The sequence below is a fragment of the Rhodospirillales bacterium genome (genome assembly GCA_018666775.1).
Classification (GTDB): domain Bacteria; phylum Pseudomonadota; class Alphaproteobacteria; order SMXQ01; family SMXQ01; genus JABIXC01.
In genome coordinates this window covers 576716-634159 of sequence record JABIXC010000017.1, presented here as the reverse complement: position 1 = coordinate 634159, position 57444 = coordinate 576716, and the positions used below count along the sequence as shown (strand labels likewise).

55 protein-coding genes and 1 pseudogene (2 of these 56 only partly in view) are annotated in these 57444 nt (G+C 50.5%); 41 read left to right on the top strand and 15 right to left on the bottom strand.

What is annotated here, in order from left to right:
* The 3 genes from HOJ08_11015 to HOJ08_11005 all read left to right on the top strand — a co-directional run.
* Positions 1-145: the final stretch of a cupin domain-containing protein gene (locus HOJ08_11015; GenBank protein MBT5673958.1), read on the top strand. The gene continues 401 nt to the left of window position 1, outside the view; the window shows 145 of its 546 coding nt (coding positions 402-546); its start codon lies beyond the left edge, outside the window; the stop codon is at positions 143-145.
* Between the two features lie 88 nt (positions 146-233).
* Positions 234-1370, top strand: a complete 1137-nt coding sequence (locus HOJ08_11010; GenBank protein ID MBT5673957.1) for a hypothetical protein — start codon at positions 234-236, stop codon at positions 1368-1370.
* Positions 1371-1507: 137 nt separating this feature from the next.
* On the top strand, positions 1508-2020 hold the full coding sequence (locus HOJ08_11005) for a cupin domain-containing protein (GenBank protein MBT5673956.1): 513 nt from the start codon (positions 1508-1510) through the stop codon (positions 2018-2020).
* Between the two features lie 30 nt (positions 2021-2050).
* On the opposite strand, the gene HOJ08_11000 is transcribed toward HOJ08_11005, so the two are convergent.
* Positions 2051-2398, bottom strand: coding sequence for a hypothetical protein (locus HOJ08_11000; protein MBT5673955.1), 348 nt, complete (start codon positions 2396-2398; stop codon positions 2051-2053).
* Positions 2399-2598: 200 nt separating this feature from the next.
* On the opposite strand from HOJ08_11000, the gene HOJ08_10995 reads away from it, so the two are divergent.
* Positions 2599-4029 (top strand): alkaline phosphatase, encoded by a 1431-nt coding sequence (locus tag HOJ08_10995; protein MBT5673954.1) that lies wholly within the window; start codon positions 2599-2601, stop codon positions 4027-4029.
* The gene (locus HOJ08_10990) at positions 4026-5138 is read left to right on the top strand and encodes an alpha/beta fold hydrolase (protein MBT5673953.1); all 1113 of its coding nucleotides are present in this window, start codon (positions 4026-4028) and stop codon (positions 5136-5138) included. Before HOJ08_10995 ends, HOJ08_10990 begins: the two co-directional genes overlap by 4 nt.
* Before the next feature lie 52 nt (positions 5139-5190).
* On the opposite strand, the gene HOJ08_10985 is transcribed toward HOJ08_10990, so the two are convergent.
* The 4 genes and pseudogenes from HOJ08_10985 to HOJ08_10970 all read right to left on the bottom strand — a co-directional run bounded on the left by HOJ08_10985 (position 5191) and on the right by HOJ08_10970 (position 7943).
* Entirely contained in the window at positions 5191-5688 is a 498-nt protein-coding gene (locus HOJ08_10985) for a hypothetical protein (protein ID MBT5673952.1), read from the bottom strand.
* A gap of 86 nt (positions 5689-5774) precedes the next feature.
* Positions 5775-6227, bottom strand: coding sequence for a hemin receptor (locus HOJ08_10980; protein ID MBT5673951.1), 453 nt, complete (start codon positions 6225-6227; stop codon positions 5775-5777).
* A 162-nt stretch (positions 6228-6389) separates the two neighbouring features.
* Positions 6390-6689 (bottom strand): annotated as a pseudogene (locus tag HOJ08_10975) (methyl-accepting chemotaxis protein).
* Positions 6690-6800: 111 nt separating this feature from the next.
* The gene (locus HOJ08_10970; GenBank protein MBT5673950.1) at positions 6801-7943 is read right to left on the bottom strand and encodes an acyl-CoA/acyl-ACP dehydrogenase; all 1143 of its coding nucleotides are present in this window, start codon (positions 7941-7943) and stop codon (positions 6801-6803) included.
* Positions 7944-8079: 136 nt separating this feature from the next.
* Between HOJ08_10970 and HOJ08_10965 the strand changes: the two genes are divergently transcribed.
* The 4 genes from HOJ08_10965 (at position 8080) to HOJ08_10950 (ending at position 12278) form a co-directional block, all read left to right on the top strand.
* Positions 8080-8769, top strand: a complete 690-nt coding sequence (locus HOJ08_10965; protein ID MBT5673949.1) for a helix-turn-helix transcriptional regulator — start codon at positions 8080-8082, stop codon at positions 8767-8769.
* A gap of 222 nt (positions 8770-8991) precedes the next feature.
* On the top strand, positions 8992-10296 hold the full coding sequence (locus HOJ08_10960) for a hypothetical protein (protein MBT5673948.1): 1305 nt from the start codon (positions 8992-8994) through the stop codon (positions 10294-10296).
* A 148-nt stretch (positions 10297-10444) separates the two neighbouring features.
* A complete protein-coding gene (locus HOJ08_10955) occupies positions 10445-11764 on the top strand; it encodes a hypothetical protein (GenBank protein MBT5673947.1) in 1320 nt (439 codons plus the stop codon).
* Between the two features lie 97 nt (positions 11765-11861).
* Positions 11862-12278, top strand: coding sequence for a cupin domain-containing protein (locus tag HOJ08_10950; GenBank protein ID MBT5673946.1), 417 nt, complete (start codon positions 11862-11864; stop codon positions 12276-12278).
* Positions 12279-12342: 64 nt separating this feature from the next.
* Here HOJ08_10950 and HOJ08_10945 read toward each other — a convergent pair whose 3' ends face one another.
* From HOJ08_10945 to HOJ08_10930, 4 genes are all read right to left on the bottom strand, one after another.
* Positions 12343-13188: an NAD(P)-dependent oxidoreductase gene (locus HOJ08_10945; GenBank protein ID MBT5673945.1), complete on the bottom strand. Its 846-nt coding sequence runs from the start codon at positions 13186-13188 to the stop codon at positions 12343-12345.
* Between the two features lie 28 nt (positions 13189-13216).
* Positions 13217-13615, bottom strand: coding sequence for a hypothetical protein (locus HOJ08_10940; protein MBT5673944.1), 399 nt, complete (start codon positions 13613-13615; stop codon positions 13217-13219).
* A 91-nt stretch (positions 13616-13706) separates the two neighbouring features.
* On the bottom strand, positions 13707-14909 hold the full coding sequence (locus HOJ08_10935) for a hypothetical protein (GenBank protein MBT5673943.1): 1203 nt from the start codon (positions 14907-14909) through the stop codon (positions 13707-13709).
* A 243-nt stretch (positions 14910-15152) separates the two neighbouring features.
* Positions 15153-15338: a hypothetical protein gene (locus HOJ08_10930; GenBank protein ID MBT5673942.1), complete on the bottom strand. Its 186-nt coding sequence runs from the start codon at positions 15336-15338 to the stop codon at positions 15153-15155.
* Between the two features lie 239 nt (positions 15339-15577).
* Between HOJ08_10930 and HOJ08_10925 the strand changes: the two genes are divergently transcribed.
* The 8 genes from HOJ08_10925 (at position 15578) to HOJ08_10890 (ending at position 25154) form a co-directional block, all read left to right on the top strand.
* Positions 15578-16453, top strand: a complete 876-nt coding sequence (locus tag HOJ08_10925) for a hypothetical protein (protein ID MBT5673941.1) — start codon at positions 15578-15580, stop codon at positions 16451-16453.
* A 103-nt stretch (positions 16454-16556) separates the two neighbouring features.
* Positions 16557-17546 carry an ABC transporter substrate-binding protein gene (locus HOJ08_10920; protein MBT5673940.1) on the top strand — a complete coding sequence of 330 codons (990 nt, stop codon included), beginning with the start codon at positions 16557-16559 and terminating at the stop codon, positions 17544-17546.
* A gap of 64 nt (positions 17547-17610) precedes the next feature.
* Positions 17611-18780, top strand: a complete 1170-nt coding sequence (locus tag HOJ08_10915) for an aromatic ring-hydroxylating dioxygenase subunit alpha (GenBank protein ID MBT5673939.1) — start codon at positions 17611-17613, stop codon at positions 18778-18780.
* A gap of 28 nt (positions 18781-18808) precedes the next feature.
* Entirely contained in the window at positions 18809-19951 is a 1143-nt protein-coding gene (locus HOJ08_10910; GenBank protein ID MBT5673938.1) for a cupin domain-containing protein, read from the top strand.
* A 58-nt stretch (positions 19952-20009) separates the two neighbouring features.
* On the top strand, positions 20010-21524 hold the full coding sequence (locus tag HOJ08_10905) for a hypothetical protein (protein MBT5673937.1): 1515 nt from the start codon (positions 20010-20012) through the stop codon (positions 21522-21524).
* 55 nt (positions 21525-21579) lie between these two features.
* The gene (locus HOJ08_10900; protein MBT5673936.1) at positions 21580-23094 is read left to right on the top strand and encodes a hypothetical protein; all 1515 of its coding nucleotides are present in this window, start codon (positions 21580-21582) and stop codon (positions 23092-23094) included.
* A 72-nt stretch (positions 23095-23166) separates the two neighbouring features.
* A complete protein-coding gene (locus HOJ08_10895) occupies positions 23167-24663 on the top strand; it encodes a tripartite tricarboxylate transporter permease (GenBank protein MBT5673935.1) in 1497 nt (498 codons plus the stop codon).
* A 2-nt stretch (positions 24664-24665) separates the two neighbouring features.
* Positions 24666-25154 (top strand): hypothetical protein, encoded by a 489-nt coding sequence (locus HOJ08_10890; protein ID MBT5673934.1) that lies wholly within the window; start codon positions 24666-24668, stop codon positions 25152-25154.
* A gap of 21 nt (positions 25155-25175) precedes the next feature.
* Here HOJ08_10890 and HOJ08_10885 read toward each other — a convergent pair whose 3' ends face one another.
* Positions 25176-26399 (bottom strand): MFS transporter, encoded by a 1224-nt coding sequence (locus HOJ08_10885; GenBank protein ID MBT5673933.1) that lies wholly within the window; start codon positions 26397-26399, stop codon positions 25176-25178.
* Between the two features lie 198 nt (positions 26400-26597).
* Between HOJ08_10885 and HOJ08_10880 the strand changes: the two genes are divergently transcribed.
* The 12 genes from HOJ08_10880 to HOJ08_10825 all read left to right on the top strand — a co-directional run bounded on the left by HOJ08_10880 (position 26598) and on the right by HOJ08_10825 (position 38644).
* On the top strand, positions 26598-27509 hold the full coding sequence (locus HOJ08_10880; protein MBT5673932.1) for a hypothetical protein: 912 nt from the start codon (positions 26598-26600) through the stop codon (positions 27507-27509).
* Between the two features lie 59 nt (positions 27510-27568).
* A complete protein-coding gene (locus HOJ08_10875) occupies positions 27569-28573 on the top strand; it encodes an amidohydrolase (protein MBT5673931.1) in 1005 nt (334 codons plus the stop codon).
* 25 nt (positions 28574-28598) lie between these two features.
* The gene (locus tag HOJ08_10870) at positions 28599-29339 is read left to right on the top strand and encodes a class II aldolase/adducin family protein (GenBank protein ID MBT5673930.1); all 741 of its coding nucleotides are present in this window, start codon (positions 28599-28601) and stop codon (positions 29337-29339) included.
* 40 nt (positions 29340-29379) lie between these two features.
* On the top strand, positions 29380-30549 hold the full coding sequence (locus HOJ08_10865; protein MBT5673929.1) for a Rieske 2Fe-2S domain-containing protein: 1170 nt from the start codon (positions 29380-29382) through the stop codon (positions 30547-30549).
* Positions 30542-31726 carry a Gfo/Idh/MocA family oxidoreductase gene (locus HOJ08_10860; GenBank protein MBT5673928.1) on the top strand — a complete coding sequence of 395 codons (1185 nt, stop codon included), beginning with the start codon at positions 30542-30544 and terminating at the stop codon, positions 31724-31726. The genes HOJ08_10865 and HOJ08_10860 overlap by 8 nt, the downstream gene beginning before the upstream one ends.
* 18 nt (positions 31727-31744) lie before the next feature.
* A complete protein-coding gene (locus tag HOJ08_10855) occupies positions 31745-33496 on the top strand; it encodes an iron ABC transporter permease (GenBank protein MBT5673927.1) in 1752 nt (583 codons plus the stop codon).
* 35 nt (positions 33497-33531) lie between these two features.
* Entirely contained in the window at positions 33532-34401 is an 870-nt protein-coding gene (locus tag HOJ08_10850) for a TauD/TfdA family dioxygenase (protein MBT5673926.1), read from the top strand.
* A 36-nt stretch (positions 34402-34437) separates the two neighbouring features.
* On the top strand, positions 34438-35349 hold the full coding sequence (locus HOJ08_10845; protein ID MBT5673925.1) for a hypothetical protein: 912 nt from the start codon (positions 34438-34440) through the stop codon (positions 35347-35349).
* Positions 35350-35367: 18 nt separating this feature from the next.
* The gene (locus HOJ08_10840; GenBank protein ID MBT5673924.1) at positions 35368-36039 is read left to right on the top strand and encodes an RraA family protein; all 672 of its coding nucleotides are present in this window, start codon (positions 35368-35370) and stop codon (positions 36037-36039) included.
* Between the two features lie 5 nt (positions 36040-36044).
* On the top strand, positions 36045-36689 hold the full coding sequence (locus HOJ08_10835) for an RraA family protein (GenBank protein ID MBT5673923.1): 645 nt from the start codon (positions 36045-36047) through the stop codon (positions 36687-36689).
* 5 nt (positions 36690-36694) lie between these two features.
* On the top strand, positions 36695-37351 hold the full coding sequence (locus HOJ08_10830; GenBank protein MBT5673922.1) for a 4-carboxy-4-hydroxy-2-oxoadipate aldolase/oxaloacetate decarboxylase: 657 nt from the start codon (positions 36695-36697) through the stop codon (positions 37349-37351).
* 174 nt (positions 37352-37525) lie between these two features.
* On the top strand, positions 37526-38644 hold the full coding sequence (locus HOJ08_10825) for a Rieske 2Fe-2S domain-containing protein (protein MBT5673921.1): 1119 nt from the start codon (positions 37526-37528) through the stop codon (positions 38642-38644).
* 25 nt (positions 38645-38669) lie between these two features.
* On the opposite strand, the gene HOJ08_10820 is transcribed toward HOJ08_10825, so the two are convergent.
* The gene (locus tag HOJ08_10820) at positions 38670-39056 is read right to left on the bottom strand and encodes a RidA family protein (GenBank protein ID MBT5673920.1); all 387 of its coding nucleotides are present in this window, start codon (positions 39054-39056) and stop codon (positions 38670-38672) included.
* A gap of 205 nt (positions 39057-39261) precedes the next feature.
* On the opposite strand from HOJ08_10820, the gene HOJ08_10815 reads away from it, so the two are divergent.
* From HOJ08_10815 to HOJ08_10765, 11 genes are all read left to right on the top strand, one after another.
* On the top strand, positions 39262-40374 hold the full coding sequence (locus HOJ08_10815) for a cupin domain-containing protein (GenBank protein ID MBT5673919.1): 1113 nt from the start codon (positions 39262-39264) through the stop codon (positions 40372-40374).
* Between the two features lie 28 nt (positions 40375-40402).
* Positions 40403-41788 (top strand): extracellular solute-binding protein, encoded by a 1386-nt coding sequence (locus HOJ08_10810; GenBank protein ID MBT5673918.1) that lies wholly within the window; start codon positions 40403-40405, stop codon positions 41786-41788.
* A 51-nt stretch (positions 41789-41839) separates the two neighbouring features.
* The gene (locus tag HOJ08_10805; protein MBT5673917.1) at positions 41840-42946 is read left to right on the top strand and encodes an ethanolamine ammonia lyase-activating protein; all 1107 of its coding nucleotides are present in this window, start codon (positions 41840-41842) and stop codon (positions 42944-42946) included.
* Positions 42947-42982: 36 nt separating this feature from the next.
* A complete protein-coding gene (locus HOJ08_10800; protein MBT5673916.1) occupies positions 42983-44374 on the top strand; it encodes an extracellular solute-binding protein in 1392 nt (463 codons plus the stop codon).
* Positions 44375-44407: 33 nt separating this feature from the next.
* Positions 44408-45499, top strand: coding sequence for an ethanolamine ammonia lyase-activating protein (locus tag HOJ08_10795; GenBank protein ID MBT5673915.1), 1092 nt, complete (start codon positions 44408-44410; stop codon positions 45497-45499).
* 22 nt (positions 45500-45521) lie between these two features.
* Positions 45522-46007 (top strand): YajQ family cyclic di-GMP-binding protein, encoded by a 486-nt coding sequence (locus tag HOJ08_10790; GenBank protein ID MBT5673914.1) that lies wholly within the window; start codon positions 45522-45524, stop codon positions 46005-46007.
* Positions 46008-46096: 89 nt separating this feature from the next.
* Positions 46097-46630 carry a hypothetical protein gene (locus tag HOJ08_10785; GenBank protein MBT5673913.1) on the top strand — a complete coding sequence of 178 codons (534 nt, stop codon included), beginning with the start codon at positions 46097-46099 and terminating at the stop codon, positions 46628-46630.
* Positions 46631-46889: 259 nt separating this feature from the next.
* On the top strand, positions 46890-47912 hold the full coding sequence (locus HOJ08_10780; protein ID MBT5673912.1) for an extracellular solute-binding protein: 1023 nt from the start codon (positions 46890-46892) through the stop codon (positions 47910-47912).
* A 105-nt stretch (positions 47913-48017) separates the two neighbouring features.
* Complete coding sequence (locus HOJ08_10775) at positions 48018-49715, top strand: iron ABC transporter permease (GenBank protein ID MBT5673911.1); 1698 nt, start codon at positions 48018-48020, stop codon at positions 49713-49715.
* A gap of 33 nt (positions 49716-49748) precedes the next feature.
* A complete protein-coding gene (locus tag HOJ08_10770) occupies positions 49749-50870 on the top strand; it encodes an ABC transporter ATP-binding protein (protein MBT5673910.1) in 1122 nt (373 codons plus the stop codon).
* A gap of 10 nt (positions 50871-50880) precedes the next feature.
* Positions 50881-51804, top strand: coding sequence for an NADP-dependent oxidoreductase (locus HOJ08_10765; protein ID MBT5673909.1), 924 nt, complete (start codon positions 50881-50883; stop codon positions 51802-51804).
* A 36-nt stretch (positions 51805-51840) separates the two neighbouring features.
* On the opposite strand, the gene HOJ08_10760 is transcribed toward HOJ08_10765, so the two are convergent.
* The 3 genes from HOJ08_10760 to HOJ08_10750 all read right to left on the bottom strand — a co-directional run bounded on the left by HOJ08_10760 (position 51841) and on the right by HOJ08_10750 (position 54637).
* Complete coding sequence (locus HOJ08_10760) at positions 51841-52320, bottom strand: cupin domain-containing protein (protein ID MBT5673908.1); 480 nt, start codon at positions 52318-52320, stop codon at positions 51841-51843.
* 17 nt (positions 52321-52337) lie between these two features.
* Entirely contained in the window at positions 52338-53441 is a 1104-nt protein-coding gene (locus tag HOJ08_10755; protein MBT5673907.1) for a mandelate racemase/muconate lactonizing enzyme family protein, read from the bottom strand.
* A gap of 68 nt (positions 53442-53509) precedes the next feature.
* Positions 53510-54637 (bottom strand): hypothetical protein, encoded by a 1128-nt coding sequence (locus HOJ08_10750; protein MBT5673906.1) that lies wholly within the window; start codon positions 54635-54637, stop codon positions 53510-53512.
* Between the two features lie 241 nt (positions 54638-54878).
* On the opposite strand from HOJ08_10750, the gene HOJ08_10745 reads away from it, so the two are divergent.
* Positions 54879-56600: an amidohydrolase family protein gene (locus HOJ08_10745; protein ID MBT5673905.1), complete on the top strand. Its 1722-nt coding sequence runs from the start codon at positions 54879-54881 to the stop codon at positions 56598-56600.
* Between the two features lie 65 nt (positions 56601-56665).
* Here the strand turns inward: HOJ08_10745 and HOJ08_10740 are convergent, their stop codons facing one another.
* Positions 56666-57444, bottom strand: the 3' portion of a protein-coding gene (locus HOJ08_10740; protein MBT5673904.1) for an extracellular solute-binding protein. 598 nt of this gene lie beyond the right edge of the window; 779 of the gene's 1377 nt are visible here — the last part of the coding sequence; its start codon lies off the right edge, out of view; it ends in the stop codon at positions 56666-56668.

Here is a 57444-nt window from a genome sequence, read left to right as displayed (position 1 = left end):
GGTGGTGTTGCGCATTGGCTGCGTGGTTGATGCGGCCAAAACGCCTTGGGGACGCAAGGATATTGATGGGAATCAGGTCTATGGCAATGCCGCTGATAACAACACCGTGGTCACTGAATACCATGAAGACCGCGTATTCGAATAGCAAACTTAACCCCTTGCTAGATGGAGTTAATCCCATCATCATGGGGCAGATTGAACGATGAAAATCAGAATAACAGGGAAGATCAATCATGGGAAAATTTAATCTATTCAAATCACTGGCATGCGGGGCAGTTGCTGCTGCCGTGTTTGCTGCGGGTGCGGTGACACCACTGCCAGCCAATGCGGCTGACTCCGTTGCTAAATTTTACAAGGGAAAGCGGGTTCGTGTGATTATTTCCACCAGCCCGGGTGGGGGGTATGACCTTTATGCTCGTTTCACCACGCGCCATATGGCCAAGTTCATCCCCGGTAATCCGAAGATGGTGGCCCAGAATATGCCGGGTGCAGGGCACAGGCGTGCCGCGCAATATCTGGCCTATAAAGCAAAGCGCGATGGTTCGGTGATTGCCACCATCAGCCAGGGGCTTCCTTTTGCGCAGATTGTCTGGCCGAAAAAGCATAAAAAAATCGATTCCAGCAAGTTTATCTGGGTTGGTAATGTCAATGAAGGCAACAACGTCTTGATGTTGTGGCACACGACCGGGATCAAGTCCTGGAAGGATCTGAAGAAAAAGCAGATTATCATTGGTGGTACCGGTGCCGGTTCAACATCGGGGCAGTATCCCCGTGCCATGAACAACATCCTTGGTACCAAGATGAAAATCATCCTTGGTTTCGCTGGCGGCAGCCAGATGAACCTAGCCATGGAACGCGGCGAACTTGATGGTCGCGGGTCCAATGCCTGGGCTTCGATCAAGGGGATTACGCCTCAGTACATGAAAGCCAATCAGCTGATTTTGCCAGTTCAGATGGGTCTTGAACGTGCAGTCGATCTGCCAACCGTTCCCCTGATTTGGGAACTTGGGAAGAACGAAGCAGAGGTCCGGGTGCTTAAGCTGATGACCATGGCATCGCGCATTGGTCGTCCAATCCTGACGCCTCCGGGTGTGCCAGCAGCACGGGTTGCAGCACTGCGTGCAGCCTTTGATGCGGCAACCAGTTCGGATGCATTCATTAACGAAGCCAAGAGACGCAAACTTGAGATTAATCCAGTCTCGGGGATTGTGGTGCAACAAGTGGTGCAGCAAATCCTGTCAACGCCTGACGATATTGTCAGGCTTGCACGTGCAGCGGTTACCAAAGGTGCCGTGTTTAAGTGCAAGGCTTTGGCGAAGAATAAAAAGATGTGCAAAAAGAAAAAGAAAAAGAAGAAAAAGAAAAAATAACCATAAGGGTTAACCCCTTCGGTTATGATGGCGCCCCCCTCGATTTGAGGTGGGGCGCCATTTTTTATTGCCAACGGTTTGGCTTTTAAATGTGCTATGACAAGATTGAATATTGGCGTAATTGGGGAGGTGAGTGCATGCCCAAAAAGGGAAAATCAGCCGCAAAGCACAGCTTGCGTGGTGAAGACAAGCGCGATGCATTTTTTAACCGTGTTGAACAGAACATTGAGGTCTTTTCTTTCAAAAGACCCGATGACCTACCCGATGATTTGCGGGGCAATGTGCGCCTGTGCAGCGGCGACATCCTGCGGGGCACCGTACAAGTTCTGCCCAAGGGATTTTCCAACACTCTGCATTACCATCCCGCAGCCGAAGGGTTTTGGATGGTGTTATCGGGTGGGGTAAGTTTCTATGGCAATGACGCCAAATTTTTAGGTGAATTTGGCCCCATGGAAGGCATTTTGATTCCACGCAATGGGCGTTACTGGTTCCACCAACGCGGTGATGAAGAAGCCCATTTATTGCAGGTCCAAGGCAATGCCAATGACGGATCAAACAACCGGGTCGATATTGATGAAGTCCATGCCGATTACGGCAAGGAACGTATCATCAAGGAAAAGCGCATGTTTGGTGTCGAGGATGAGGCCTAAGCCCTGAGAGCCTTGAGCGTTTGCGGGCTCTTATCCCCCAAACCACATCCTGCGCCATGGGTGAATGGAGACATCGCGTTGGCCTTCCCGAATGTTGGGTTCTTGGGCCGTGATGGTTTTGGCCTCATCCAGGGTGACCCCTTGCAGGACGTAAACCGCACCGCCATGGCGGGTGCCGGTTTCTTCTACCTGGGGGCCTGAGCCAAATAAAAGCCCACGATCAAACAGGTCTTGTAGAAAATTCACATGTTCTGCATGGAGCGCATCAGGCGCAATCGCGATCTTTGGTGCGGGTTCAACCTGATTGGAAATACAGACATAAAGAAATTGTGGTTCACGCTCGCCGTGTCCGGCAATCCCTGCTGGTTTATCCGTCATTGTAAAATCTCCCTGTTGCAGTCACTTTTTCTAAAGTATCGTGGATAGGCCAATACTTGGCAAGGATATGAAAGAACGTGTTGAACATGATTACGCGGCGCAAATTATTGGCTTTTACAGGAAGATTTGGCGCCCAGGCATTTCTGTCTTCATTGTTTTTGGGAAAGGCCTTTGCCCAAGGGATAGATAAGGGTAGGGGATTGTTCACCCTTGGCGTGGCATCGGGGGATCCCTTTCCCGATGGCGTGGTTTTGTGGACCCGTTTGGCCCCAGACCCATTGAGCACACGCGGCGGCATGGATAAGATTTCCGTAAACGTTAATTGGGAAATTGCTACAGACCAGAACATGTCGGAAATCGTTCAGCGGGGCACGGCCCTTGCCCACGCAGATTTTGGACATTCGGTTCATGTTGAGGTTGATGGGCTGGAAGCCAATCAGCATTATTGGTACCGCTTCAGGGTTGGGCCAGACACCAGCCCTATTGGGCGAACCCGGACAGCACCGGGGGCGGGTTTTGTGGAAGGGGGCGTTAAATTTGCGGTCGCATCGTGTCAGCATTATGAACAGGGTTACTACACAGCCCATGGGCATATGGCCAACGAGGACCTTCATTTTGTGCTGTTTCTGGGCGATTACATCTACGAGCGTAAAACGTCAAAATTGCGCCATAGATTCCATAGTAATTTTGAAGCGACAACCTTGGATGAATACCGTGAGCGATATGCGCAATACAAAATTGATCCCGATTTACAGGCCTGCCACGCCGCCTTTCCATGGATTGTTACCTGGGACGATCATGAGGTGGACAACAATTATGCGGGGTCCATTGGCCTGAAACAGGATGATCGACAAGCCTTCCTTGAAAGGCGCGCGGCGGCCTATCAGGCCTATTATGAAAACATGCCGCTCCGCCAATCCGCCCGGCCTAAGGGTGCAGACATGGCGTTGTATCGGCGTTTTAAATTTGGCGACCTTTTGGAAATCAGTGTTTTGGATACGCGGCAATTTCGCAGCCCACAGCCTTGTGCTGGAAAGTGGCTGGTTTGTGATGGTGCCCAGGACCCGAAAGCGACCATGCTGGGAGATACACAGGAATCATGGCTTTTTGCAGGGCTTCAAAAATCAAAGGCCAGATGGAATGTCCTTGCCCAGCAGGTGCCGATTTTTCAACGATTGCATCATAAAGATGCAGGCGGGCGGCGGATTAATTCAGACAAATGGGATGGTTATAGTGTCGCGCGCCAGCGTTTGATAAATTTTTTGTTTCATAAAAAAATATCCAACCCGATCGTTCTTTCCGGCGATGTTCATGCCACTTGGGTTAGCAATTTGAAACTCGATTTCGATGATCCTGGTTCTGCCATTGTGGGTTCCGAATTTGTTGCGACCTCTATCACTTCAGGGGGAAATGGAAAGCGTGGTAAAAAGGCCGCCAAGAAATGGATTGCCAAAAACCCCCACATAAAATTCCACAACAAAAAGCGGGGGTATCTTCGTTGTGACGTCACCAAGGATCACTGGAAGACAGACCTTCGTGAAGTTGCCTATGTTGATGAAAAAGGCGCACCGATTAAAACCCGTGCTAGTTTTGAAGTGAAACACAACGTTGCAGGGGTTGTGGCAGTATGAACCAGACGACCAGTACAGAGATCAAAACCATTGATCGCTATGTGGAACATGTCTCTACAGTCCCCGCTATTGCGGGACAAACCATGAAGCAATTTTTGCGTGAAAAGTGTTCTGGTGATATTGCTGGCCGGCCTGATGGACATGTCGATGAAGGCCAAGTGGTGCTGATGATCCATGGTGGGTTTTGGCCCTGTTCTGTTGCGTTTGATTGCCCATATCCCGATTACAGTTGGATGGAATTTTTGGCTAAAAATGGTTATGACGTGTTTGCTTTGGACATGACGGGCCATGGCCGGTCTGCATTACCGTTGCAAGCGGACATCAACAATCTTTCTCCCAAAGAGCGTGAATCCCTGTTGCCGGGTGTGGCTGGAGATACAAATGAAGGCGCGTCTTATCCCTATTGTCTGGCGAACTCAGACAGTGAAACAGCAGACATCAATGCTGTGGTGGACTTTATCCGTGATCTTCGGGGGGTGGATAAGGTGAAGTTAATCGGCTGGTCTGGCGGCGGCATTCGTGTGGGGACCTATGCCTTAGCGCATCCTGAAAAGGTTGAGCGGGTGGTCATTTGGGCATCATCGAATTATCTGCCTGATGGCCCCGATGCGCCGCCATCCGTAATGCCTGCCCCCGGTTACCCAACACTTTTCCAATCCCGTGAATTCGGTGAGAATGTTCGGTGGCGCGCGAACATCAAATGTGATGGCCAGGTGGAAGATGAAGCCCTTTTTGATATTGTTTGGCGCGCAGGGGCAGAGGCAGACCCCATTGGCGCTCAATGGGGTGGATTGCGCGGTCCAACGCGCACCTATTGGGGGTGGACCCGAAACGGGGCTTCAAGGTTTTCCATCCCCGCCCTGGTGATGGTTGGGGAATGCGATCGATTGCTGGAATCCAACATTGATCTGTATGGTGATCTGGGGACCCCACACAAGGCGTTCCTGCGCATTGCCTGTGCATCGCATTTTATGATGTGGGAACGCGCGCGACATATCCAGCGTCGTACAGCCCTTGAATGGCTGGATCATGGCACATTGGAAGGCAATCCTTCTGGCAAGTTTCGCGCCAATGAACAGGGCCAGATTGCAGCGATATCAGATGATTGAAACTGTGGGTATTTATGCCCAGTGATCCGCAAAATTATGGCGGTTTGTTTCCCTACGAAGCTTCTCGCTGCGGGGTATCCTGCCAATATTCACGGGTGTAGGCAGACAAGGCAATGTCCATGTCCAGGGCAACCAATTTGGTCAATGCTGTCAGCATGTCACATAGATCGGGGTCGCTTGCATGGCGGAAGGTAATGACTTTGATTAATTCACATTGGAAAAAATTATAACCCGCAATGTACAAATACGGCGCGACGCCATATTTAAAGTGGACCCGACCAATGTTCATGGAATTCTTTTGATAGGCATCGTCAAATTTACAAGAAAACAAAGCGATCCAATGGGCTTTTTGCTTTTCTGGAAGAGTTACCAGCATTGCATTGTCTTTGAAAATTTTCTCACCTGCAGGAAATGACATGATGTGCTTGTAAAACTTTGCAACGATGTCATCGAAATTTTCATAAATGACAGGCCGAATTTTTTCGATTTTGGCTTTTACGGCGTTGTCGATTGACAATAGTTTTAGCCGCTGATCGATGAAATTACTCATGTGACGTTGTCATATCCTGTTTGTGGATAGGTGCATCTTTGAAATCCGCCTGCTTTAAAAACCAGATTGGATTGTGCTGCCCTAGATCAGGAATACGCTGCATCAATCATGGTTTCGGATAGAACACCATAGACATTGGCCCAGGCATTCTTGACATCCGGTGTGAAGGCATCCCCAAGCCCTTGTTCCAGAGTCCAAAGCAGGGCAGCACCTACGGTTGCGTAATGTGCCTCTTTGACGCCAGATTCAAGATGGCGCAGGCCCAGAACACGGACGACAGGGACCAGTCTGTCCAGATCATCCAATCCTTCAACCGCTACTTTCAGGGTTGTCATTAATTTCTTGCCCTGTTCCACCATGTCGCCCTTGAACAAGGTACGCAGGCTGGGATCAAGTTCGAAAAGATGGGTATAGAACAAATCTGCGGCTGTTTCGGCGATCGGTTCAACCATTTTGAAGGTTTCCTGAACCAAACCAAAGTCAGCGCCATTATCCGGCGCAGGCTTTGCTTCGGGTGCGATGGTGGCCGGTTGGTTCATGGGAAGCACGGAGGAGGGGCCCATGTCGGGCTCTGCCACCATGTTTGACTGTGCCATGCTGGCAAGCATTGATTTTTCAGCTTCTTTAATAACAGTGCGGGCTTCTTTGTTATGAAGGTTCAGCTGTTCAATCTTGTGGTTCAGGGCATCAAGGGTTTCCCTGATCTGTTCAGTGGCTTTTCGGGTTTGGCCTGCCAATTCTTTAACTTCGCTGGCAACAACAGAAAACCCTCGACCCGCATCACCGGCCCTGGCCGCTTCAATGGTCGCGTTCAGTGCCAAAAGATTGGTCTGGGAAGCAATGGCCTTAACCTGTTCTGAAACCGAGGTGACCTGATCGACTTCATCACTCAATCCCTGCAATTCTTTAGAGATGTTATCAAGCACTTCAAATGCGGGCTGCATTTCGCTTGTGCTGGCGCTGTTGTTAGCGTCCGATTGTGTTGAAAACCGTGTGTTCATAGGTCGTTGTCTCCCCAAACGATTGCGTAGGTAGTTAGCCCATAAGTAGCTGTAAACCTTAGGTCACTACCGTTAAATAAGTATGAACTGGGAGAATTCCGCCGTTCCTTTTTACAGTTTTGCTTCTTCTTTTCCCTCAATGGGGTCAAGGCCCAGGGCAAGGCGACCACAGAATTGCTGCTGCGGCTTTTCCCCAAGCGGGTGATAACGCGCCCCATGAACATCACGAAGCAGTCGCTCCAATCCCAATTTCCTGAAAAACCCACCACCGCCTGCAACCTCCATTGCTTTCTCTGTCGCTGCAATGGCTGCATTGGCAGCGATGGTTTTGCGCGCCAATATCTCTCCCGCGACAGCAGTTGCTGGATCAAAATCCCAGTCGTTGGTGATGGCGACCATGCTTTCCACAGCAACCTGTGCCGTGGTTAGGCGGTTGCCCATTTCACCCATTAAATAGGCGGTTGCAGGGTCACCGGCCCTGCGTTTCCCCTGTGTTGTGGCAATTTTGGCGGCGGTTTGGGCAACCCCAAGATAAGCAGACATGATCAGTGGCAGGGCAACCGTCAGGATAACGTTCCATGCCGGGTGGTATTCCCCTTGAGGTCGGCTGAGGGCGATGGTTTCATCGGGTACAAAAACACCATCCAGGCTGATCGTTTGTGACCCCGTGCCCCGCATCCCCATGGCCCGCCAATCATCACCAAAAGAGACCCCGTCTGATGCAAGCGGGACTGGGAAATGAAGCACCTTCCAGCCTTCTTTTGGGTCTTGATAGGGGGCGGAGGTAACCAGCACCGTGCCCGCAGGCGATCCACTGGCAAAGGGCTTTTTGGCTGTGACCTTGTATCCGCCTTCGACCCGTTCCACCGCGCCATTGGATTCCAGCCAGTCATTTGCCCCGGTGCTGATAAGGATGACTTGTCCTGATGCGACTTTCTCCAGAATCTGCCAGCCCGGGCGATCGTGTTTGTAATTAAAAACCGCGGCTGCTGTCAGATGCTGGTGCATAGAAAGCGCCAGGGCAGTAGAAGGACAATAGGTTGCAAGGGTACGAATGAATGCGCACATTTCCGAATGCTTGACACCCCCCCCGCCAAGGGCTTCTGGCACCAGGGCGGAAAACACGTTGTTCTTTTTGAGAACATCATAATTTTCCTGAACGAAGGTATCGTTAGCATCTGCCTCTTGGGATATGTCGGCCATCGCAGGCCCGATTGTGTGAACCAAAGTCTGAAGGTTGATCGATTTGCTCATGATGTTTCTCCTGCATTTAATTTGAAGTTGATGACAGGATTACGCCAAATAACGATTCTGACAACTTCAATATATGAAGTTGAATCGATGGCGGGGAACCCGGTATGATCTGTGTGATACTTGGGAGGCATTGAAAATGGCTAAATCAAAGGGCTATGGGCAATATTGCCCCATTGCACGGGCAGCAGAAATTTTGGCAGAACGTTGGGTCCCCCTGATTGTACGGGAACTTTATTGTGGCAGCACACGCTTTAATCAAATCCAGTCAGGGGTGCCCAGAATGTCATCGGCGCTTCTCTCCGCCCGGCTTAAGGAACTTGAATATAGCGGAATCTTGTCCCGCACGCCTGTTTTGAAGGGCAAAGGGTTCGAATATCACATTACCGAAGCTGGAAAGGCGCTGTTTCCCATTCTTGAAAGCATGGGGATATGGGCTCAGAAATGGGTGCGCGATGATCTGGTTGCCGATGAAAATCTCGATCCTGATCTTTTAATGTGGGATATCCGTCGCAGCGTTTCAGCGAATGAGGCACCGGTCAAGGGCCGCTTTGTTGCCCAGTTTCAGTTTGATGGCGTTCCCGCTAACCGGCGGCGGTATTGGTTGCTATTTCAAGATGGGGATGTGGATATCTGCATCAAAGATCCGGGCTTTGAACCGGATATCTTCGTATCTTCACACATTCGCGACATGGTGAAAGTGTGGATGGGGCATGTGTCCCTTGATCATGCATTAAAGCACGAAGTCATTACCCTGGAGGGGGCGAGTGACACGGTCAGGCAGTTCCAAAAATGGTTCTGCCTCAATTTTTTTGCACAATTTGCATAGAGATGGCTGTGAGATGGCTGTGATTTGGCCAGATGAGCTGGTTTTTTAGGCCTTTATGATGGGTTCTTGCCAAATATGGGCGATTAGCCCCCTATCAAAATGGGTTTTTCCAGTGTTTAATACCAAACGAAGCTATTCAACAAGGGAACAGCAACGCGTTCGTTTAAGAACATGATTCGTTTGGTCAATACGCAGTTATTGGCACAACACAGGGAGAAGAAAATGAATTCAATGAAATTTTTGGCAGCTGCAATGCTTTCAGCTGCCGTTGGTGGCGCCATCGCTTCTGCTCCGGCATTTGCAGATGATGTGAGCGATTTTTATAAAAAGAAACGGGTCAAAGTCATTGTCGGGTTCAGCCCGGGCGGCGGCTATGACCGTGGCGGCCGCGTGGTCGGCCGGCATATCAGCAAATATATTCCAGGCACCCCCCGGGTCATCACCCAGAACATGCCGGGTGCAGGCAGTCTGCGCCTTTTGAACTGGCTTGCCATCAAGGCCCCGAAGGATGGTTCGGTCATTGGCCACGCCCATCCCGCGGCCATGCGGGAAGCCTATATCGGTGCAGCAGGTGCCCGGTTCGATCCAAGGAAATTCTATTGGCTTGGGGTTTATACCCGTGGCAGCTCGGTGCTATTTTCAAGAAGCGATTCGGGTGTCACAACCCTGAAACAGGCGATGGAGAAACAGATCGTTCTCGGCGCAACGTCTGCCCGTTCGGGCGGTGGCGTTTATCCACGTGTGCTCAATCAGGTTCTTGGCACAAAGTTCAAGGTGGTGGTTGGTTATGGCTCTACCGGTGAAAGCACCATGGCCATGGAACGTGGCGAAGTACAGGGTGTCGGCGCCTGGGCGTGGACACAATTGAAAAAGATCAGGGCGCAATGGCTCAAGGATAAATTTGTTAAGGTCGTCGCCCTTCTTTCAGTAAGACGGCGTGCCGATCTTCCCGGTGTTCCATCCGTTCTTGAGTTTGCCAAGTCCGACGAAGATCGCAAGGTTATGGAAGCCATCTTCATGTGGGAGGAATTGAGCCGTCCGTTCATCCTGGCACCTGGTACGCATCCTGCGCGTGCAGCGGCACTGCGTAAGGCTTTCTCTACAATGATGACCAAGGCCGATTTCAAGGCGGACATCGAAAAGGCCTCTATGGAAGTTGATCCAATTTCCGGTCCCGATGCTGAAAAGCTTTTGGCGAAACTCTATGCCTATCCAAAGGCCGTGGGTGACCGGGCGCGGATCATTTATTCCGAAATGCGTTCGATCAAGATCAGCAAGGCCAAGAAGAAAAAGGTCAAAGGCCTGAAGATTACCAAGATCAAGGGCAAGGGCCGTAAGATGAAGTTCACCTTCAAGGATAAATCAGGCACGACCTGGAAGTTCAAGGCGCGTGAAAAGAAACTTGGCCGCAAGACCAAGATCAACGGCAAGAAAAGCAAAGTTAAAAACCTTAAAGTCGGAATGGTTTGCACCGTCAGCTATTACGGCAAAGGCGGATTGGCCTATTCAGCCAACTGCAAAGGTTAGTCGTCCGTCCACAACAAACAAGGCGTCCTCCCGTTGGGAGGGCGCCTTGGGACGTTTTGGGATATAACAGTTAGAAACCATAACGATAAGGTTCATCTGCCTGAATAAGCGGGTAAGGACCAACAAGAGCAATCAGGGAGACAAATGAATGATAAAATTAAATTTTGTTAGCGGCATTATCCTCGGATCGGCCATTGCGGTTGCAGGTGCATTCGCCCCAACCGTATCGGATGCGGCTTCGGTTGCAGATTTCTATAAATCCAAACGGATGAAGATCATTGTTGGCTCAGGCGCCGGTGGTGGGTATGACACCTATGCCCGGACCATGGCACGCCATCTTGGGAATTTTATTCCCGGCAAGCCTGATTTTCTGGTTCAGAACAAGGTGGGCGCGGCCTCTATTGTTGCCGCGAACTATGTCTATAACGTTGCCCCCCAGGACGGCACCGTCATCGGTGCAATTCAGCGCACAGCACCCATGATTCAGATTTTGGGGCGCAAAGGCCCACGGTTTGATCCCATCAAATTTTACTGGATTGGCAGTCTGTCCAGTGAGGCGGGCATGATCTCTTTGATGAAGACGGCAAAGGTTCAAAAATTTGAAGATGCCTTTACCACCGAAGCGGTGATGGGATCGACCGGGCCGAATGATCTGGAACAAATCCCGGCGCTGATCAACAATACCTTGGGAACCAAGTTCCGTATTGTGCGTGGCTATCCGGCAACCCCTGCGGTGCATCTTTCCATGCAGCGCGGCGAAGTGGATGGCATCAGCCAGTCGTGGTCGTCGTTCAGCTTGTTGAATGCAAAATTGATCTCTGATAATCGCATTAATGTTCTGGTTCAGGTCTCTTTGAAGAAAGACCCAACCATGACAGCGATGGGTGTGCCGATGATTGGTAAATTTATCACCCGTGAACGGGTTTTACCGAACCTGAAAGTTGCGGATGTAAAAACGTACTTTTCACTGGTGCTGACCAATAAAGCGATGGGCCGGCCCTATGTTATGGGCCCGGGCGTGCCGAAAGACCGGATTGCTGCTGTGCGCAAGGCGTTTATGGATATGGCTGCGGATAAAGCCTTTATCAAAGATGCCAAACGTCAAAAACGCACCATCATTCCTGTTTCTGGTCAGGAAGTTCAAGACATGGTGATCAAGATTGCATCTGCGCCCAAGGCCGTTCTTGCCAATGTGGAAAAAATGACTAATTACAGGGGCAAGGTGAAAACGGTAAAAATAGAACTGCCCCGTCACACAGGAAAGGTGACCAAGGTCAAACGCGGTGGTCGGCGCATTTACATCATGTATAAGGGCAAAGAAGTGAAGGCCAAGGTGTCAGGATCGCGCACTAAGGTCAGCATCAATGGCAAAAAGGTCAAACGCAAAAGCGTGAAACCTGGCATGACCTGCACCCTGGTTTATTCAGGCCCGGGGACTGAAGCCACGCATATCATTTGTAAAAAGTAAGCATTCAAAAACTCAATGCCTAAAAGGGGTGCAGGTTTCGGCCCGCGCCCCTTTTGAAAAAAACACGCAACACACCCAATAAACAGGAGAAAACTACATGGCAATCGAAGTCGTTGACGTTGTCGGCCTTGCCCATGACCTGAAAAAGCGAAAGGTCATTATGGACACACACAAGATGCACGCATGGATGCATTATTATCCCAAACCCGGCGATCATGATGACTTGCACTGTCACCCGGGGGACCAGACCTTCATGATGTTGGAGGGCAAATGCAAAATGTCATTTGAAGATAAAGGCACGACAGAACTCAATCCGGGCATGGTGGCCCTGATTGAAGGTGGAACGTTCTATCAGCTGGAAAATATTGGTGATGGGCCCATGGTATTGATGGGGACGCGCACCGGCCCAAACAGCGCGAACCAGCACATCAATTTTGATACAAAAACAGATATGCGAGCGATTAATCGCAAAAGGAAAATGGCTGGCGATGGTAGCCACGTTAACCCCGAATAAGGCTAACGCTGATCAAAAGTGCAGTTGAGATAATCTACGGCCTCAATCGGCCGTAGATTTTTTTTTATAATTTATCTTTTTCCCAACCGGCAACCCATTTTGCTGCTGTGTCGCTTGCACCCTGGGTCATTGGTGTATCCAGGCCTAAGATTTTTGCAAACTTCGCCGCCAGATGAATGTCTTTGTTCAACATGTTGCTGGCAGGTCTTGGGACAGGATGATTGCCATCCATGTTGAAGGCTTTCTCCCAGCGCGCAGAAGTGGAACCGCCATCTGCAGACAGGGCCATTTCCATGAATTGTTTCACATCCAGACCACTGGCTTCTGCAATGTTTAATGCCTCAGACAGCGCGATGCGTTCATTCGCGTTGATCAGGTTCTTGACGATCTTTGCAGCGTTGCCGGAACCAAGGGCCCCAAAATGATAAACGGCCTTGCCCAGTCCAGCCAGATGAGTCTCAGCCGTTTTCGCTGTATCATCTTCGCCGCCAATAAGAAACGTTGCGTTGCCGGCATGGACGACACGGGGCACGGCAGTTATCGGTGCATCCAGCGGGCGAATGCCTTGTTTTAAAGCCTCAGCACCTATTTTTTGTGTGGTTTCTGGAAGCACCGTGCCATGGAGATACAGCACTGCATTTTTCTTGATCCCGGGCTTGGTCAGAATCCCATCCGGGCCAAGGGTGACATCCAGAAAATCTTGATCGCTTCGAACAAACAGATGGATGTGATCCACATCACTTGCAGCCTCTATGGCCGATGCCTTGGGGATTGCCCCGGATTCCTGGGCGAGGTCCATCTGTGTCTGGTTGATGTCGTAAACCTGAACTTGATGCCCCGCCAAATGCAACCGATGAAGCAATGCCTGTCCCATCGCACCAACACCAATAAGGCCAACGGTTTGTGTCATGTTATGTCCCCCCTTAATAATTCCCCCATCAACGGGGATTTGGATCGTAGCTGGTCATGTCCAGAAATTCGAGGCGCGTGCCGTCGGGGTCCCGGAAATAGGTTCTGGGCCCGTTAACGGTTCCGCCTTCGCGGTCTTCGGAATAAAGAATTTCCACCCCATGGGCGGTCAGGTGTTCGGTGGCCGTTTTCAGGTCATCGGATGAGATGACAAAGGCATGATGCACATGGTCCCTGGCATCGGGCTGGTTGATGGGCGGGTTATCTGCACACAGCAAAAGGCAGATGCCGCCAGCATCCATGAAGGCGTGTTTTTTGCCATCACTGACCAACAGCTTGCAGCCAACGACTTCCGCATAGAATTTAATGCTTCTGTCTAGATCAGAAACAGGAATTGAAAAATGTCCAACACCGATACATTCGACCATAGCGACCTCCCAGTTAAGCGATCTTTACCAATCTCGCCCGGCCATTATATTTGGCCTTGGGCGAGATTGGCGTGTCTTGATGTGGTCTTGCTTAAACGGCAGGGCCGATTGATGGTGGCGACTGGATAACGCCCGTTAAGTCATCGGGATCAAGGGCCATAATGGCTTCTTCGTCAAAAATGTCGCCCATTTCTGATTTAACGCCATTCGCCTTGATGGCATCCAGCCATTTGCGATGGATACGGGGATCTTGATCTTCGTTTTCGATCTGACGGCCACCATCCTGAATAGAGGTTGCCCCGCCGCCTTCAGCACTTTTCTTGCGCAATGAAATAAATGGATAGCGACGGCTGCCCAATGAACATGCCAAATAGCGTGCGGGTTCATCGCAGGTGTTGAAATGTTGGTGGAACATCCAGAATGGGGGCGTGTACATGACCCCGTGACGCCATGGAATTTCCTTAAACTCAGAATCCCCTTCGTGCCAGAGCAAGGAATACCCTTCGCCGGAAACGGCGTGGACATGGGTGCCTGCGGCATGGCGATGGGCCTTTTTATAGCGCCCCGTTGGAATTTCTGAAGAATGGGAATGCATGGTGCCATCGGCAAAGACAAAGGAAATGTTTTTTGATCCCTTGCCGCGTGCATCCATTTCATAAAGTTTGAAACTGGTCAGATCGTGGATGAAGTTGGTTTCCCAGATGTTCAGGCTGGCAACGTTAGAGCCGCGATTGACTGGAATAAGGTCGCCTTCACCATCAAAATGCCTTTTGTCGCCGCAGCGTTCAGGGAAGGTGCAGGGGTTTTCAAAGACAAAATCCAGATTGTGATAGAGGTTCATGGTCAGCGGTGCATCATTGGTGACCGAAATCCGGGCTGATTCCTGACCAGAGCCATTGAAAATCTGATATTCGCAATTCAGCGGGATGGCAAAAACAGCTTTTGGTCCCCATTCAAAGGTGCGCGTGTCGCCACTGGGCAGGGTCACGGTGGTGGACCCATGGCCAGACAGGATGAAAAAGAACGCTTCATATAAATGTTTAATGGGGCGGGTTTTCTTCCCGGCCGTTACCTCAAGCACATAATTGGCCATGAAATCGCCGCGCCCGTGGGTATGGGCGAAACAGCCCTTTGCGTCGTATCGGTCCCAGTCGCTGGTTTCCAGCGCCAAAAGATCATGTCCGAAATCAAGATGAATGGGGATGCCTTCGCCTTCGGCCCAGTTAAGATAGGGATCAACAAGAAATTTATCACTGAGATCGACTTCAAGGCCTGCATCGGTACTGTCAGACATGGGTTCTCCTTTGTTTAATGAACTTTGTGATTAATCTACCCATTTTAGCCGATCAAGTCGTTTTTAGGCACAAAAAAAGGCCGCCGGGGGTTAACCCGGCGGCAAAATTGGTGAAATGTGATCAGGGATTAATCCCGGCGACAGAAGTCCTGAACTTTCAGATTGTGGGAAAGGATGCGGCGTTTGGTGGGTTGGCTTAGGACATCGGCTTGATCAAGGGTGATCACGCGAACCCAGCTGCATTCATTTGCGCCGGAATTCGCGCAGGCGCTCATCAATATCCCCAGCAGACATACCGTCCACGGTTTCATCGATTTCCAGCGCTTTTTGGGCTTCTTTTGTGGATTGGGCATAAAAATCCCTTTCTACCTGCGCCTGGCCGTCGTCATAGTAATTGTGACCATTTCTTGGCCAATCTTGCAGCGTCATTTAGGATTGTCTAAAGCTGTTACTGCCCTACATTTGGTGGTGTCAGCTCAAAATGCAACAATACGAAGGAAAGTACAGCTATCCCTCAATGTCAACTACAAATTACTATTCTGGGCACCTGAAAAGCCTCTTCATGAGGCGATTTGGCGCTACATTTAGTGTAATATGCAAGTCTGGAAACTTGGCACTTGAGATCAGGCTCTTGGATATGAAACAGGTCGCTATAGCTTGGGGGAAACATGACAAATCAAACATATGACCGGACAGAAGAAGATCTTGGCAACATCATCAATCTTGGGCATGTCAATGTGTTCGTGCCGGACCAAATTTTAGCGACGGCCTATTACATTACCGGGCTTGGGCTTACCCGTGATCCTTATTTGATGACGGGCACCGACAACATGTGGGCTAATGTTGGTATAAGCCAGTTTCACCTGCCAACACGGGGAACCCAGGTGGTTCAGGGCATTACGGGGTTGGTTATTCCCGATCGCGAAGGCTTGTTGAGCAGGCTTGATTCTGTGCGGGACCAATTGGCAGATACCCAGTTTGATTTCAAAGAGACCAAAGATCGCGTGGAAACCGTTTGTCCATGGGGCAACCGTATTCATTGCCATGCCCCTGATGAGGCACAGTTTGGTCGCATGGGGTTTGGCATGGCTTATGTTGAATTTGACGTGCCCATCGGGGCGTCTGCAGGGATTGAGCGTTTTTATGATCAGATTTTTGGGGCGGCAACGAAGGTGATGGAATGGAAGGGGGCACCATGCGCCCGGGTACAGGTCGGCGAGCGACAGTATCTATATTTCCGGGAAACAGAAACGCCTTACGTTGATTATGATGACAACCATATTCAGTTTTACATCTGTGATTTTTCTGGGCCGTATCAAAAGCTGCTGGATGCTGGATTGGTTTATCAAGAAGCAAACCAGCATCAGTATCGGTTTAAAGACATCAAGGACCCCGATACCGGAGAGGTGGTCTATACACTGGATCACGAGGTGCGCTCTATGGGCCACCCCATGTATGCGCGCCCCTTAATCAATCGAAACCCCGCCGTCAATTTGCGAAATTATGACCCCGGCCGGTCTTCCATCCACTGGACCAATCGTTAGCATCCTTGATTAACCCATGGGAATCATTAAAACTGTGGGGAATTATAGAATAAAAATAAATGGCTTCTGAATTAGGGGAGCAACAGTTTAGGGAGAAAATACTTTGGATCGCATTATTTTTCCGTACCGTGCGCATAGCCATCTAGTGCTGATGCATGTCATCAATGAATGTGGCGCATGGGCGCGCCAAGACCTGGATGTTGATTACAAACGCGTGATCAGCCGCGAAGATGCCCATGAATTGGTGCCATCAGCCGAGGTCGAATTTGTTTCCGGCAATCATGTTTCCACGTATGCGGCGCGCGCGCGCGGCGATACCTGGACGTATGTCGGGCAATCCATGAGCAACAACAACATCTCCCTTATTACCCGTGAAGATACCGGCATTAACAGTCTCGCCGATCTTCGCGAGCGTAAGGTCGGCACGCGGGGCAATCACCCGTACCTCAATGCATGGCTTTATCTTAAGCAACATGGTCTTGATGCCGATAAGGACGAAGTTGAATTGGTGCGTCGTGTTCAACAAGATGTGACCGATGGCAGTGATACAAAGCGCAAGAGCCTTGCCGATATGGTCAAAGACAAAGAGGTTGATGCTTGTTTCCTGAGCCGGCCCAATGCCGATTTTGCCGGGCGAGATGGCTTGAAGGTGATCCCGCTGGATCCACAACACATGGTTTTCTACATGACCATGTCGACCAGTAAAAAACTGGTGGATGAGCGCCCAGACATTATTGAGCGTGTCTTGAAGGCGACCATTGACGGCATTTCCTTCTTTAAGCAAAACAAAGAAGACACCATCAAAATTCTCATGGAACAATATGACAATGATGGCGTGTTAGACCGGGAAATTGCAGAAATGCTTTATGACGATCTGGCACCAAAATTGGAGCCACGGTTGTTCCCGTCCATGACGGCAATTTCCAATGTCTACCAAGAAGCCCTGAAGCAGGATGAAAAGAATGGCGATGCCGCCAACATTCATCCGCTTGAGCTTTGGGATTTTCACTTTTTGAAAAGCATTAATGACTCGGGCTTTGTCGCAGACCTGTACAAAGATAACCCCGGAATGTTGAAAGGCTATGGTGGTTAAGCCAGCCTCAATCAACGACAAAAAATCATATTGATCAGGCAGGTTTTGTTATGGGAGAAAATCTATGATCACACCAGAAGAAAATGAAACGATGACCCGGGTTGGCCCCGGCACACCGGCAGGGGATTTGCTCCGCCAATATTGGCAGCCGGTTGCGGCCGCCGCTCAATTAACCCCTGAAAAGCCGATCATGGCGGTGCGGCGTCTTGGCGAAGACTTGGTTGTTTACCGCGACACCTCTGGCGGGTACGGGCTTGTTACTGAAAAATGCCCACACCGCATGGCGTCCCTTGCGTATGGCAATGTCGATGAAGATGGAATCCGTTGCCCCTATCACGGGTGGAAGTTCGATTGCGCGGGCAATTGCGTGGAACAACCAGCAGAACCCAAAGGCAGCACGTTTAAGGACAGCATCAAACATACTGCATACCCAGTACAAAAATTGGGTGGGCTTTTGTTTGCTTATTTTGGAAAGGGCGAAGCGCCGCCCTTGCCACGGTGGGATGTCTTGGCATGGGAACATGGCAAGCGCTGGGTCCAGGTGCATTCCTTGCTTGAATGTAATTGGCTTCAGGCCATGGAGAACTCGGTTGATCCATCGCATTTGTATTGGTTGCACGGCAAAAGCGCGCATCTTGCAAGCCGTCAGGATCACTACGAAGAAAAACACGATTTTATCGAATTTGATTACGGCATCATGAAGCGGCGCACCACGCCAGGAAAAAACCCGGGTGATGCCCCAGAGATAGATCAGCACCCACTGGTTTTTCCAAATACCTTGCGCCATGTTTTGAAGGACAAGAAAAATGGCAACATCCGCCACAACCTGCAATTCAGGATGCCGGTGGACGATACCCATACCCAGGTTTTTCTGGTGATGTTTGAACCATCCGAGACGGAAAGCTGTTCAGCCGATGATATTGCCCCCATGGAGGCGGTGAATATGCGTGGCGAAGATGGTGATTATCGTATGGACATGGTGTTGGCCCAAGATGCCATGGCGTGGGAAACACAGGGTGGCATTCATGATCGCTCACGGGAAAAACTGGGTGCTGCCGATATGGGGGTCGCCAAATACCGGCACCTGGTTCAAGAACAAATTGCAAAGGTTCTAAGGGGTGAGCCCCCCATGGGCCGGGTTCGTGATGGCGAAGGTGAACAAACCATAGAATTTGAAGTTATCAATGAACGCATTGGCGTCAGCATTCCTGAAAGACAGGGTGCGGCTAAATAATAATAAATTTTTGGAGGGTAACTAACGAATGGCCAAGGCAAAAATACCTGAAGGCACCAAGGCAGACCTTAAAGATTGGAATTGGCAACCAAAGCGCATTGATACCTATGCGGATTGGCAGGCCGAGCAAAACATCCCGATCATCAGCGGTTTCTTTATCTCAGATATTAATACCGCTGAATTGGCCCATTGGGAGCTGAAGGGTGGCCCCGCAGCCTTTGTTATGCTTGAAGGAGCCGGGGGCACCAATGATGCCTATATCTGCGAAATTCCCGCAGGAGGCCAGTTAAAGCCACAAAAGCACATGCACGAAGAAATGGTGTATATCACCCAAGGCCATGGCGCGACCACGGTTTGGCAAAATGATGGCCAGAACAAGCACACATTTGAATGGGGGCCAGGCAGCCTGTTCGCCATGCCCATCAATGCCAATTACCAGCATTTCAATTCAAGTGGATCAGAGCCCGCGCGTTATTACGCCGTGACCAATTGTTCCTTCGTCATGAATTTGTTTCACAGCGTCGATTATATTTATAACAACAACTATGTCTTTAAGGATCGCTTTGATCCCGAAGCGGGGGAATACTTCAACAGCGATCCCGAAATTTATGGTCGCTTTTTCATGACCACCAATTTTGTGCCAGATATCCGGACCCTTGGGCTCGCCGATTACAGCGAACGGGGCAAGGGCAGCACCAACATGAAATTTGATCTGGCCAACAACACCATGGGTGCGCATGTTTCTGAATTTCCGGTCGGCACGTATAAAAAATGCCACCGCCACGGCCCGGGTGCCCATGTCATCATCGTCAGCGGCGAGGGGTATTCCGATCTGTGGCAAGAAGGGGCTGAACACGAACGGGTGCATTGGAAACCGGGCAGTGTTGTGGTTCCCCCAGACCAATGGTTCCACCAGCATTTCAATTCAGGCGCCCAGCCTGCGCGCTATCTGGCCTTGCGCTGGAACAGTTGGCGCTACAATTTCATGAAACAAAAGAACCGTGAAGGCGAAACCTTTACCAGCATCAAGGAAGGGGGCAGCCAGATCGAGTTCGAGGATGAAAACCCAGCCATTCATAAAGATTTTGAAGCAGCGCTTGGGAAGGCTGGCGCAAAATGTACCATGGGAGGGTATCACCCCTGTTGCACCTTTAAGGACGCTGCTGAATAACAATAAAAAAACAAAAAATAAAATATAGAGTACAGGGAATCTCAAGGAGGCCAAGGCAATGCGTAGTTTCACTGGAAGGTTTGCTAAATCCACTGGTTTGCTCATTGGCGTATTGGCCGGGTTTGGTTTGGGGCTGAACGTTGGTCCGGATCAAAGCGCCAATGCTGCCGAATATTATAAGGGCAAGACATTCACCGTGATGGTGGCATCACGCCCGGGTGGGGGCACCGATACCACGGGACGGTTGGTGGCCCGGTTTTGGTCGCGCCACATTCCAGGCACCCCGGACATTGTGGTGCGTAACAAACCGCTTCAGCTAATCGGTGCGAATGATTTAACCCATAAGGTGCGGCCCAATGGCCTGACCGTTGGGGTTTTTGCCGGTGCGGGCAGCCTTGGCCCAGTTGCCAGAAAATCAAGTGCGGTTCGCTATGATCCAACCAAATGGGGGTTTGTGGGGGCAGTTGAGCGCGGGCCTTCGCTTCAGTTGGTCCGCAAGTCTGCGATGAAGAATTTGATGGACCCGAACGCAAAACCCATTGCTATGGGATCGGTTTCATCAGATCGAACCCAGGATGCCATTGCCGTATTTGGTGCAGAATATCTGGGCTGGAACCTTAAATTTGTTCTTGGCTATCCCAATTCCAGTGCGATCTATTTGGCATTTGGTCGTGGTGAAATTGATATGTTTGGTTCCGGCACCACGAAAATTTTAAACCGCTTTATCAATGATGAAGGCGCGGTCCCTGTTTCTGCCCAGACTCGGCGGGCAGATTTTCCGAATGTGGTTACATTTGATGAACTGCTGGGTGCGAAAAAACCCACGGGCGATAAATGGGCCGCATTTCAGGCGTGGACCGGCCCCAGTAACGTTGACAAATATTTCGCGGTGACCAAAGGCACTCCGAAAAATCTTCTCAAAACGCTCCAGGTGTCTTTCAAGGCAACGACGAATGACCCAGATTTTATAAAAGCCGCCCGAAATATATTGGGCACCGGGTATTCAATCTTAAGCCCTGCGGAAACGGCGCGCCTTGTGGCCGGGGCGATCACCATTTCGCCGGGCGCATTAAAGGAAATTGTCCGGCTTCGGAAAAAATACAATTTGCCCAAGGTGTCACGAAAAGCAGCCAAAGTGGTGGCGGTAACGTTTGACAAGGTGCAACGCGGTGGTCGTGTCTTGCTGTTCAAGCACAAGGGGAAGGCCATGAAACTGCGCGTCAGTGGCAGCCGTTCAGAAATCACTTTTTCTGGAAAGATCGCGCCACGATCTGCTTTGAAACCCGGCATGACCTGTTTTGTGAATTGGAAAAAACGCGGCGATCGGGTAGAGGCAAACACGGTGAAGTGTCTGTCAAAGGTGACCTTCGACAAGGTGCAGCGCGATGGGCGTATTTTGCGGTTTAAACACGATGGCAAGAAAATGAAACTGCGCGTCAGTGGCAGCCGTTCAGAGATCACGGTTGCGGGCCAACTTGCAGGTCGGTCCTCTTTGAAGACGGGCATGACGTGCAACCTTAGCTGGGCCAAACGCGGTGATCGGATAGAGGCCCGGAAAGTAATTTGCCCGTGAAGATATTCGGGTATGTTTGTGATCAGGATAATACGTATAAAAAGAGGCAAAAATTATGGATATGATGAAGCACAAGTTTGCTAAACCCACAAGTTTGATCATCGGTGCATTGGCCGGTTTTGGGCTGGGGCTGGTCGCAGGACCGGATCAAAGCGCAAACGCAGCCGAATATTACAAGGGCAAGACCTTCACCGTGATGGTGGCATCGCGCCCCGGTGGCGGCACTGATACCACTGGACGGTTGGTGGGCCGGTTTTGGGCGCGCCACATTCCCGGCACCCCGGACCTGGTGGTGCGCAACAAACCGCTTCAGTTAATTGGTGCAAATGATTTAACCCATAAGGTCCGGCCCAATGGTTTGACCGTTGGGGTTTTTGCCGGTGGCGGTAGCCTTGGCCCCGTTGCGCGTAAATCAAATTCGGTTCGCTATGACCCGACCAAATGGGGATTTGTTGGCTCGATTGAGCGTGGGCCTTCGCTCCAGCTCATTCGCAAATCTGTCCTGAAAAACCTAATGGACCCGAAAGCAAGACCCGTTGCCATGGGATCGGTTTCCACGGATCGGCCCCAAGATGCCATTGCCGTTTTTGGAGCGGAATATCTGGGCTGGAACCTTAAATTTGTTCTTGGCTATCCCAATTCCAATGCAATCTATCTGGCATTTGGCCGTGGTGAAATTGATATGTTTGGGTCAGGCACCACGAAAATTCTGAACCGCTTTATTAAAGATGAAGGTGCAACCCCCATCACGGCTCAGGTGCCTCGATCTGATTTCCCGAATGTGCGTACATTTGAGCAAGTCTTAGGCGACAAAAAACCAACGGGTGTTAAATGGGCCGCCTTTCAGGCATGGACTGGCCCCAGCGTTGTAGACAAGTATTTCGCGCTAACCCAGGGCACGCCGAAAAACCTGATCAAAACACTCCAGGTATCTTTCAAAGCAACTACCGAAGACCCTGATTTCAAGAAAGCTGCATTTAACATTTTAGGGACTGGGTATTCTGTCCTGAGTGGCCCTGACACGGCGCGTCTTGTGGCGAGCGCGATCACCATTTCGCCGGCCGCATTGAAAGAAATTTCCCGGCTTCGGAAGAAATATAAACTGCCAAAAGTATCCCGCAAAGCAGCCCAATTAGTGGCGGTGACCTTTGACAAAGTGCAACGCGGTGGTCGTGTCTTGCGCTTCAAGCACAAGGGCAAGGCCATGAAACTGCGCGTCAGCGGCAGCCGTTCTGAAATCACTTTTTCTGGAAAGATCGCGCCACGGTCCTCTTTGAAACCCGGCATGACCTGTATGATGAACTGGAAAAAACGCGGCGACCGGGTGGAGGCCAATACGGTCAAGTGCCTCTCAAAGGTGACCTTCGACAAGGTCCAGCGTGGGGGCAGAGTTTTGCGGTTCAAACATGATGGCAAAAAAATGAAACTGCGTGTCAGTGGCTCTCGATCTGAAATCACGGTTGCTGGCAAGCTTGTGGGTCGATCTTCTTTGAAGACGGGTATGACGTGCAATATGAGTTGGGCCAAACGTGGTGATCGGGTTGAGGCCCGGAAAGTAATTTGCCCCTGAACAAAAGAGGGTAAACAGACGGCAGGCCAATCTGGCACAACATGGGATGGATTTGGGGTGAAATTAAAATAAATGGTTGAGTCTATCCTTCAGGGGCTGGCTGCTATATCGGCACCAGTCCCCCTTGGTTTTCTTGTTTTTGGTGTTGTTTTAGGTGTGTGGGGCGGGGCTCTTCCGGGTGTCGGTGGTCCAGCCCAGTTGGCTGTTTTGTTGCCCTTTGCCATGTTGATGGAACCCATTAATGCCATTGCATTCCTGATTGGTGTCACCACCGTTGGCAATACAGGGAACACCTTTACATCTGTGCTGGTTGCTGTGCCGGGGGGGTCCGGTGCACAGGCAACGGTGCTGGATGGCTATCCCATGGCACAAAAAGGTGAGGCAAAGCGTGCATTAAGCGCGGCCTTCATGGTGTCCATGTTGGGTGGTTTAATTGGGGCATCCTTGCTGTTTGCTTCGCTGCCCATCATGAAACCATTGGTCAGGAGCTTCGGGTCACCAGAATTATTCCTGTTCACCATCTGGGGGTTGAGCATGATCGGCACCATGAGCGCAGGCGCGCCCATGAAGGGGCTGACGGCAGCCATCTTGGGCGTGATCCTGTCCACGGTTGGCCAGGATGTTAAATCTGGCACCATGCGGTTTGATTACAATACGCCCTATTTATGGGAAGGGATTAGCGTGGTGCTGATTTCGCTTAGCATTTTTGCGGTCCCGGAAATGATCGCCCTTGCCGCTCGTAAAGGGCGCGTTGCTGAGGTCAGTGAACTGGGTGAGAGCGGCATAATCGAGGGCATGAAAGATGCCTTTCGTCATAAATGGCTGGTTTTCCGTTCTGCCTGTATCGGAACGTGGGTTGGTATTTTGCCGGGACTAGGTAGTGATGTTGCTGACTGGTTTGCTTATGCCCATGCAAAGCAGACAGAAAAAAATACCGAAAATTTTGGCAAGGGCGATGTGCGCGGCGTGATTGCGCCAGAAAGTTCCAACAATGCCAAAGAAGGTGGCGCACTGATCACCACCCTTGCTTTTGGCATTCCGGGGTCAACCTCTATGGCGTTGTTGATGATTGCCTTTGTGGCTGTCGGATTAAATCCGGGACCAGAAATGCTCGGCAGCCAAATTCATTATGTCTATGCCATTATTTTTGCATTGGCATTTTCCCAGATTTTAGCTTCAGCAATTTGCTGGGGCATGATTAAGCCCGCCGCTTATGTCTGTTTCTTTCCGTTCTATGTTCTGGTGCCCATTATCGTGGCGCTGTGTTTCTTAAGTGCATTTTCGGCCCATTTTTCCATATCCGATATCATTGCGCTATTAGCGCTTTCGGTGCTGGGCTATTTTATGAAAATAGGCGGCTGGCCTCGCGCCCCCATCGTGTTGGGCTTTGTGCTTGGGCCAAAGGTGGAATTGTATCTTTGGCTTTCCATTGCGCGCTACGACATGGAATGGATATGGCGCCCGGGCGTGATGGCCTTGTTCACAGTGATTGCTATCACCCTTTTGTATCCGGTCTGGAAAGCGTGGCGGCTGGCCCATGTAACCACAGATGAACCGGGGAGGGGCTAAACATGCATTTTAAAGCCACTGACCTGTTTACAGTTTTTATCATTTTGGTGTTGGGCGTGGCCGTCTATACGGCGTCGCATTGGGAACTTCGCGCATCGATCATTGTTTTGTCACTGGGCAGCATGGGCGTGCTTATGGCATCGGCGCAGCTGGTTCTTGATTGTCTGGATAGCAATCGTGATGGCGAACCCAAAAAGCTGGACATGGAATTGCCCACCATCAAAGACACAGACCCCAACAAAACCTTTTGGGGCACGATGGAAATATGGGGCTGGCTGGCGGGTTTGTTCCTGGCCATTCATGTGATTGGCTTGCGCGCCGCATTGCCCGTGTTTGTGTTGGTTTATGCTAAATTCTATGGTGCCAGTTGGCGACTTACCCTTATTCTAACTGCGATGATCACAGCCTTCATTCTTGGTGTTTATGACAACATTATGCACGTCTATTGGCCAGATTCGGTGTTGGGTGATTTGTTGGGATGGGAAGATTAAGCACCAACAATCGCCCGGGGATTAACGGTGTAATCCGGCCTTGATCATGCCCCACAAGGGGGCCAGACAGAGCAACGTTAAAATTGCACCAGTGATGTAAAAGCTCATCTCTATGCCTGCAACTTCCATGATGCCCCCCATGAAAATGGGGATAATCACCGTGGCCAACCGGTTCATGGTGGTACGAAGCCCAACGGCTTGGCCCTGTTTTGCCTCACCGCTTGATTTGGACATGATGGAAATCATTAGGGGTTGGCTCATGCCCATGGTGGTGCCGCGCAGACAAGCAAAGACCATCAACAGGAAAAATGATCCCAGCAACGGCGTCACTGAGATGATCGCGATAGACAGCACAACCGTTGTGAATAATAAAACCGGTGCGTTGAAAATTCTTGTGAGCGGCCGGGCACTGAGCGCCCCAAACCCACCGAAAAATGAATTGGCAGATGACAGCAACCCGATCAGGGTGCCGGTTAATCCAATTTCATTCAGATAAACAACATAAAAAGAAGATTTGATCCCGTTTCCAGAAATGCGGATGAGCGCAATCATCACGACAAAGGCGATAGCCGGGACTGCCAGCATGCGAAACGCATTCACGTAATCTGAAAATTTTGGCAATAAATCGCGTAGGGGAATACGGGCTCGCTTTTCAGGTTTTTGCGCGCCTTTTTCGATTGTTTGCTCTGGCAGAAATTTAGCCGTGGCCCACATGGCAATGCCGGGAATGGCTAAAAAAAGGAATGTTGGCCATGGCCCCAACAGGTCCCAGATCAAGCCCACTGCAATCGGCGCCACAACTGATCCCATGCGGGAGATGAAGCTAAGTCGGCCGGCATGACGGGTGCTGCCTCCCATGACCTGGCCAATCATGGTTTGTGCGCCGATCCAGCCCATGGAAGCGGCAAGCCCGTTCAGCATTTGCAACACGATCAGCGCGGGAATCCAGGGCAGGGCGGGATAAAGGGGTGCCGTGATCATCGCGATGATGGAAAAAAACAGAATAACCCGTCTTGTCCCGATGCGGTCCATCATCACGCCGCCATGGATTGACAGCAAAAGGGGCAGAAAGGATCGTGCGCCAATGACAAGGCCAATGGTTAATGGGCTGGAATCAAGGGCGATCACCCAAAGGGGGACCGCAATGTTCATCATTGAAGACAAGCTGTTGGCAAAAAGCCCCGATGAATAAACCGCCGCCCGCACCTTAAAGGGCAAGCGCTCGCGGTCTGCGGTGGCCGTCATGGGTGTTTTTCCATTCCTGCAATGCCCTTGATGCGATTATTCATTGTTGAATGTGATTTTCCGATAAAAGAATGCAGGAACACACCATGATTCTGAATTTTGTATCCGAAACTCATTTTCCACAATGAAAATCGTGTGTTACAATACGGCAAGCGGAGATGCCGGATGGAAAAGCCGGACAAATAACGGGAGAAAACATTGGCTGATATTATTGGTTGCATGGCTATGTCGCATGGTCCGCAATTGCTGACCCCGCCTGAAAGATGGCCGTCATTGCCGACACGGATCAAGGGTCCCTTTACACCCAAGTCTGGTATTGAGGCGGAATTAACGCCTGAAGTTATGCAGGCTTATGGTAAGCGCTGTGACGCAGCGATTGAGGTGCTTCGCAACAAACTTGCCCAATGGGCGCCAGATACCATTGTTATGGTTGGTGATGATCAGAACGAAAATCTGCGTCATGACAACATGCCACCCTTTACAATTTTTATCGGCGATGAGGTCAATGCGACCTTGAAATATGGCTATACGGGAACCAAGCCCACAGATCAGATGACCCATTACAAGGTGAATGGACCTTTGGCGAGAGAATCAATCGACAAATTGATGGATCATGGGTTCGATCCCTCGTGGTCGAAACAAACCCGCTATGAAGGTGGGCTGGGCCATGCCTTTGGTCGAATTCTAAATTTCCTTTCCCCCAAAGCCGATACGGCAATCGTTCCGGTGATGGTGAATACATATTTCCCACCAGTCCCCAGTTCGCGGCGCGGCCTTGATCTGGGTACGTCTTTGGGCAAAATTATTGCCGAAAGCACGACAGCAGAACGGGTGGTCGTGATCGGTTCTGGTGGCCTCAGCCACACCCAAATTGATGAAGATCTGGATCAGGAATTTATTGCGGCACTGACAAGCAACGACACCGGTTATTTGGGGTCCATGTCCAGAGAAACACTTTCTTCAGGGACATCGGAAATTCTCAACTGGATCGTTGTCGCAGGCGTCGCCGGCAGTGCCGGGTCTATGGTTGATTACGTTCCATGCTATCGCAATGCCGATGGTGTCGGCTGCGCAATGGGATTTGCTTACTGGGATGGCCAGCCAGCCTGATCTGTTATCACACCTTAACGAAACACAAATGACATCCAATAAAAGAACAGGGGACCTCTATGATTATTGATATTCACGCTCACTTCTCCGCACCGGAAAAGCTTTTTGCCTACAAGGCCAATATTCTTGCCAGTCGGGGGCGCAGCCGGGGGGTGGTTAAACTCAGCGATGATGAAATCCTGGGTGCCTTGAACAAAAAGGTCCATGGCGGTAATTCCCATCTTGAGCAGTTGGAAGAAGTTGGTACCGATGTTCAGATTATTTCGCCACGGCCATACCAATTGATGCATTCGGAAAAGCCGGAAAATCTGGTTCATAACTTTACCGAATCCTGTAACAACCTGACGGCGCGTCAGTGTGAATTGTTTCCTGACAAATTTGTTGGCATGGCATCGCTGCCCCAGAACATGGGGGTGGACCCGTCCAATTCACTCGAAGAAATGGAACGTTGCGTCAAGGAACTGAACATGAAGGGTTTCTTGTTGAACCCCGATCCATCCGAAGGCATGGGCGAAGCACCTCCGGGATTGGGTGATGAATACTGGTATCCCATTTATGAAAAATTGGTGGAATACGATATGCCGGTGCTTATTCATGCTGCCGGGTGCCGGTCACATCGCCATGATTACACGTTGAATTTCATCATTGAAGAAAGCATCGCCATCGTAAACGTGCTGGACTCAAAGGTATTCGAAGATTTCCCAAAATTGAAGATGATCATCTGTCATGGCGGCGGCGCCATTCCTTATCAAATTGGCCGTTTCCGTGCGGGCCGAATTAAGCGCAATTCGAAAATTCCTTTCGAAGAAAGTTTCCGCCAGCTTTATTTCGATACTGCCCTGTACACCCCAGATGCGTTGGAAATGTTGTTCCGCTGGGCAGGCACGGATCGTTGCATGTTTGGTACCGAACGCCCAGGGGCCGGCACTGCCAAGGACCCGATCACGGGCACCTGGATGGATGATACAAAGCCTATGATTGACGGCATCGCCAGCTTGACGGCCGATGACAAGAAAAAAATCTTCGAAGACAATGCCAAAGATGTCTTCAATCTGGATTTTTAGGGACAATGGATAGGTAGGGAATAGAATGAACGTAAAAAGCCAAGATCAGGATGGCCGGGAACTGGTTGCCAAATCATGCCGCATGGTTGGCGGTTTGGAATTGACCAAGGCAACCACCGGCCATGTCAGCCAACGATCAGCTGATGGTAAGCATGTTCTGATCCGCGCACGGGGGCCTGATGAAGTTGGGGTGCGTTACACCACAGCCGATGAGGTCATCACCGTGGACCTTGATGGCAAAAAAGTTGGTGGCCCCGATGGGTTGAGCGTGCCCCAAGAGGTCTATATTCACACGGGCCTCTATAAAGCACGCCCAGAGGTGAACAGCGTCATTCATATTCATCCCCCAAGGGTGGTCATTTTCACCATTTGTGAAAAAGAATTTTTGCCACTTTATGGGGCCTATGATCCTTCCAGCGTTTATTTGCTTTTGGAAGGTATCCCGACCTATGGCCGGTCCATCACCATCAGCAACGAAGAACTAAGCAAAGAATTTTGTGCAGCCATGGGACAAAAGAACGTTTGTCTTATGCGGGGGCACGGCATCACCACGGCGGGAGCGACAGTCGAAGAGGCCACCATGACGGCGATCAAGGTCAATGAACTGGCGGAAATGAGCTATCAGGCGCATCTTTTAGGAGACCCCAAGCCAATTCCCGATGAAGACATTGAGCATTTTAAGAAAAGTTTGGCCAAACGGGCGGGTAAACCGTCACCCCACGCCACGGCAGGTTGGCGATATTACGAAAAACTTTCAGGTGCGTAAGCCTTAAGAAATTGAAGGCACAAGAAGGAAGGGACGAGTTATGTTGAACCATGCAGAAAACGAACGCCTGACGAGCGTTGGCCCAGGAACACCCGGTGGTGAATTGCTTCGCCGCTATTGGCATCCCATCGCTGCCGTTGATGATTTAACAGATGAGAACCCGAAGAAAAAAGTTCGGATTCTTGGTGAAGATCTGGTGTTGTATCGCGACGGTAAGGGCCGCTTGGGGCTTATTGAAGAACAGTGCCCCCATCGCAGCGCTTCCTTTCTGTATGGCTTCATCGAAGAAGATGGCATTCGGTGTCCCTATCACGGCTGGAAATTTGACTGCACCGGTGAATGTCTTGAAATGCCGTTCGAGCCCGATGATTCTCCTTTGCAAAAAAGCGTCAAAGCAAAGACCTATCCTGTTGAAGTGCTCTCTGGTCTTGTGTTTGCGTATATGGGGCCGGCACCGGCACCGTTGTTGCCGCGCTGGGATGCTTTGGTTCGCGACGATGTGGAACGGGTCATTCACATCTTGCCTGAACTGGAATGCAACTGGTTACAGGTGATGGAAAATTCCGTTGATCCAACGCACACCTATTTTCTGCATGCCCACAGCCTGACCCTTCAGGGAAAGGATAATGGTGCTTTTCACTATCGCGAAATTAAAGGCATCGATTTTGTGGTGAAGAAAGAATCGAATTGGGCAGGTGTCATCAAGAAGCGCATTTATGAAGGCGAAACATTAGAAGACAATCCCGGTCACCCGGTGATCTTTCCCACAATTTTGCTATTGCCACCCCATCCCAATGTCATGATGCATTTTCGGGTGCCTGTGGATGATACCCATACCCAGATTTTCAGGTGCCAATACACGCCAACCGAAGATGGCAGCAAGGTCCCTATGGATGACATTATCGTCAGCCGTACACCAGATTTCAAAGATGAAGATGGTGAATACCACTTCAAAACCTTTGGGGCACAAGATGCCATGGCGTGGGAAACACAGGGCCCAGTGACGGACCGTGAACGGGAAATTCTGGCAACTGGTGACCGTGGCATCGCTTATTTTCGAAAGCTGTTGCGGGAACAAATTGATGCAGTGGAAGCCGGCCAAGACCCTGTCGGTGTGATCCGCGATCCAGCCCTTAATGAACGGATTGTCATTGAACTGTCAGATCAACAGGGCGAATTCCGGGCCAAGCGAATGGCTGGCAATGCCTAAAGGAACATCAAGGGCGGCAACACGTAAATTGCGGGTTGGGATTGCCGGGTTGGGGGTTGCTTCATCTCAGGTGTTACCAGCATTTCAGGACGGCTTGCCATATGAGCTTGCCGCAGGTGCGGATGTCAGGGCGGATGCATGCCAGGATTTTGAAAGCCGCTATGATCGGCCCACAGAAACTTCCGTCGAAGCGCTTTGTAAACGCGATGATGTAGATGCGGTTTGGATATCCACCCCCAATACGTTTCATGCAGAACATGCGGTGATGGCCGCACGCCATGGCAAACATGTCATTTGTGAAAAGCCGATGGCGGTTAATTTGCGTGAATGTGACCGCATGATCCGGGCTGCAGAAAAAAATGGGGTGCGGCTTCTTCAGGGCCATTCAAAAATCTATCAAGCTCCCATTCGTGCCATCCGTGAAGTCATCAAAAGTGGTCGGCTGGGGGATATGGTCCAAATTCAGGCAATGAATTTTAATGATTGGTTGCAGCGTCCCCGTCTTGCCCCTGAACTCGACACCACCAAAGGCGGTGGACTGGTTTATCGCCAAGGCCCGCATTTGGTAGACATCGTCCGTTTTATAGGTGGGGGCATGGTGCGTTCTGTGCGCGGCATCACCGGGCGTGCGGACAAGCATTTTGATACCGAAGGGCATTTTAATGCGCTTTTGGAGTTTGAAAATGGTGCGGCAGCGACGTTGGCCTTCAATGGCTATGGCTATTTCGACATTACGGATTTGACCTGGGGCATTGGCGAAAGCGGTTATGTGCAATCGGGGGGTCGTAAATTCAACAGCAAACCCCGCTTAAAGGGTGCTGCAAATATGGAACAAAAAAGTTCCGTTGCCGTCCATCGCCAACCAAAAAGAGACCCCAAAAAGCAGCGCCAACCATTTTTTGGGCTGACGGTTGTTTCATGTGTCCATGGGGTTATTCGCCAATCGCCGGAAGGTGTTTTTGTTTATTCCGAAGATGGGTGTGAAGAAATAACCTGCGTTAAAGGCCATGGTCGTGAATCGGAATTGAGAGAACTATCATCGGCGCTGGCTGAAAATCGGAACGTATTTCCAGACGGGCGATGGGGCAAGGCAACCTTGGAGGTCTGCCTTGCGATCATGGCTTCCAGCAAGGATGGACGCACCCGGCGCATGCGCCATCAAATGCCATCTCCATAACAGGTATTTGGTTTTTTTATGAATTTAATAAACACCCTTTCCAGACTTTTTGGTCGGCTGTCCTTGCTGTCGGTTTGGCACCACCTGATTTTCTTTCTGGTGTTCATTGGTGTTGTGATCCCTCTGGTGTTTCTGGTCCTTGGCAGTTTTTCAATGGCGGACCTGCCAACGGATTTCAGCTTCGATACCCTGGGGCTCGATAACTACGAAGAAGTTTGGTGGGACCCGAGCACCTATAAACTGTTCTACAACACGGCTGTTTATGTCACGGGCAGTGTTATTTTTGGTATTACGCTGGCGGCAATGTTGGCGTGGATGGTGGAACGGACCGATATTCCCGGAAAAATGTGGATCTATGCTGGCGTCCCCATGACGCTGGCCATGCCGGGAATGCTTCAGGCCATGGCGTGGGTGCTGCTTTTAAGCCCGCGCATTGGGTATTTGAATGTTTTCTTTGATGATGTCCTGGGGATTGGGCGGATCAATGTTTATTCCCTTGGCGGGATTATTTTTGTCGAAGGCCTGCGTTTGGTGCCCACGGCATTTTTGATGCTTGTACCCTTGTTGCGCTCCATGGACCCTACTTTGGAAGAAGCATCCTTTATGTCGGGTGCAGGGCCTGCATCGACCTTGCGCAAGGTAACCCTCCGCCTGATGGCCCCGGGGATAGTGGCCGTTATTATTTATCAGGCGATGACCGCGCTGGAAGTGTTTGAAGTGCCCGGAGTGCTGGGGTTGCCCGGTGGGATTTATGTCTTCAGCACAAAGGTCTACAGTATCATTAACACACAAAGTGCGCTTCCCGCTTACGGTCAAGCCAATGCTTTATCCATGCTCTATCTTGTGATCGCGGTGGTAACGACATTTTTCTATGCACGCATGATCAGCAAGTCTGAACGCTTTACCATTGTTACTGGAAAAGGGTACCGGCCCAGACTGATGGAGTTGGGGCGTTGGCGTGGGCTAGCGATTGGCTTGGTTGTGTCTTTTCTGGTGCTCTCAGTCCTGTTGCCACTTTTGGTGCTGGTATACACATCGCTGTTGCCATACCTGCAGGAACCGTCATGGGAAGTGTTGGGAAAACTGACCTTCAGGCATTATGTAAAACTCAGCCAAGACCCCATCATCGGGACGGTGTTATGGAACACGTTTTTGCTGGTGGTTATTTCTTCTACGGTGACCACGGTCTTTTCATTCCTGATTTCTATGGTGGTAGTGCGTTCTAAATTCTGGGGCAGGCGTTTGTTGGATCAGCTTTCCTTCATGCCCCATGCCATACCGGGAATTGTCATGGGGGTCGCCTTCATCTGGATGTTCCTGAAGATCGACCAATGGACGTCAATTAACATCTACGGGACGGTCTGGAGCATCTGCATCGGGTTTATCCTGAGCTTCATTGCCTATGGCACCCGGGCCATGAATGCCGCATTGTTACAGCTTCATAAAGAGCTGGAAGAGGCCGCTTACACCAGCGGGGCAACGGTCTGGCGTACCATGCGCAAGGTTTTTATGCCGCTGTTAATGCCTGCCTTGGCCGGGGTGTGGATTTGGGTCATGCTGCATGTGATCCGAATCGCCGGTATGCCGTTGATCCTCTATCAAGGCCCTGAAAATCAGGTTCTGGCTGTGTTAATCTGGAATGAATGGGACCACGGGCACATAGAAATTGTGGCCGCCATTGGCACATTGATGTTGATTGGCCTGTTGCTGATAACCATGGGATTGCGCCTGTTTGGATTTGGCCGTGGTACAAATATCCAGAAAAGTTGATGGCGCAAATAGCCAAGCGGGAAGGAGACTATTAAATGGGATTAAAGATTAATAAGTTATCCGATGCCCTGGGGGCGGAAATCACCGACATAGATTTGTCTGGCCAAGTCGATGATGCAACCCTTGAGGACGTTCGCAATGCCTTGAACGAAAACCTTGTTTTGGTTATTCGCGATCAAGATTTTTCGCCGGGCGAACAGGTTGCCTTCAGCCAACGGTTTGGCGAATTGGTTGTTCGGGTGTCCGGTGAATTTTTGCATCCCGATTTCCCCCCTGTGTTGATCCTGTCTAACGAAGTGGGAGAAGATGGAAAAACTGTTGGCGCCACTTCGGCTTATGCAGGTGATATCTGGCATTCTGATCTGACCTATGCGGAAAGGCCCAGCATGGGGTCTTTGCTGCATGCGTTGCAGGTTCCCGAAAAAGGGGGCGGCGATACGGCATGGGCCAATATGTATACAGCATATGAAACATTGGATGATGAAACAAAGCACAAAATCGATGGCCTGAAAGCCACCCATGTGCGGGACCGCAGGCGCAATTGGCGCGCCACGCCATCAAAGGAATTTGATCGCGATTTAAATGAATATTACAGCATCCCGGTGCCCGATTCCGTCCATCCCGTTGTGCGTACCCACCCAGAAACCGGCCGCAAGGCATTGTTTGTGTCGCCCCGGTTTACTGTCTCTATCGAAGACATGGAAGAAGATGAAGCGCAGCCGTTGCTGGATAAATTGTTTGCCCATCAAATTAGCCCTGAATTTATTTTTCAACATCAATGGCGCAAGGGTGATCTGGTTTTCTGGGATAATCGGGCGACCATTCATCTTGCCTGTGGGGGAATTGTGCCACCGGGCATCCGCCATCTGCATCGGACGTCAATCGGTGGAGATATCCCATTTTAGAATCAAGGAATCATCAAAGGAGTATAGGGGGCTATAATGGCTGAAATTGTTGGTTGTCTTGGAATGTCTCATTCGCCGCAGCTGTTGATGCCCGCGTTGCAATGGGGGGATTTGCCTGATCGTGTCAGGCCACCCTTTAATCCCCCATCGGGAATTGAAAATGAACTGGGCGATGATGTCTTCTTGGCCAAGGAAAAACGCTGCCAAGACGCCATTGCGGCCCTGAAAACCAAACTGGATGATTGGGCGCCCGATGTTGTGGTCATTGTAGGTGATGATCAGGAAGAAAACATACAGGCAGACAACACCCCGCCGTTTACGATCTTTATTGGGGATGAAGCAGATGCGGGTCGTAAATTCCACTATCTGGGCGAAAACCCGGTTGATCAAACAGAACGCTATCCCATGCAGAGCGACTTGGCCCTGGAACTGGTTGATACCTTGATGGATGAGGGGTTCGATCCTGCCTGGTCCCGCCATACCCGGTACGAAGCGGGGCTTGGCCATGCCTTCGGGCGGCCGCTACATTATCTGATGCCCAAACCCAATCCTAACCGCAGGGTTGTTCCGGTCATGTTGAACACGTTTTATGATCCAGCACCAACGGCCGCGCGCTGTTATGATTTTGGGGCTGCCCTTGGGTCTGCATTGCGCCAAAGTGACAAGGCAGATCGCATTGTGGTCATTGCTTCCGGTGGGTTGAGCCACACAAAGATCAATGAAGCACTGGATCAGGCTTTTATCGATGCGTTAGAGCGTTTTGATCCAGATTATTTCAAGGCCATGCCTGCCAGTGATCTGGTTCATGGTACATCGGAATTGCGCAACTGGATCGCCGTTGCGGCCATTGCGGGACAGGGTGCTAAGATGATTGATTACGTGCCGTGTTATCGCAACGCCAATGGCGTTGGCTGCGCCATGGGATTTGCATATTGGGAACAAAAATAACATTAAGGATTTAGGGTAATGGCAAGAGACGCATTGGTGGAACGACTGGAAAAACTGGATGCCTGCACGGTATCTGATGCGCTTGATCGCGTCGGAATTAAGGGCGCAACCCTTGGTATCCGGCCAATGTGGGCGTGTGGCCGCATTTGTGGCCGGGCCGTGACCCTGAAATTGAAGCCCCAAGGCGATGAAAAACCCACCCGCCATCTTGGCACCGAAGCCATCGAAGCGGCAGAGGCCGGTGATGTTTTGGTGATGGAACTGTCCGGGCGCGTTGATGTGCCGGGCTGGGGTGGATTGTTGTCTCTGGCAGCATCAACCAAGGGATTGGCTGGCATTGTCATTGATGGGGCATGTCGCGATATCGACGACAGTGCCGCAGTGAAATTCCCGGTCTATGCCCGGGCTGTGGTGCCCATTACTGCCCGGGGCCGGGTGATGCAGGATACCATCAACGAAGCCATCAACTTTGCCGATATCACGGTAACCCCCGGTGATTACGTGGTGGCAGATGGCAGCGGGACCATCATCGTGCCCCAGGACAGGGCCGAAGAAGTGATTGCCGCTGGCGAGGATATTGCCGCCCGCGAAACGCGCATGGCAGACGCCGTACGCAAGGGCCGGAGCATCGTTGAAATTATGGAAACCGGTGGTTATGAACAAATGCTGGATAATGAGAAAAAAGGATAACGCTTGTGGATGACGTCGTAGAGGGCTTCAAGAAACTTTCATCAGCAGCCGTGTCGGATGCCATGGATAAATTGGGCTTGCATGGCATGGCCCAGGGCATTGGCCCCATAGCCGATGGCCATCACATGGTTGGTCGTGCATTTACCATTAAATATATCCCCGTTGGCGTAACCAAAGGCACCGTCGGTGATTACATCGATGATGTGCCTGAAGGGGGCGTGGTGGTGCTGGACAATGGTGGCCGTCTGGATTGCACGGTTTGGGGTGACATTCTGACAACGGTGTCCAAACAGCGCAATATTGCAGGCACCGTGATCCATGGTGTTTGCCGTGATGTCGCTGGATCACTAGAGGTGGGTTATCCCATCTTTAGCCGTGGACGGTTTATGCGCACCGGTAAAGACCGTGTTCAGGTTGAGGGAACCAACGTGCCAGTATCATTAGGTGATGTTCAGGTGCGCCCCGGTGATATTGTTATGGGCACCGATGACGGCATTATCGTTATCCCACAAGAAAAAGAATCCGAAATTCTTGAAATTGCCGAGGCCGTGTCTGTTGCAGAAGATGGCATTATTAACGAGGTTAAATCCGGCACCCGCCTTGATGAGGCACGGGTTAAACACGGCTATCACCAGTTACAAAGAAAATAGGTTTTATGATGACCCGCAATCTTGATGATTTTCAAAGGCCAGACCCGGCACTTCTTGCACGCGCCCGTGTCTTGCCCTCAGCGACCATTCATGAGGCCATGGGACGCATCGGTGCGTTGCCTGCGATCTTGAAACCGGTGATTCCCGGCATGGTCCTTTGTGGCCCGGCGGTGACGGTGAAGGCCAAGCCGATCAACAACATCAATCTTCACCGCGCCATTTATCGGGCGCGTCCAGGTGATGTTCTGGTTGTTGATGTGGGTGATGGGTATGAAGCGGGATATTTTGGGGAAATCATGGCCCATGCCGCGACCATGTGTAAATTGGGCGGCATGGTTATTAATGGCTGTGTTCGTGATGCTGATCTGTTGGAAGAAATCGGGTTTCCGGTTTTTTCGCGTGGTCTTGCCATTCGCGGAACCCTGAAAGAAGAAGGCGGTGGGGTCAATTTGCCCATCACGATGGGCGATGTCCTGGTGAACCCGGGTGATTTGGTGGTCGGAGACCGCGATGGGGTTGTCGTGGTGGCGCAAGCCAATATTGAAACAGCCCTTGGGGCATCGGAAGCCCGGGAAGCCAAGGAATTGGCGATTATTGAGGATATTAAGGCAGGCCAGCGGACCCTTGATATGTATGGGTGGACGGATGGCACTGGATCATAGAAAATAGGGACAATAAGTAAAAGGGCCGCAAACAAGGCTCTGACACATGGCGGAGACACAACGTGCAAACATGGGTCAATTCCCTGCATTGCCAGGTAGGAAGGAAATAAGATGTTATCAAATGAGATAAATGAGCGTCTGACACGAGTCGGTCCAGGTACGCCGGCTGGCGAAATGTTGCGTCGGTATTGGCAGCCCATTGCTGCTGAGGCTGAATTAACAGAGGAGACGCCTAAGAGAAAAGTGCGCGCCCTTTGTGAAGATCTGGTTTTATTTCGCGACGGCCGGGGTAATCTTGGCCTGATTGAAGAACAGTGTTGCCACCGCAGCGCATCACTCCTTTATGGCTTTATTGAAGATGATGGTTTGCGCTGTGCCTATCACGGCTGGAAATTTGATTGCTCTGGCGAATGTATCGAAATGCCATTTGAAGACGACGACGCCCCCAAAAATCTGAATGCGCGTCAAAAATCCTATCCGGTTCAGGCCATGGGCGGTGTGATCTTCACCTATATGGGCCCGGGCGATCCACCTTTGCTGCCGCGCTGGAATAATCTGTTGCGCGAAGATGGGGTGCGTACGGTGTTCATTTTGCCAGAGTTAGATTGCAACTGGTTGCAGGTGATGGAAAATTCTGTTGATCCAACCCACACCTATTATCTTCATGCGCACACCCTTGTTCTTAAAGGGAAGGGCGCATCGGGTTCGTATTATTATCGTCCTATTGAAAAAGTAAATTTTGATATCGTCAAGGAAGATGGCTGGTGCGGTGTAACGAAACAGCGCATCTATGGTGGCGATGATGCAGAACAGGAAGTTGGCCACCCGCTGGTTTTCCCAAACATGCTGTTGTCACCACAACGTGAACATCTGGTAATGCATATGCGCCTGCCGGTTGATGATACCCATACCCAGATCATTCGCTATCAGTTTACACCAAACGAGGATGGTTCACCGGTGCCCCAGCCCGATGTGGTGCCCTTTGAAAATGTGCCACCGTTAACGGATGAAGAAGGCGTTTACCACATGAACAGCTTTGCATCCCATGATGCCATGGCATGGGAAAGCCAGGGGCCCATTACGGATCGCAGCCGTGAAAATCTTGGCGTGGCCGATAAGGGCATTGCACTTTACCGCCAATTGCTTCGTGAACAGATTGACGAAGTGGAGGCCGGCAATGATCCTTATGGCACCAGAAGAGACGATGCCCATAATGACATTATCAAAATGGAAGTCTCAACTGGACAGGCCCGTGTTGCTAAAGCTTCGAAGTCAGAAAAAGTCGAAGCCTGACAGATTGTGTCAGGCTTCGGTCTGATTAAAGAACAGCGATAATTTCAAGCTGCAGGTGCAGGCGTTTGGGTATGTCTGCGGTTAAGACATGGCGCACAGGACGGCTTTTGGCGTCTGGAAACATTTTTACCCATTCCGGGTTGAGGTGTTCGCGAACGGCTTTGTCACGAACATAAACAGTGACCTTGGCGATATCATCTGTGCTGCCGCCTGCGGCTTCCATGGCAAGGCGAATATTGGTGAACGCATTGGCCACCTGATCAGCCGCATCTTCTGGAACGTCTCCGCTTTCACCATTGCGTCCACTAATGCCCCCTGAAAACACCATATCGCCAACGCGTACTAGAGCAGGTATGGGGTTGTCTCCATGGGACCCCAGTGCGGGAACATCAATTACTTCACGTTTTGCCATTGGTTTTCTCCTGTTTTGAAAAATGTTGATTAATGGCGAATGCCGAGTTTAAGCCCAGACAGCATTGGCGGTAGCTAAAATTATACCCTGAATTTTAGGCCTAGAAGGCATGGCTTGTCGATACGGGGTATTTGACGTGTCTGCATCTAGGCCTTAGTTTATAAGGAATAATGGGCTGGAAAGGCCGTCATTAGGGAGTACAAACGTGACCGAGAAAAAACCGTCTTCATTGGCGAATGATCCCGAATCTGTGTCTTATAAAAAGCCACCGCAGTATTTTTTCGAGTGGCAAAAGGATGAAGGCATTCCCATCCATGAAACCTTCTATATGGAAGATTTGGGTAAGGCCGAGCTGGCACCATGGGATCGTTTTGGCGGCAATGGCTGTTTCGTCAATCTGACAGATTCTTTTTTGATGGGGTCTTTCGTTCTTGAAATTCCCCCGGGCAAGTCACTAAAAAAAATACACCATATGTTCGAAGGCACGGTCTATGTCGTCAGTGGCCGGGGCGAAACGGTAATCGAACAAAAAGGATGCGATCCCCAAACCATCGAGTGGCAGGAACGCAGCCTCTTTGCGCCGCCGCTTAACACCACCTATCAACATCGCAACCTTGATCCAGATCAGCCAGCCAGATTATTGGTGGTGAACAATGCGCCGCTGGTCCTAAGCCTTTATCATGATGAAGACTTTGTCTTTGGAAATGATCATGCCTTCACCAAACGCTATAAAGGCGAAGAAACCTTTTTTGATGGCGTGCCTGAATATCTTGGCAGTCGTCTGTCGCGGGTGAACTACATTCAGGACCTTTCCGAATACGAACTTTATAATTGGGAATTGCGTGGCAAGGGTGCCAGAACCGCTTTCATGTCGGTTTCTGACAACACCATTGCGGCCCATGTTTCCTCGTTTGAAGTTGGCACCTACAAAAAGGCCCACCGCCATGGCGCAGGCGCCCATGTGGTGATGCTGGACGGGGAGGGGTATTCCCTGTTGTGGAAAGATGGCGAGCCGCGCAAACGGGTTGAATGGCATGCAGGCACGATGTTCGCACCCCCGGAATGGGCGTGGCATCAACATTTTAATACAGGTGATAAACCAGCGCGTTACCTTGCCATTCGCAATAACAATCCAGAACATCCCGTGCGTATGGGGTTGCCAGGGTTTCGACATATTGTCGATGGCAAGACCCAGTTCGGTGAAACGCAAATTGAATTTGATCAAGAAGACCCCGTGATTTATGCGGAATATGCAGCGGAACTGGCAAAAAAGGGCGTGAAAATTCGCCAGGAAATGCCGGGCAAAACTCAGAATTAAAACCAGAATTAAATGAGGGAGAGATTCTATGAATCAGAAATTGACGCGCAACATTCGTCGTACTACCGGTGCTGTCATTGCAGGGCTTTTGGTGGCTGGGTTGTCTGCGCCTTTGATGGCCGCAGAATTGCCAAATGCCACCAAGAAAATTCTCAAAGAACTGAAATTGGATGCCAGCATCCTTAGCGGTCTGGATAAGGAAATGAAGGTGCCCAAAGCCTGGGTCGATGGCGCACGCAAGACAGGAAAATTGCGCATCCATTCATCGTGGTCAAATTCTGAATTTGTGGCTATGTCGGCGCCGTTTCGGGAACGCTATCCCTTTATCAAGATCAAGTATTCCAGGCCAAAGCGTAATGATCGCGCCATCAAGCCTTTGATCGCCTTGAAAACCGGGCGCTATATCACTGACATCGTCAATGGTTTGGGCGGAAAGGTGTTTTTGTATTACAAAGATGACCTTCTGGCCGATCTGCGTGAGCTACCCAATTCCGCCAACATTCCTGCTGGCATGATGGATAAAAAGGGGCGTTGGGTTGGTGTTCGGTTGCGCTATTGGTGTGCAGCGTACAATACCAAAAAGATTAAAAAGGCAGACCTTCCCAAAACATGGGGCGATTTATTGACCATGCCGGCCCTTCGCAAGGGTAATCTGGCGCTGGCCAATCGGCCGAACCAATGGGTTGTCAATCTGTGGTCGGCCAAAGGGCCTAAATGGACCACAAATTTCCTGAATGAATTGTTCACGAAAGTAAAACCACAGCTGCGCAAGGAAGGCACCAGTGCACTGGTAGGCTTGTTGGTTGCGGGTGAATTTAATATGTCCATCAGTGCGGCCCCATTCCGGGTCCAGGAACGTCAGGAATTGGGCGCACCCGTTGGGTTCCATTGCCCAGACCCGGCACCGGTTTCAATTACAGAATCATCTATTTTGAAAGGTGCGCCCAATATTGATGCCGCCAAATTGTACATCAACTGGGTGCTCAGCAAGGAAGGCCAGATTGCTAAATACTCGGCCGACCGCGCCACGCCCATTCACAAAGACCTGATTAAAATGGCCCGGTTCCGTCCCCTTGGGGGCGAAGGCCAATCGGGCAACAAGGTCGCCATGCGCGGCCCGAAAGAAGCCCTGATGCTGCCCGATCTTTACAAGGTGTGGGGGCCACTTTGGGATGGCCACAGCGGGATCAAATATACGGTTGTCACGACCAAGATATTGGCCAAAAAGCGTGGCGGTCGTTTTCTTGAGATCAAGGTTGGTGGCAAAACCCATAAGGTTACCGTCAGTGGTCGACGGACCAAGATCAAGGTCGGGGGAAAGAATGTTTCCAGAAAGAAAATCAAAGTTGGCATGACGTGCGCCATCAATTATCCCGGCCATAAAGGCGAAGCAAAAACGATCGTCTGTCCATAAAAAGACTGTCCATAAAAATTAAGGAGTGGCTCGTAAAAAGCCAAAAGCACCATGGTAGATAATTTTAATGCGCGTTCATCTGGCGATGATGCAACCAAGGAATTTGTTCGTCCCAAGCCTTTTTATGATGCCTGGCAGGAACGCGAGGGTATCCCCAGTTATGAAACATTCCATGTCAACAATTTGATGGATGTGGAACTGGGCCGGTGGGATCGCATGGGCGTTGATGGTGCTTTTTTAAATCTGGCTGATCCGTTTATTTCGTCGTCAATCATTCTGGAATTGAAACCCGGCGAACAGACCCAACCGATCAAGCATATGTTTGAAACGTGGGTATTTGTCATCAAGGGAAAGGGTGATACCCTGATCTGCCAAGAGGGTACCAAAGATCAGGTTGTGCCCTGGCAAACCCAATCCCTGTTTGGCCCCCCCCTGAACACCACCTATACCCATCGCAATACGGATTCAGAAGAACCTGCACGCCTCTTGATGGTGACCAATGCGCCGTTGACGATGAACCTCTATCACAATGAACAATTCATCTTTGATAACAAGTTCACGTTCGATGATCGTTACAGCGGCGAACAGGGATATTTTAATCCAGATTTCGAAGTGATGGGCCAGCGCTACGCCCGCACCAATATGGTCAAGGACATCCGGGAATTTTATCTTCATGAATGGAAGGAACGGGGCAAAGCTGCGCGTTCTGTATTTCTGTCCATGAGCCACCACACCATCGGGGCCCATGTTTCCGAATTTGAACCGGGAACCTATAAAAAGGCACACCGTCACGGCCCGGGTGCCCATGTCATCATTTTACAAGGTGAGGGCTATTCGCTGAACTGGGCCGAAGGTGATGAACCAAAACGGGTGGACTGGTCTGAAAACGCAATGTTTTCACCCCCTGACATGTGGTACCACCAGCACTTTAATACCGGGAAAGGGCCAGCACGGTATCTTGCATTGAAAAGCAAGGGCGCACCGGAACACCCGATCCGCATCGGCGCACCGGGGCCAAATACGGATCCCGATTTCGCCAAAGATCATCAAATTGAATATGAAGATGAATCCCCCGAAATTTATGAAGAATTTCTGGAGTCGCTTAAAAAGAATGGGGCAGAAATTCGGCAAGATCGACCAAAGTATAACAAATCCTGAACCCCGGATTTCTCAAACGAGCATAGGGAGGCCAAAATGTTTTTAAAACGTGCCAATCAAATGTCTCTTGCCCTGCTGATTGCAGGCGGTGTTGCATGTAGCCCGGTTGTTGCTGCCCAATTACCAGCCCCGACCCAGGCTTTGCTTGAAAAGCTGAAGCTTAATCCAGAAATTCTTTCGGGGCTGGATGCCGAACTTGTTGTGCCGAAAAACTGGCTGGCCAACGCAAAAAAAGAAAAACCGCTTAAAATTCTGGGGGCTTGGGACCCTTCGCAATTTAGGAAACTCTCGGCCCCCTTTAAATTGCGCTACCCCGACATCCCCATCAGCTATGCCCGTGGTGGCCGGTATGACCGTGGGATTAAGCCTCTGCTTGCCCTTAAATCTGGCCGGTATCTGAGCGATATTATCATCAGCCCCGGTGGCGATTGGGTTCGTTTTAAAGACATCAACGCGCTGGAAGACCTGCGTGTGGTGCCAAATTACAAATTTCTTTCCAAAGACATGCGCGAAGAAAATGGATTGTGGGTCGGCCAAAAAGTAGCCCACCGTTGCATGGCCTATAATACGGACAAGGTAAAAAAATCAGAAATGCCAAAACGCTGGGAAGATTTGGTTGACGATCCCCGATGGCGCGGTGGGAATCTTGGGATTCCCAATCGGCCCAACCTGTGGCTTTCCATGTTGTGGCTGAAGAAAGGCCCGGACTGGGTTCAGAGTTTTATGCGTAAATTGTTCACGGTCGTGAAACCGCAATTGCGCAAAGAAGGTGCCAACGCCATGATCGGTTTGACCGTGGCAGGCGAATTTCATGCGACCGTTGCGGCCGCTGCGTATCGGGTTAAACAGTATCAGGACAGGGGTGCGCCCATTGCCTTTCATTGTCCGGTGCCCGTGCCGCTCGCCATTTCCATCATGATGGTTTTGAAAGATAACCCGCACAAATATTCATCGTTGATTTTTACCAACTGGTTTTTGTCAAAAGAAGGCCAAATTTCTCAATTTGGCGCAAACAGTGCGGTTCCTGTGCGTGCGGACCTTGCCAATCGCAAAGAATTTATTCCCTTCCCCGAAGAAGTGGCGGGCAAGCCCATTGCCATCCGGGATGAAGGCAAGCTGCGGTTGGAATATCCAAAACTGGTGAATATGTATACGCCGATGTGGCAGAGTGCCGGCGGGCCTGTGGAAAAGACAGGCCCGGCCAAAACTGTTTCCGTGGTCTTGACGGCCGTAAAACGGGGCGGGCGGATCATCTATTTCATGCACAAGGGTAAGAAAAAAACCGCAGGGATCAGTCGTCGGCGGACAGAAGTGACCTTAGATGGTAAAAATACAAGCCGTAAAAAATTCAAACCCGGCATGACCTGCAAGGTTACCTATCCCGGTGATGGAGCGCGGGCCAAAAAGGTCGCATGCAACAGCAAATAGCAAAAAAATAAACTTTATAAAGGAAGCCTGAAAATGACAGATAATTTCAATGCCCGTTCATCTGGGGATGCCGCAACAAAAGAATTTGTAAAGCCACCTGCATTCTATGATGCTTGGCAAGAAGGCGAAGGCATTCCCATCCATAAGGTGTTCCATGTTGAGAACATGATGGATGTGGAATTGGGGCATTGGAAACGCATGGGCGTGCCTGCGGCATTTGTCAATTTGGCTGATCCATTTCTGACCACGGCAATGATCGTTGAAATTCCGCCGGGTGGAAAAACTGAACCCATTACCCATATGTTTGAAACGTGGATTTTTGTCGTCGATGGTCATGGTGAGACGATCATTGAACAAGAGGGCACACCAACCAATGCCGTGCCCTGGCAGAAACGATCGCTGTTTGGGCCGCCGCTCAATACCCGCTATCAGCACGTCAATCTGGATTCAGACAAACCAGCGCGTCTTTTGATGGTGACCAATGCGCCGTTGACCATGAACCTCTATCACAATGAAAAATTTGTTTTTGATAATGATTTCGTTTTTGATGATCGATATGAAGGCGAAAACAGTTTTTTCAATGGCGAACATGAATACATTGGTGGTCGGGTAACGCGGGTTAATCTGATTCCCGATACGCTGGAATTCCAGCTTCTGCAATGGAAGATGCGGGGACACGGGGCCAAATCATTCCATATGTCCATGTCTGGTCACACCATGGCGTGCCATTTATCAGAATTTGCAGTTGGTACTTATAAAAAAAGCCACCGCCATGGCCCGGGGGCGCATGTTATTATTTTAGGCGGTGAAGGCTATTCCTTGTTGTGGAAAGAAGGGGAAGAACCAACCCGGGTGGATTGGTCTGAAAATTCCCTGTTTGCACCGCCAGAATGGTGGTTCCATCAGCATTTCAACACAGGGCCAAACCCTGCGCGGTATTTGGCATTGCGGCGCGGCGGCAGTCCAGAACATCCGCTGAAGATCGGCATGACTGGTGGTGGCGATGGCCCCGATCAGATAGAATATGATGATGAAGATCCTAAAATCTTTAATGATTATGAAGCCGAACTTAAAGGCAATGGCGTAGAAGTCCAGCAGCCGCGCCCTGAATACAATAAACCGTAACCAGCAACATTGAGGTTGGCTTATGCCATCATTCGATATCGTTTCCAGAACTGAACTTCCAGAGGTCGACAATGCCATTCAGGGGGCATTGCGTGAGGTTTCCACGCGCTATGATTTTAAGGGCAGCAATTGCACGATAGAGCGCAAGGACGACGTTATTACCTTGAATGCCGATGATGATTTGAAACTGAAGCAAATTCAGGAGTTGCTTAAGGGCTACTTGGTGCGCAGAAAGGTTGAACCGGGCGCATTTGACTTTGCCAAAGTAGAGGTGGCATCGGGCAATGCTGTGCGCCAAGTGGTGAATATCAAACAGGGCGTGGATCGTGAATTGGCTCAAAAAATCGTCAAGGCAATCAAGGGTTCCAAAATTAAGGCCCAGGTTGCCATTCAGGGCGATGAATTGCGTGTATCAGGGAAAAAACGTGATGATCTTCAGTCCGTGATTGATTTGGTAAAGGGCATGGGCCATGAACATCCGCTGCAATACCTGAATTTTAGGGATTAGCCCAAACGTTGGGGTTTTTTGAAGGTTTCTAAACTGCTGCAATATGGGCTATCATGGCCCCAAGAAAGTTCACTCTGATGGAGGATAAAATGGACGGTCAGAAGACAGAGGCGACATCGTCATACGTTGGAACATCACCGATTAAGGTGAATAAGCTTGGCCATATGGTTTACGTGGTTAGCGACATTGAACGTTCCGTCAAATTCTGGACTGAGGTCATGGGATTTCATGAAACCGATCGCAACGAACGTGGCATGGTTTTCTTTCGCTGTGCAGCGGACCATCATGCCATTGGCCTAGCACCTGGCAATGGCAAACCCCGTGCCGATTTTAAAGAATTCATGCAGGTAGAGCATCTGGCCATGGAGGTGGATAACACCGACATTTTGCTTAAAGCCCGCGATTTTCTAAAGGCGAACAATATCCCCATCGTGTTCGAAGGCCGGAAGGGTGCGGGGTGTAACATCGCCATTAATTTCCGTGATCCCGATGATTATGAATTCGAGATTTATTGCCAGATGGATCAAGTTGATGAATCGGGCAGCCTGCGGCCATCGGATCAATTCAGCCGGGCCAGTTCACTGGATGAGGCCATTGCCAATCCGCTGCCCAAAGGCTGGTAAGCAAGAAACAAATACCGAAAGGTGACGCATTTAAAACCCCCTGGCTTCTGCATATAACGGAAACCGGGGGTTTTTAATGATTAAAGGGGAAACCTCCAATAAATTCGCTCTTTGGTTGGAATGCTTGTTTGACAATCAGGGGGTGTGTTTTCCATAATGAAACACAATAAAAAAGAATCTAAAACGACAATAAGGGGAGAATGAAATGTTTAAATCATATGCTAAAAATGCTGCGTTTGCGCTGCTCGGTGCCGGGGCTATGACCCTTGCAGTGGGTTCTGCACCTTCGTTCGCAGCAGACCCGTCTTGGATGGATAAAGGTCTTTTGGCCAAAGCCAAGAAAGAAGGCGGCAATCTGGTTGTTTATGGGTCGATGAATGAAAGGGAGGCACTGCCTCTTTGGAAAATCTTCGACAAGGTAACCGGGCTCAAAACAGTTTATGTGCGGGCATCGGATGTCAAATTGATGGCACGGATCTCCGTGGAAAGACGTGCAAAGAAGCCGGGCTGGGACATTCTCCAGACCACAGCAGTGCACAAATTGCCAAAGAAATGGGTGGCCCAATACGAACCCCCTCTCGCCAAGGAAATTCCGGCCATCGCCAAGGATCCGAACAAGCGCTGGTATGGGGTGTATGCCAATTACAATGGCCTCGCTTATAACAGTGATAAGGTCAAGAAAGCCGATTTGCCGAAGACCTATGATGATTTTCTGAAGCACCCTGAATGGAAAGGCCGCATTGCCATCGATAAGGGTGACAATGAATGGGTTAAAGCCGTTTTTGATCATTACGGTGCAAAAAAAGGCGAAAAGCTTCTTCGTGCGATCAAGAGTAAGCTGCAGGTTAAAGTGACCCGAGGCCACGGTGCCCTTGCACGGAACACGGCTTCTGGCGAGCATCTGATTTCGCTGAACAACTACATCAACCTGAGCATTCGTACCAAGCTCAAGGGCAACCCCATTGACTGGTGGGTGATGGATCCTGTCGCTGTGTTTTATGGCCAGGTCGGTATCAGCTCTGCTGCGGGCAACCCTTCCGCTGCCAGACTTGGTGCAAACTATCTGGTTAGTAAAGAAGGGCAAACCCAACTCGCAAAGTCCGGCCGTATCCCAACCCGGACCGACGTGACGCCCAATCCCGCTAACGTTCTCGATATTATCAACAAGCGTAAAATCATTCCGGTTATCATGTCCGGGAAAGAGGACAAAAAGTGGAATAAAAAATTCAAGAAAATCTTCGGTAAGGGCCCGAAGAAGCGGAAAAAAAGAAGAAAAAAATAAAGTAATCGCGTTTCTTAAAGTAGCGGGGGCTGGTTGCCCCCGCTGTTTAAGTTGGGGGTATCAATGTCCAGCCTTCCTACAATCCCTATGAAAAAGAACGCTCTTATGCGTTTTTCTGAATGGCTGACCGTAAGCCGGTTTGTGATTATTGCCTGTGCGCTTTTGTGTCTTTGGCTGGTTTTTGTTCCACTGGCATCCCTTCTTTATGTTGCCTTTGCAGAAGACACCCCCGAGGGTCCCGGCGCATTTACATTTGATAATTTTATTAATGCCTACACAGTTGATCACCTGTGGAACCTTGTTGAAAATTCCGTCATCTTTGCGATTGGATCATCGGCACTGACCCTTGTGGTTGGTGTGGCAATTGCCTGGGTGGTTGAACGCACTGATGCACCCGGGCGAAGCATTTTTCACGGTCTTTCCCTGATCGCCTTTGCCATTCCGGGGCTAATCATTGCGATGGCCTGGGCCTTAACGCTCAGTCCGAATATTGGTTGGGGCAACGATGTGCTGAAAAGCATGTTCGGGCTCACAGAAGCGCCGTTTGATATTTTTACCATGGGCGGGATGATCTGGGTTCTATCATCCCATTATTTCCCACTAGCTTATCTTTTGATGGGGCCAGCCTTCCGGGTTCTGGATATCCGCATGGAAGAAGCCGCCGTGGTGTCGGGCGCTAAAAACTGGCAGGTGACACGACGGGTTACCATGCCTTTGTTAAAGCCAGCGCTGCTATCGACCCTTTTGTTGATCTTTGTCCGTGCCATTGAATCATTTGAGGTTCCCTTGCTGTTGGGTCAGCCCAGCGGCATCAATGTGTTTACAACAGAAATTCGAGATGCCATCGCAGAAGCGCCGCCAGAATTCGGCTATTCATCGGCTCTTGGGCTGACGTTGCTGGCGATCTGCATCATCGGCGTTTATTTTTATCGTCGCGCGACCCGCCATGCCGAAGCCTATGCCACCATCACCGGTAAGGGCTATATGCCAACGCCGCTTCGCCTTGGTGTCTGGCGTTGGCCGGTCACCATTATGACAGGGCTTGTGTTTGTTTTGGCTTTGGGCCTGCCGCTGTTTACGCTGGTCTGGCAGTCGTTCTACTTCAAGACGGTGCCCAATGTGGATTTGATCAAAGATTTTACACTGGAAAGCTACGTTTATATTTTGGAATACCCGGTATTCCTGAGCGGCCTTAAGAACAGCGCGATGCTTGGGGCCATGTCGGCGACCATCGTTGTGTTTCTGGGCTTCGTTATGGCCTGGATCGTGCAGCGCACGCGAATGAAATATGCCTGGACCCTGGATGCCATCGCGTTCATTCCCATTGCCATCCCCAGTGTGATCATTGGCGCATCCATTCTGTTTGCCTATTTGATCTTGCCCATTCCGGTTTACAACACGATCTGGATTCTCTTGATTGCCTACGTGACCATGTATTTGCCCTATGGCATGCGGTTTGCCTCTGGCGGCATGATCCAAATTCATAAAGAACTGGAAGAAGTGGCCGAGGTTTCTGGTGCCACATTAATGCAGACTTTCCGGCGTGTGTTGATGCCATTGATGTCGCCGGTGTTGATGGCGGCTTGGCTTTATATATTTGTGATGGGCGTTCGTGAATTAACAGCATCGCTGTTCTTGGCCGGCCCAACAACCCAGGTTCTGGGCACCATCAGCCTGACCCTTTGGGAAGAAGGGGGCAGCTTCGGTAATGTTGCCGCCATCAGTGTCATTCAAATTGTTCCGCTGGTCATGATCGTTGGCTTGATGCGGTATATGGAAAATAAAGTCTCCAAACGGGGTTAAGAACACCGGTTGGTTGCAAAGGAGTAAGACGTAATGCTGACCATTGAAGCGCTGGAGAAAACCTTCATTACCCGTGATGGTTCCACGGTGGCCGCCGTTGGTGGTGTGTCCCTGGAACTAGATACCGGTAATTTGTTGACGCTACTGGGCCCATCAGGGTGCGGCAAGACAACAACATTGCGGTCGGTTGCCGGATTGGAAAAACCCGATGCGGGACGCATCATCATTGATGGAACAATTGTGTTTGATGCGGCACAAAATATTAATGTGCCTGCAAACCGTCGGGGCATTGGCATGGTATTTCAAAGCTATGCCATTTGGCCGCATATGTCGGTGTTCGAGAATGTTGCTTTTCCTATGCGCGTTTCCCAGGACCAGAAATACACCAATGGCGAAATTGAAAAAATGGTCGCCCGTGCTTTGGAAATGGTTCGCCTCGAAGGTTATGAAAAACGTTCATCAACCCAGCTTTCAGGGGGCCAGCAACAGCGTCTGGCTCTTGCCCGTGGCCTTGTCCGTGAGCCAAAGCTTTTATTGCTGGATGAACCGCTTTCCAATCTGGATGCAAAACTGCGTGAACAAATGCGGTTTGAACTGAAGCGTCTGCAGCTGGAACTCGACATCACCACCTTGTATGTCACCCATGACCAAGGGGAAGCATTGGCGTTATCCAATGAAATCGCGGTTATGAATTCTGGCCATGTTATCCAACGCGGCGCACCTTATGATATTTATCACAAGCCAATTACAGAATTTGTTGCAGGCTTTGTGGGCTCCACTAATTTCCTGCGGGGTTTTGTCGAAAGTGCCGTCGCCGGGGATGGCATGGGAACTGTGGCCACACCCCATGGCATTATCCGCTGTTTGTTCTCAAAAAATGCATCGTTGAAGGATGATATTATTATTGTCATTCGTCCCGAAGACGTGGTCCTGTCTGATAAGGCACCGGCTGAGGGTGGCAATCATTTTGAGGGCAAGATTACCAACCGCATATTCTTAGGTGAAGTGATCGATTATCTGATTGAGGCCGGGGATGAAGAAATTCGCGTCCGGGCCAATCCGGAATGCGATTTTGAAATTGGTGCTATGGTTAATATCACTCTGCCCCCTGATAAATGTGTTGGCCTTGCCGAAGCCGGCGAAATCGCAGCTTGATTGATCTGCCATGAAGGCAATCCAAATCGATGAATATGGCGGACCGGAGGTGTTGCACTTCCGTGATGTTCTGGACCCTGTCGCGGGCCCCGGTGAAGTTGTCATCGACATTGCAGCTGCAAGCATTAACCCAGCAGATTGGAAGGTCCGCGAAGGCCAATACAGCAATGCAGACTGGATCACCTTGCCGCATATTCCCGGGCGCGACTTTTCTGGTGTTGTGCGTGTTGTCGCACCTGATGTAACAGATTTTCATCCAGGTGATGAAGTGTTCGGGGTAACCGATCAGGGTCAAGAAGGTGCGTGTGCCCAGGCCATTGCCATGAAAGCATCCATCATTGCAAAAAAACCAGATGCAATCAGCCATGCAGAAGCCGCTGCTATGGCGCTTGGTGGATTAACGGCACTGGTATCAATAGAAACCGCACGCCTTGATGAAGGTGAAACCATTTTGATCCATGGCGGGGCCGGTGGGGTTGGCAGCATGGCAGTGCAAATTGCCCATAATGTTGGTGCCCATGTCATTGTCACCGCCAGTGCCCAAAATCATGATTACGTAGGGGGTTTAGGGGCCGATGACGTCATCGATTATAACAGTGTTGATTTTGCGAAAGCTTGTCCGCCCTGTGATGTGGTGTTTGACACCGTTGGTGGGGATGTTCAGGCCCGTAGTTGTGCTGTTTTAAAACCTGGAGGTCGCCTTGTCCATATTGCGCGCGGGCCTAAAGGTTTTAAGGCACCGGGTAACGTGGAGGTTCTGCGCCCCGATGTTAAACGAAGCCGTGCCCTTTTAGATAAAGTGGCCCTTTTGGTGAATATGGGTGCACTGAAGCCACCTGAGATCAAAGCATTCCCCTTGGCCGAAGCAGCGCAAGCGCAGGAATTAAGCAAAACGGGCCATGTCCGGGGCAAAGTCGTTCTAATGATACGTTAGGCCTAGGCCCCGTTTGGGCTTTGTGGGTTTCTCCGTTTATTCGTAAAACTCACCTTCACGATAAACAATTTTTTCAGGACGTTTGTTTTCTGGCGTATGGGGATCAATCTGATTTCCCTCAATGCCAAGCCGTTTTTGGGGGTCGCCCTTATGGGGCATATTGGCGGCAATGCGCAAAACAACCAAAGGCTCTTCACCAGAATTTTTAAAACAATAATAAGCCCCATCGGGCAACATCAGCCCTTCGTTCCGGCCCAAATCCCAGGTGTCACCCTGGGCGCCATAAAACCGGGCTGTGCCTTGTAAAATAACGAAACTGTGGTCCTGATTGTGATGGGCATGCATGGCATTTTCGCCACCATTGGGTGAATAAACACGGATTTTAATCTGCATGTTTTCGGTTTCGCCCAACACCCATGATTTACTGCCTTCATCCACAAGCTGCGCCCGAAGTCTGAATGGGTCTGGCTTTGGTGCTTTATCCAAATCTGGCCGGCTATTTTCTATCTGGGTCATGATTGTCCTCCCAATTTTTATGGTTTTGTACGATACCGTTCAACGATGTCCATATCCATTTCAATCCCAAGCCCCGGTTTTTGGGGGACCATAAGATTGCCATCAACAAACGGGGCAGTGCCTTTAAGCGGGTCGGCCCCAAGATCGCAATAACGGTGTTCACACCAGACATCATCTTCCATGGCAGCGACAATGTGGATGGTCGCGATCAGGCCGGGACCGACGAATGGGGAATGGGGCATCACACGGATGCCTTTCGTTTTTGCATAAGCCTGGGTTTTCCAGACATCACTGATGCCGCCCAGTTTGACGACACTTGGCTGGATGAAATCTGCTGCATTTTCACCTGCCAGCCAATGAACATCCATGGGGTTTCCAAGATTTTCACCGACGGCCACAGGCACACCGCCTTCACAGCGGACCCGGGCAAGGCCAGCGTAATCATCGGGGGGTGATATTGGCTCTTCAAGCCATGTAAGGTTCAGGGGGCGCATCTGTTGCGCCATTGCTATGGCTTCATCCACAGTCCATGCGCAATTGGTATCAACCATCAATGAAACATCTGGGCCGATGGCCTCTCGTGCTGCGTTGGTGGCTTCAACCGTGCGTTCATGAAGTTTGATATGGCGGTAACCCCTTTCAAGGGCCGCATCACATATTTTGGATACCCGGTCTGGTTCGCCAAGCTTTAACAGGCTGGCATAGGCCGGCACATAATCTCTGGTTGCCTTGTCATTTAGCAGTTTCCAGACCGGCTCTCCCATGGCTTTGCCACGAATATCCCATAGCGCAATGTCAAGGGCAGAAACGGCAAATCGCGCAGGCCCGCCATGCATCATATTTTGCATTTTGCGTTTGATGGTGGTGGTCAGTTTTTCTATGTCGTCGACATCCTGACCAATGACCAATGGTGTCAGGGCATTTTCAATGGCAGAAATGGTGACCGGTGTGGTGGCAAAGCCAAATGCTTCGCCCCAGCCCGTGATCCCTTTGTCCGTTTCAACCCGAAGCAAAAGTGCGTCCATGGTTTCACGTACAGGGCCGGCACCCATAGGGGGCTTTGGTGCCCCATGTTCATAGGGCAGCTTGATCAAGATTGGCTCAATCGCGGTGATTTTCATCGGTAAAGACTAAACAAACACCCCCTCCGGCATAAGCCAGAGGGGGAAATTTGTTTAAACCCTGATGATCAGGATTTTTTCTTCTTTTTCTTCTTTTTCTTTTTCTTGCACTTCTTTGGTCTCTTGGAGAACTTTTTGCAGGCAAAGATGCGTTCTTTTTTGGCGACCCCAAGCAGTTTACCAACTCGGTCCAGAACGTCTGGGGAGTACTGGTACAACTTCTCGATCAGGGCTTCCATTTCCTGACCGGTCAGGGGATCAACGGAAAGACGAAGTCTGCCCATGTCTTTAAGGAATGCCTTGTCTTTCACCGTGTTGTTGAACCCAACCCGAAGGGCTTTAAGCCGATCAGGTGCGAGCCCCGGAGGTGCCGTGTAGGGACGGCCCATTTGCTGTGCCACACCAAAGAATTGATAGACCTTTTTATCACTGGCGCTAACCAGTTCCATGGCATTCGGCACATTGGGGAATTCCTTGTGCCGGGTCAGCGCGATTTGGGCGATGACATTGACTCTTTTCTTGATAAACCAATCAGGGTTTGATGCCTTCAATGTTGAATAGCCAAGACCGCAGATGACATCCACTTCGCCGCGTTCCAGCGCAAGTCTGGAACCCGTGGTGGAGTACCCAGCAATAACCTTGAATTTGGTACCGACACTTTGATTTAGCAACAATGGCACCGTCGCCGAATTACCGGACCGCCCCGTGGCCGATACGGTCAATTCCTTGCCGATGGCCTGCTTGATATTGGTGATTTTGCTGCGGGCTTTCCAGCTCACGCAAAGATGGTGGGTTTTGCCGATAGACCCAAGCCAGCCCAATTTTTTAACATCGAATTTTACCTTGCGGTTGCCCAAAAGGTTTTCATCGATCAAGGACTGATAGGTTGCCATAATAACGGAACCATCTTTTGGTGCCTTGTTGTAGACCCAGTTGGTTGCACGGATGCCGCTGGCCCCTGGCATGTTCTGGACCACAATGCGCGGGTTCCCGGGCAGGTGGTTTGTATAATGGCGTCCAAAGGCCCGGGTGTAGGTATCATACCCACCACCAGCCCCAGAGCCGACGACAATGCGAAGCCCTTTTACCTTGTAAAATCGTTCAAGAGATTGGGCGCTGGCATCACTGATTACCGCGCCCCCAATAGCAAGGATGCCCAGACAGGCAATTGTCCATGCACGAAGATTTTGAGACATGTTGTACTCTCCTTTAAAAAATGGCCGCCGCCCATTCAAGCTTGTCTATTGGGCCATTCATTGTGTTGTTTGGCGTTTACAAAGATAAGTTTACCAGTGAAACCCGGTCTGGCAATGGAGAGTCTGTCTATAATTCTTCAAAATCGGGAGTAATCAGAGAAAAAGCCCATATTGCTGCTGCGGGCAGGCTGTGGCTATGATGGTGCACAACGCATTTGGGACGCTCAGGATAGGAATTTACATGACGTATGATCTGATTATTCGGGGTGGCACCATTGCCGATGGCCGGGGCAATCCGCTGTTTGAAGCCGATATTGCTGTCATCGATGGAAAAATTGTCGAAGTGGGCTCGGTTTCAGGGCCAGCCAAAGAAGAAATCGATGCATCAGGCCTTTTGGTAACGCCTGGCTTCGTGGACATCCATTCCCATTACGATGGTCAGGCTATTTGGGATGAACGGTTGCTATCATCGGGGTGGCACGGGGTGACCACTACCGTTATGGGCAATTGCGGCGTAGGGTTCGCCCCCGTTCGTGCCGAAGATCGTGATGTTTTGGTGGAATTGATGGAAGGGGTAGAAGATATCCCCGGCGCTGTTCTGCGTAAGGGGCTGAAATGGGACTGGAATTCTTTTCCCGATTATCTGGATGCCCTTGAACGCCGCCGCCACGATATTGATATTTGTGCCTATCTTCCCCATTCGGCCATGCGCGTCTTTGTTATGGGGGAACGGGCAGTGCGCCGTGAACGCGCAACGGATGAAGATATTGCTGAAATGCGCCGCCTGACAGTAGAGGCAGTGAAGGCCGGTGCCATGGGGTTTTCCACCTCTCTATCGCGTAATCACCGCACAAAAAAAGGCGAGCCCATCCCATCCATGGGGGCAAATGCAGATGAATTGTCGGGCATCGCCCTTGGCCTGACCGATGCGGGCAGGGGGGTTCTTCAAATGATCCTCAATCTTGGCCCTGAAGATCGCGAAGAAGAGTTTAAAGTTGTCCGACAAATGGTCACGGAATCAAAACGCCCGTTGTCGCTCACGGTGTTGCAGAGAATCAGGGACCCGGAAGGCTGGCGCGATACGATGGAAATGATCGATGGGTTGTCCGAAGAAGGCTATCCCGTTTACGCCCAGACCATTCCCCGGCCATTGGGCACGCTGTTTGGTCTGGATATGGAACGCCATCCTTTCTGCTTCCACCCCTCATACAAAAAAATTGCCGAAGAACCTTTGGAAAAAAAGGGCGCCATCATGCGCGATCCAGATTTTAAGAAAAAATTGCTTTCAGAATCTGCAGATGAAAAAAATGAAACCGTGGTTAAACGGGTCCAGAATTTTGATTTCATGTTTCTATTTGGTGACCCACCCAATTATGCACCGGATCGTTCAACCTCCATTGATATGCTGGCAGAAGCGGCAGGGCGTGATCCATTCGATTTTGTCTATGATTATCTATTGGAAGATGATGGTCACAGCATGCTGTTTGCGCCCAATTCAGGCTATGGACACCATAACCTTGAAGGCTGCAAGGAACTGATCCAGCATCCCCGCTCTGTGGTCGCCGTCAGCGATGGCGGTGCCCATGTTGCCCATATTTCCGATGTCAGTTTTTCAACCTTTATGCTGAGCTATTGGGGCCGCGACCGGGGCGAAGACGCGCTTGATATCAGCTGGCTGGTAAAGCGAATAACCAGCGACACCGCTGCCGTGGTCGGGCTTTTGGATCGGGGCATGATCGATGTTGGCTTTAAGGCTGATTTCAACATTATTGATATGGATCGTTTGGAGATTGAACGGCCCTACATGGCCAATGACCTGCCCATGGGGGCAAAGCGTTTGTTGCAGCGGGCGAAGGGATACGTTGCAACGATTGTGTCCGGTGTGCCGATTTATCGCGAAGGCGAGGAAACCGGACACCTGCCCGGAAAACTGGTGCGCGGCGTTCAACCCGTTCCCAATTAATCTTTTTCATCTTTCCAATAAAAAACCCCCGGACCAAATGGCCCGGGGGTTTAGTTTTATTTACGTTATTTGCAATTAATTCTTTTGGCTTCTTCCTTGTCGCCGGGATAGGTGAATTTGCATTTCATCCCAACCTTCAATTGTTTGCGCCCGGCTTCCTTGCCCTTGACGCTAACTTCTGTCCGGCTGCCTGAAACCTTGACCGTATGGGATTTGCCTTTGACCTTGAAGACCACATATCTGGCACCACGCTTTAATCTGGTGATGGTGGAGTCAACGGTAACAAGTTTCATGCCCCGACCTGAAAACCAGAGTGGGTCCCAAACCCGCAATAGCTTTGGCAGATCGCTTTCAAGAACTTCCGGATCGCGAAAGGCGATTTTTTTGCCGACGATTTGATCGGGGAAGGTCAGGAATTCCTTGGTTTGAAGATCGCGATGAACCGGGGGTGCCAGGTTTGATGCGAATTGGCTGATTTGCCCCTCTTTGGATAAAAACCAGTTGATAAACATCAATGCAGAATTTTTACGCTTGCTGCCGCGCATAACGACCATTTCTGAAATGGACAATGGCACGGGTTCCGGGCAATGCCAGCCAACCGGGGCACCTTTTTGAATCATCTGACCGGTGCGGTAAGCGGCGGACGGCAGGGCCGCATCAAATTCTCCGGCAACAGTCAGGCCGATCAGGGCATTCATGCCCTCTTTACGCAATTGAGGATTAACGACGTGAAGAAGATCTCTCGCGTATTGGGTAGCCCACTTTCGGCCCTTGGTTCCCCAAAGCCCGATTAGCCAGAGGTTAGGCCGATTGCCAAGACCAATTTTTTTGTTATGCCAGCGCT

What these genes read in the sequence shown, in the direction of transcription:
- HOJ08_11010 (MBT5673957.1), top strand. Translation starts at nt 234, where the DNA reads ATGGGAAAATTTAATCTATTCAAATCACTGGCATGCGGGGCAGTTGCT.
- HOJ08_11005 (MBT5673956.1), top strand. Translation starts at nt 1,508, where the DNA reads ATGCCCAAAAAGGGAAAATCAGCCGCAAAGCACAGCTTGCGTGGTGAA.
- HOJ08_11000 (MBT5673955.1), bottom strand. Translation starts at nt 2,398, where the DNA reads ATGACGGATAAACCAGCAGGGATTGCCGGACACGGCGAGCGTGAACCA.
- HOJ08_10990 (MBT5673953.1), top strand. Translation starts at nt 4,026, where the DNA reads ATGAACCAGACGACCAGTACAGAGATCAAAACCATTGATCGCTATGTG.
- HOJ08_10985 (MBT5673952.1), bottom strand. Translation starts at nt 5,688, where the DNA reads ATGAGTAATTTCATCGATCAGCGGCTAAAACTATTGTCAATCGACAAC.
- HOJ08_10980 (MBT5673951.1), bottom strand. Translation starts at nt 6,227, where the DNA reads ATGAACCAACCGGCCACCATCGCACCCGAAGCAAAGCCTGCGCCGGAT.
- HOJ08_10970 (MBT5673950.1), bottom strand. Translation starts at nt 7,943, where the DNA reads ATGAGCAAATCGATCAACCTTCAGACTTTGGTTCACACAATCGGGCCT.
- HOJ08_10965 (MBT5673949.1), top strand. Translation starts at nt 8,080, where the DNA reads ATGGCTAAATCAAAGGGCTATGGGCAATATTGCCCCATTGCACGGGCA.
- HOJ08_10960 (MBT5673948.1), top strand. Translation starts at nt 8,992, where the DNA reads ATGAATTCAATGAAATTTTTGGCAGCTGCAATGCTTTCAGCTGCCGTT.
- HOJ08_10955 (MBT5673947.1), top strand. Translation starts at nt 10,445, where the DNA reads ATGATAAAATTAAATTTTGTTAGCGGCATTATCCTCGGATCGGCCATT.
- HOJ08_10950 (MBT5673946.1), top strand. Translation starts at nt 11,862, where the DNA reads ATGGCAATCGAAGTCGTTGACGTTGTCGGCCTTGCCCATGACCTGAAA.
- HOJ08_10945 (MBT5673945.1), bottom strand. Translation starts at nt 13,188, where the DNA reads ATGACACAAACCGTTGGCCTTATTGGTGTTGGTGCGATGGGACAGGCA.
- HOJ08_10940 (MBT5673944.1), bottom strand. Translation starts at nt 13,615, where the DNA reads ATGGTCGAATGTATCGGTGTTGGACATTTTTCAATTCCTGTTTCTGAT.
- HOJ08_10935 (MBT5673943.1), bottom strand. Translation starts at nt 14,909, where the DNA reads ATGTCTGACAGTACCGATGCAGGCCTTGAAGTCGATCTCAGTGATAAA.
- HOJ08_10930 (MBT5673942.1), bottom strand. Translation starts at nt 15,338, where the DNA reads ATGACGCTGCAAGATTGGCCAAGAAATGGTCACAATTACTATGACGAC.
- HOJ08_10925 (MBT5673941.1), top strand. Translation starts at nt 15,578, where the DNA reads ATGACAAATCAAACATATGACCGGACAGAAGAAGATCTTGGCAACATC.
- HOJ08_10915 (MBT5673939.1), top strand. Translation starts at nt 17,611, where the DNA reads ATGATCACACCAGAAGAAAATGAAACGATGACCCGGGTTGGCCCCGGC.
- HOJ08_10910 (MBT5673938.1), top strand. Translation starts at nt 18,809, where the DNA reads ATGGCCAAGGCAAAAATACCTGAAGGCACCAAGGCAGACCTTAAAGAT.
- HOJ08_10905 (MBT5673937.1), top strand. Translation starts at nt 20,010, where the DNA reads ATGCGTAGTTTCACTGGAAGGTTTGCTAAATCCACTGGTTTGCTCATT.
- HOJ08_10900 (MBT5673936.1), top strand. Translation starts at nt 21,580, where the DNA reads ATGGATATGATGAAGCACAAGTTTGCTAAACCCACAAGTTTGATCATC.
- HOJ08_10895 (MBT5673935.1), top strand. Translation starts at nt 23,167, where the DNA reads ATGGTTGAGTCTATCCTTCAGGGGCTGGCTGCTATATCGGCACCAGTC.
- HOJ08_10890 (MBT5673934.1), top strand. Translation starts at nt 24,666, where the DNA reads ATGCATTTTAAAGCCACTGACCTGTTTACAGTTTTTATCATTTTGGTG.
- HOJ08_10885 (MBT5673933.1), bottom strand. Translation starts at nt 26,399, where the DNA reads ATGACGGCCACCGCAGACCGCGAGCGCTTGCCCTTTAAGGTGCGGGCG.
- HOJ08_10875 (MBT5673931.1), top strand. Translation starts at nt 27,569, where the DNA reads ATGATTATTGATATTCACGCTCACTTCTCCGCACCGGAAAAGCTTTTT.
- HOJ08_10870 (MBT5673930.1), top strand. Translation starts at nt 28,599, where the DNA reads ATGAACGTAAAAAGCCAAGATCAGGATGGCCGGGAACTGGTTGCCAAA.
- HOJ08_10865 (MBT5673929.1), top strand. Translation starts at nt 29,380, where the DNA reads ATGTTGAACCATGCAGAAAACGAACGCCTGACGAGCGTTGGCCCAGGA.
- HOJ08_10860 (MBT5673928.1), top strand. Translation starts at nt 30,542, where the DNA reads ATGCCTAAAGGAACATCAAGGGCGGCAACACGTAAATTGCGGGTTGGG.
- HOJ08_10855 (MBT5673927.1), top strand. Translation starts at nt 31,745, where the DNA reads ATGAATTTAATAAACACCCTTTCCAGACTTTTTGGTCGGCTGTCCTTG.
- HOJ08_10850 (MBT5673926.1), top strand. Translation starts at nt 33,532, where the DNA reads ATGGGATTAAAGATTAATAAGTTATCCGATGCCCTGGGGGCGGAAATC.
- HOJ08_10845 (MBT5673925.1), top strand. Translation starts at nt 34,438, where the DNA reads ATGGCTGAAATTGTTGGTTGTCTTGGAATGTCTCATTCGCCGCAGCTG.
- HOJ08_10840 (MBT5673924.1), top strand. Translation starts at nt 35,368, where the DNA reads ATGGCAAGAGACGCATTGGTGGAACGACTGGAAAAACTGGATGCCTGC.
- HOJ08_10830 (MBT5673922.1), top strand. Translation starts at nt 36,695, where the DNA reads ATGATGACCCGCAATCTTGATGATTTTCAAAGGCCAGACCCGGCACTT.
- HOJ08_10825 (MBT5673921.1), top strand. Translation starts at nt 37,526, where the DNA reads ATGTTGCGTCGGTATTGGCAGCCCATTGCTGCTGAGGCTGAATTAACA.
- HOJ08_10820 (MBT5673920.1), bottom strand. Translation starts at nt 39,056, where the DNA reads ATGGCAAAACGTGAAGTAATTGATGTTCCCGCACTGGGGTCCCATGGA.
- HOJ08_10810 (MBT5673918.1), top strand. Translation starts at nt 40,403, where the DNA reads ATGAATCAGAAATTGACGCGCAACATTCGTCGTACTACCGGTGCTGTC.
- HOJ08_10805 (MBT5673917.1), top strand. Translation starts at nt 41,840, where the DNA reads ATGGTAGATAATTTTAATGCGCGTTCATCTGGCGATGATGCAACCAAG.
- HOJ08_10800 (MBT5673916.1), top strand. Translation starts at nt 42,983, where the DNA reads ATGTTTTTAAAACGTGCCAATCAAATGTCTCTTGCCCTGCTGATTGCA.
- HOJ08_10795 (MBT5673915.1), top strand. Translation starts at nt 44,408, where the DNA reads ATGACAGATAATTTCAATGCCCGTTCATCTGGGGATGCCGCAACAAAA.
- HOJ08_10790 (MBT5673914.1), top strand. Translation starts at nt 45,522, where the DNA reads ATGCCATCATTCGATATCGTTTCCAGAACTGAACTTCCAGAGGTCGAC.
- HOJ08_10785 (MBT5673913.1), top strand. Translation starts at nt 46,097, where the DNA reads ATGGACGGTCAGAAGACAGAGGCGACATCGTCATACGTTGGAACATCA.
- HOJ08_10780 (MBT5673912.1), top strand. Translation starts at nt 46,890, where the DNA reads ATGACCCTTGCAGTGGGTTCTGCACCTTCGTTCGCAGCAGACCCGTCT.
- HOJ08_10775 (MBT5673911.1), top strand. Translation starts at nt 48,018, where the DNA reads ATGCGTTTTTCTGAATGGCTGACCGTAAGCCGGTTTGTGATTATTGCC.
- HOJ08_10770 (MBT5673910.1), top strand. Translation starts at nt 49,749, where the DNA reads ATGCTGACCATTGAAGCGCTGGAGAAAACCTTCATTACCCGTGATGGT.
- HOJ08_10765 (MBT5673909.1), top strand. Translation starts at nt 50,881, where the DNA reads ATGAAGGCAATCCAAATCGATGAATATGGCGGACCGGAGGTGTTGCAC.
- HOJ08_10760 (MBT5673908.1), bottom strand. Translation starts at nt 52,320, where the DNA reads ATGACCCAGATAGAAAATAGCCGGCCAGATTTGGATAAAGCACCAAAG.
- HOJ08_10755 (MBT5673907.1), bottom strand. Translation starts at nt 53,441, where the DNA reads ATGAAAATCACCGCGATTGAGCCAATCTTGATCAAGCTGCCCTATGAA.
- HOJ08_10750 (MBT5673906.1), bottom strand. Translation starts at nt 54,637, where the DNA reads ATGTCTCAAAATCTTCGTGCATGGACAATTGCCTGTCTGGGCATCCTT.
- HOJ08_10745 (MBT5673905.1), top strand. Translation starts at nt 54,879, where the DNA reads ATGACGTATGATCTGATTATTCGGGGTGGCACCATTGCCGATGGCCGG.